The sequence below is a fragment of the Mesorhizobium sp. ESP7-2 genome, from assembly GCF_020164715.1.
Classification (GTDB): domain Bacteria; phylum Pseudomonadota; class Alphaproteobacteria; order Rhizobiales; family Rhizobiaceae; genus Mesorhizobium.
Genome location: NZ_JAIUGQ010000013.1, coordinates 110,853 through 154,559, shown reverse-complemented (window position 1 = coordinate 154,559; position 43,707 = coordinate 110,853). Strand labels below are relative to the sequence as shown.

General features: G+C 64.0%; 41 protein-coding genes and 1 tRNA gene (1 of these 42 cut by a window edge). 26 read left to right on the top strand and 16 right to left on the bottom strand.

What is annotated here, in order from left to right; all coding sequences use genetic code 11:
* The first annotated feature begins 367 nt into the window (after positions 1 to 367).
* The 7 genes from LB543_RS15525 (at position 368) to LB543_RS15495 (ending at position 8,729) form a co-directional block, all read left to right on the top strand.
* Positions 368 to 1,354 (top strand): ABC transporter substrate-binding protein, encoded by a 987-nt coding sequence (locus tag LB543_RS15525; protein WP_140809564.1) that lies wholly within the window; start codon positions 368 to 370, stop codon positions 1,352 to 1,354.
* 148 nt (positions 1,355 to 1,502) lie between these two features.
* A complete protein-coding gene (locus LB543_RS15520; protein ID WP_224614652.1) occupies positions 1,503 to 3,206 on the top strand; it encodes an ABC transporter permease in 1,704 nt (567 codons plus the stop codon).
* A complete protein-coding gene (locus LB543_RS15515; protein ID WP_224614651.1) occupies positions 3,194 to 4,273 on the top strand; it encodes an ABC transporter ATP-binding protein in 1,080 nt (359 codons plus the stop codon). The genes LB543_RS15520 and LB543_RS15515 overlap by 13 nt, the downstream gene beginning before the upstream one ends.
* A complete protein-coding gene (locus tag LB543_RS15510; protein WP_224614658.1) occupies positions 4,273 to 5,436 on the top strand; it encodes an MBL fold metallo-hydrolase in 1,164 nt (387 codons plus the stop codon). The genes LB543_RS15515 and LB543_RS15510 overlap by 1 nt, the downstream gene beginning before the upstream one ends.
* Positions 5,436 to 6,179: a 5'/3'-nucleotidase SurE gene (gene surE / locus LB543_RS15505; protein ID WP_224614650.1), complete on the top strand. Its 744-nt coding sequence runs from the start codon at positions 5,436 to 5,438 to the stop codon at positions 6,177 to 6,179. Before LB543_RS15510 ends, surE begins: the two co-directional genes overlap by 1 nt.
* Positions 6,180 to 6,272: 93 nt before the next feature.
* Entirely contained in the window at positions 6,273 to 7,439 is a 1,167-nt protein-coding gene (locus tag LB543_RS15500; RefSeq protein ID WP_224614657.1) for a DUF930 domain-containing protein, read from the top strand.
* Positions 7,440 to 7,571: 132 nt separating this feature from the next.
* Positions 7,572 to 8,729, top strand: a complete 1,158-nt coding sequence (locus LB543_RS15495) for a DUF930 domain-containing protein (RefSeq protein WP_224614649.1) — start codon at positions 7,572 to 7,574, stop codon at positions 8,727 to 8,729.
* On the opposite strand, the gene LB543_RS15490 is transcribed toward LB543_RS15495, so the two are convergent.
* Positions 8,730 to 9,404: an HAD family hydrolase gene (locus tag LB543_RS15490; RefSeq protein WP_140754433.1), complete on the bottom strand. Its 675-nt coding sequence runs from the start codon at positions 9,402 to 9,404 to the stop codon at positions 8,730 to 8,732.
* A gap of 107 nt (positions 9,405 to 9,511) precedes the next feature.
* The gene (locus tag LB543_RS15485; RefSeq protein WP_224614648.1) at positions 9,512 to 10,153 is read right to left on the bottom strand and encodes a hypothetical protein; all 642 of its coding nucleotides are present in this window, start codon (positions 10,151 to 10,153) and stop codon (positions 9,512 to 9,514) included.
* Positions 10,154 to 10,344: 191 nt separating this feature from the next.
* On the opposite strand from LB543_RS15485, the gene LB543_RS15480 reads away from it, so the two are divergent.
* From LB543_RS15480 to ptsP, 5 genes are all read left to right on the top strand, one after another.
* Positions 10,345 to 10,782, top strand: a complete 438-nt coding sequence (locus tag LB543_RS15480) for a transcriptional regulator GutM (RefSeq protein WP_224614647.1) — start codon at positions 10,345 to 10,347, stop codon at positions 10,780 to 10,782.
* A 116-nt stretch (positions 10,783 to 10,898) separates the two neighbouring features.
* Positions 10,899 to 11,666, top strand: coding sequence for a PTS glucitol/sorbitol transporter subunit IIC (locus tag LB543_RS15475; RefSeq protein WP_140754429.1), 768 nt, complete (start codon positions 10,899 to 10,901; stop codon positions 11,664 to 11,666).
* Positions 11,667 to 11,682: 16 nt separating this feature from the next.
* The gene (locus tag LB543_RS15470) at positions 11,683 to 12,687 is read left to right on the top strand and encodes a PTS glucitol/sorbitol transporter subunit IIB (protein ID WP_140809553.1); all 1,005 of its coding nucleotides are present in this window, start codon (positions 11,683 to 11,685) and stop codon (positions 12,685 to 12,687) included.
* Positions 12,688 to 12,713: 26 nt separating this feature from the next.
* Positions 12,714 to 13,094 carry a PTS glucitol/sorbitol transporter subunit IIA gene (locus LB543_RS15465; protein WP_140754425.1) on the top strand — a complete coding sequence of 127 codons (381 nt, stop codon included), beginning with the start codon at positions 12,714 to 12,716 and terminating at the stop codon, positions 13,092 to 13,094.
* 57 nt (positions 13,095 to 13,151) lie between these two features.
* Positions 13,152 to 15,122 carry a phosphoenolpyruvate--protein phosphotransferase gene (gene ptsP, locus LB543_RS15460; RefSeq protein ID WP_224614646.1) on the top strand — a complete coding sequence of 657 codons (1,971 nt, stop codon included), beginning with the start codon at positions 13,152 to 13,154 and terminating at the stop codon, positions 15,120 to 15,122.
* A gap of 25 nt (positions 15,123 to 15,147) precedes the next feature.
* Here the strand turns inward: ptsP and LB543_RS15455 are convergent, their stop codons facing one another.
* Entirely contained in the window at positions 15,148 to 15,948 is an 801-nt protein-coding gene (locus tag LB543_RS15455) for a hypothetical protein (protein WP_140754421.1), read from the bottom strand.
* A gap of 148 nt (positions 15,949 to 16,096) precedes the next feature.
* Between LB543_RS15455 and LB543_RS15450 the strand changes: the two genes are divergently transcribed.
* Positions 16,097 to 17,137 carry a sugar-binding transcriptional regulator gene (locus LB543_RS15450; protein ID WP_224614645.1) on the top strand — a complete coding sequence of 347 codons (1,041 nt, stop codon included), beginning with the start codon at positions 16,097 to 16,099 and terminating at the stop codon, positions 17,135 to 17,137.
* Here the strand turns inward: LB543_RS15450 and LB543_RS15445 are convergent.
* The 3 genes from LB543_RS15445 to LB543_RS15435 are packed head-to-tail and all read right to left on the bottom strand — an operon-like array spanning position 17,124 to position 20,302.
* A complete protein-coding gene (locus LB543_RS15445) occupies positions 17,124 to 17,975 on the bottom strand; it encodes a TIGR01459 family HAD-type hydrolase (RefSeq protein ID WP_140754419.1) in 852 nt (283 codons plus the stop codon). The genes LB543_RS15450 and LB543_RS15445 overlap by 14 nt on opposite strands.
* On the bottom strand, positions 17,972 to 19,246 hold the full coding sequence (locus LB543_RS15440; RefSeq protein ID WP_140754417.1) for an FGGY-family carbohydrate kinase: 1,275 nt from the start codon (positions 19,244 to 19,246) through the stop codon (positions 17,972 to 17,974). Before LB543_RS15440 ends, LB543_RS15445 begins: the two co-directional genes overlap by 4 nt.
* A 15-nt stretch (positions 19,247 to 19,261) precedes the next feature.
* A complete protein-coding gene (locus LB543_RS15435; protein ID WP_140754415.1) occupies positions 19,262 to 20,302 on the bottom strand; it encodes a class II aldolase/adducin family protein in 1,041 nt (346 codons plus the stop codon).
* 180 nt (positions 20,303 to 20,482) lie between these two features.
* On the opposite strand from LB543_RS15435, the gene LB543_RS15430 reads away from it, so the two are divergent.
* The 7 genes from LB543_RS15430 (at position 20,483) to LB543_RS15400 (ending at position 27,684) form a co-directional block, all read left to right on the top strand.
* The gene (locus LB543_RS15430; RefSeq protein WP_140754413.1) at positions 20,483 to 21,265 is read left to right on the top strand and encodes a DeoR/GlpR family DNA-binding transcription regulator; all 783 of its coding nucleotides are present in this window, start codon (positions 20,483 to 20,485) and stop codon (positions 21,263 to 21,265) included.
* Positions 21,262 to 22,641: an FGGY-family carbohydrate kinase gene (locus tag LB543_RS15425; protein ID WP_224614644.1), complete on the top strand. Its 1,380-nt coding sequence runs from the start codon at positions 21,262 to 21,264 to the stop codon at positions 22,639 to 22,641. The genes LB543_RS15430 and LB543_RS15425 overlap by 4 nt, the downstream gene beginning before the upstream one ends.
* Positions 22,638 to 24,182 carry a sugar ABC transporter ATP-binding protein gene (locus tag LB543_RS15420; protein WP_140754409.1) on the top strand — a complete coding sequence of 515 codons (1,545 nt, stop codon included), beginning with the start codon at positions 22,638 to 22,640 and terminating at the stop codon, positions 24,180 to 24,182. The genes LB543_RS15425 and LB543_RS15420 overlap by 4 nt, the downstream gene beginning before the upstream one ends.
* The gene (locus tag LB543_RS15415; RefSeq protein WP_140754407.1) at positions 24,179 to 25,177 is read left to right on the top strand and encodes an ABC transporter permease subunit; all 999 of its coding nucleotides are present in this window, start codon (positions 24,179 to 24,181) and stop codon (positions 25,175 to 25,177) included. Before LB543_RS15420 ends, LB543_RS15415 begins: the two co-directional genes overlap by 4 nt.
* A gap of 80 nt (positions 25,178 to 25,257) precedes the next feature.
* The gene (locus tag LB543_RS15410) at positions 25,258 to 26,196 is read left to right on the top strand and encodes an ABC transporter substrate-binding protein (RefSeq protein ID WP_224614643.1); all 939 of its coding nucleotides are present in this window, start codon (positions 25,258 to 25,260) and stop codon (positions 26,194 to 26,196) included.
* Positions 26,197 to 26,300: 104 nt separating this feature from the next.
* The gene (locus LB543_RS15405) at positions 26,301 to 27,194 is read left to right on the top strand and encodes a sugar phosphate isomerase/epimerase family protein (RefSeq protein ID WP_140754403.1); all 894 of its coding nucleotides are present in this window, start codon (positions 26,301 to 26,303) and stop codon (positions 27,192 to 27,194) included.
* A 136-nt stretch (positions 27,195 to 27,330) separates the two neighbouring features.
* Positions 27,331 to 27,684 carry a cupin domain-containing protein gene (locus tag LB543_RS15400; RefSeq protein WP_140754401.1) on the top strand — a complete coding sequence of 118 codons (354 nt, stop codon included), beginning with the start codon at positions 27,331 to 27,333 and terminating at the stop codon, positions 27,682 to 27,684.
* 284 nt (positions 27,685 to 27,968) lie between these two features.
* On the opposite strand, the gene LB543_RS15395 is transcribed toward LB543_RS15400, so the two are convergent.
* Positions 27,969 to 28,045, bottom strand: a tRNA-Arg gene (locus LB543_RS15395).
* Positions 28,046 to 28,130: 85 nt separating this feature from the next.
* A complete protein-coding gene (locus LB543_RS15390) occupies positions 28,131 to 29,294 on the bottom strand; it encodes a M20 aminoacylase family protein (protein ID WP_224614642.1) in 1,164 nt (387 codons plus the stop codon).
* A 254-nt stretch (positions 29,295 to 29,548) separates the two neighbouring features.
* Between LB543_RS15390 and LB543_RS15385 the strand changes: the two genes are divergently transcribed.
* Positions 29,549 to 30,715, top strand: a complete 1,167-nt coding sequence (locus tag LB543_RS15385; protein WP_224614641.1) for a D-alanyl-D-alanine carboxypeptidase family protein — start codon at positions 29,549 to 29,551, stop codon at positions 30,713 to 30,715.
* Positions 30,716 to 30,719: 4 nt separating this feature from the next.
* Positions 30,720 to 31,841, top strand: coding sequence for a CobW family GTP-binding protein (locus LB543_RS15380; RefSeq protein ID WP_224614640.1), 1,122 nt, complete (start codon positions 30,720 to 30,722; stop codon positions 31,839 to 31,841).
* Between the two features lie 3 nt (positions 31,842 to 31,844).
* Here LB543_RS15380 and LB543_RS15375 read toward each other — a convergent pair whose 3' ends face one another.
* From LB543_RS15375 to LB543_RS15355, 5 genes are all read right to left on the bottom strand, one after another.
* Positions 31,845 to 32,078, bottom strand: coding sequence for a sulfurtransferase TusA family protein (locus tag LB543_RS15375; protein WP_140754393.1), 234 nt, complete (start codon positions 32,076 to 32,078; stop codon positions 31,845 to 31,847).
* 1 nt (position 32,079) lies between these two features.
* Entirely contained in the window at positions 32,080 to 33,420 is a 1,341-nt protein-coding gene (locus LB543_RS15370) for a murein L,D-transpeptidase family protein (RefSeq protein WP_140754391.1), read from the bottom strand.
* A 241-nt stretch (positions 33,421 to 33,661) separates the two neighbouring features.
* Positions 33,662 to 34,612 carry an acetyl-CoA carboxylase carboxyltransferase subunit alpha gene (locus LB543_RS15365; protein ID WP_140754389.1) on the bottom strand — a complete coding sequence of 317 codons (951 nt, stop codon included), beginning with the start codon at positions 34,610 to 34,612 and terminating at the stop codon, positions 33,662 to 33,664.
* A gap of 98 nt (positions 34,613 to 34,710) precedes the next feature.
* Positions 34,711 to 35,628, bottom strand: a complete 918-nt coding sequence (locus LB543_RS15360; protein WP_224614639.1) for a site-specific tyrosine recombinase XerD — start codon at positions 35,626 to 35,628, stop codon at positions 34,711 to 34,713.
* 35 nt (positions 35,629 to 35,663) lie between these two features.
* Positions 35,664 to 35,816 (bottom strand): histidine kinase, encoded by a 153-nt coding sequence (locus LB543_RS15355; RefSeq protein WP_140754385.1) that lies wholly within the window; start codon positions 35,814 to 35,816, stop codon positions 35,664 to 35,666.
* Positions 35,817 to 36,026: 210 nt separating this feature from the next.
* On the opposite strand from LB543_RS15355, the gene LB543_RS15350 reads away from it, so the two are divergent.
* From LB543_RS15350 to LB543_RS15335, 4 genes are all read left to right on the top strand, one after another.
* The gene (locus tag LB543_RS15350) at positions 36,027 to 36,638 is read left to right on the top strand and encodes a shikimate kinase (RefSeq protein WP_224614638.1); all 612 of its coding nucleotides are present in this window, start codon (positions 36,027 to 36,029) and stop codon (positions 36,636 to 36,638) included.
* On the top strand, positions 36,635 to 37,771 hold the full coding sequence (gene aroB, locus LB543_RS15345; RefSeq protein WP_224614637.1) for a 3-dehydroquinate synthase: 1,137 nt from the start codon (positions 36,635 to 36,637) through the stop codon (positions 37,769 to 37,771). The genes LB543_RS15350 and aroB overlap by 4 nt, the downstream gene beginning before the upstream one ends.
* A 1-nt stretch (position 37,772) precedes the next feature.
* Complete coding sequence (locus LB543_RS15340; protein ID WP_224614636.1) at positions 37,773 to 38,663, top strand: HlyC/CorC family transporter; 891 nt, start codon at positions 37,773 to 37,775, stop codon at positions 38,661 to 38,663.
* A gap of 68 nt (positions 38,664 to 38,731) precedes the next feature.
* Entirely contained in the window at positions 38,732 to 39,535 is an 804-nt protein-coding gene (locus LB543_RS15335) for an alpha/beta hydrolase (RefSeq protein ID WP_224614656.1), read from the top strand.
* A gap of 74 nt (positions 39,536 to 39,609) precedes the next feature.
* Here LB543_RS15335 and LB543_RS15330 read toward each other — a convergent pair whose 3' ends face one another.
* The 3 genes in view from LB543_RS15330 to LB543_RS15320 are tightly spaced (at most 19 nt apart) and all read right to left on the bottom strand, a layout consistent with a single transcriptional unit that may run on beyond the window.
* A complete protein-coding gene (locus tag LB543_RS15330; RefSeq protein WP_224594964.1) occupies positions 39,610 to 41,154 on the bottom strand; it encodes a SpoVR family protein in 1,545 nt (514 codons plus the stop codon).
* 9 nt (positions 41,155 to 41,163) lie between these two features.
* Positions 41,164 to 42,477 carry a YeaH/YhbH family protein gene (locus tag LB543_RS15325; RefSeq protein ID WP_140809513.1) on the bottom strand — a complete coding sequence of 438 codons (1,314 nt, stop codon included), beginning with the start codon at positions 42,475 to 42,477 and terminating at the stop codon, positions 41,164 to 41,166.
* Positions 42,478 to 42,496: 19 nt separating this feature from the next.
* Positions 42,497 to 43,707 carry the 3' portion of a PrkA family serine protein kinase gene (locus LB543_RS15320; RefSeq protein WP_140754373.1) on the bottom strand. The gene runs 739 nt beyond the window's last position, so the window shows 1,211 of its 1,950 coding nt (coding positions 740–1,950); its start codon lies off the right edge, out of view; its stop codon occupies positions 42,497 to 42,499.

The window sequence follows — 43,707 nt, the reverse complement described above, 5'->3', positions numbered from 1 at the left end:
TCGACGGAGCCCTGGGGGCCGAACTGCTGGTCGCCTTCAAGAAGCTGATCGAGAACCCGATGGGCATGCTGGTGTAGCAGCGACATCGGGCCACTTTACCTCCTGCCCGCCCACCCGGATTCATCCCGGCTGAGCCTTACGCAAGGCTACCGCGAAAGAGGATCGTGGAACAATGGTTCCACGATCTCCCGTTCGCGGCTATATGGCGTCGCTGCGCTTCTCGCGAGAGGAGGCGGCCCTGATTTCATCTTGATCCCAGCGTAGGCGCGCTGTGTCATCCACCAGTCATATGCGCCGTGCAGGGAGGAAGAGACGGGGTGCTGGCCAGGGCCAGACCGGTCATGCACAGACAAGACAGGAGGTCTCCATGAAGACGCTATTCATCAAGCTGCTGGCCAGCCAGTTGGCGCTCGCGGCTACTTTGTTTGCCGGCGTGGCAAATGCCGAAACACTGACACTCTACACATCCCAGCCGGAAGCCGACGCGGCCAAGACCGTGGACGCCTTCAAGAAGGCGCAACCCGGCATCGACGTCACCATCTATCGCTCCGGAACCAGCGACATCCTGACCAAAATGGCGGCCGAGTTCGCCGCCGGCAGCCCGCAGCCCGACGTGCTGCTGATCGCCGACGCGGTCTCGATGGAACTGCTGAAGAAGGACGACCGGCTGATGGCCTATCCCGAGGCCAAGCTCGACGGCATCGATGCGGATGCCTATGACGCAGACAAGACCTATTTCGGCAGCAAGCTGATCACCACCGGCATCGTCTACAACACCGCCGCCGCCGAAAAGCCGCAGCATTGGGCCGATCTCGCCAAGCCCGCCTATGCCGATGGCCTGGTCATGCCGAGCCCGCTCTATTCGGGTGCGGCTGCCTACCTGCTTTCCGGGTTCGCCGGCGATACCAACTATGGCTGGGATTTCTTCCAGAAGCTGAAGACCAACAACACCGTCAGCGTACGCGGCAATGGCGCGGTGCTGAAGTCGGTGGCTTCGGGCGAGAAGCCTTACGGCATCCTCGTTGACTTCATGGCGATGAACGCCAAGAAGAAGGGCTCGCCGGTCGAGTTCGTTTTCCCCAGCGAAGGCGTGCCTGCCGTGACCGAGCCGGTCGCCATCATGAAGACGGCCAAGAACGTCGATGGCGCCAAGAAGTTCGTCGACTTCATTCTGTCCGATGAAGGCCAGAAGCTGGCGCTGTCGATGGGCTACCTGCCGGCACGCGCCTCGGTCGGTCGTCCCGACTGGCTGCCCGAAGGCGTCAAAGTCAAGGTGATGCCGTTCGATACGAAGGCGATCGTCGCCAGGACCGAGGCCGACAAGGCGAAGTTCCAGGAACTGTTCGGCGGCTGAGCCGTCGATCGCGGCGGGGTGCCGTCCAGACGGCATCTCCGCCCGCTTCGCCAGAGCAATTCCAGGAAAAGTGCGAAGCGGTTTTCCGTCCGGAATTGCGCCAAAATGAACCCGCATCCGGTCGCATCGATCCCCAGGACACGTAACCATGCCGACACGCATCAGGGAGAGCCGGGGCCAGGAAATGGTCCTGACTGCGGCGGTGGCCGTCGTCATCGTCCTGCTTTCACTGCTGCCCATGCTGCGCCTCGTCAAGGAGATCGTGGCGCCCGGCGGCGTCTTGTCGACCGTGGCCGTGGAGGCCGGGCTGAGAAGCCCGGCAACCTGGATCGCGACCTGGCACACGCTGGTCGTCGGCATCGGCGGCACTCTTCTGGCGGTGCTGTCGGGAACGCTGGTGGCCGTGCTCGTCTCGTTGACCGACATACGTGGCCGAAGCGCCCTGGTGCTCTGCTACGTCATGCCGCTGATGATCGCGCCGCAGGTGACGGCGCTGGCCTGGCTGCAACTGTTCGGCCCGGCGAGCCCGTTGCTAAGACTGTTCGGGGCGGCGCCGCCGCTCGGCACGAAGAATCCGCTCTACTCGACCTCGGGCATCATCCTGCTGCTTGGCGTACAATACGGTCCGCTGGTTTTCCTGCTGGTGCGGGCCGGCCTGCGCAAGCTGCCGCGCGAACTGGTCGAGGCGGCGCGGGCCGGCGGTGCGAACTGGTTCACCGTACTGGTCACCATCGTGTTGCCCTTGATGACGCCGTCCATCATGGCGGCGGCCGCACTTGCCTTCGTCTCCTGCGTCGGCAATTTCGGCATTCCCGCCTTTCTCGGCATCCCCGCCAACTACCTGGTGCTGCCGACGCTGATCTATCAGAAGCTGGCCGGCGGCGGTCCGGCGGTGCTCGGCGAGACCGCGTTCCTTTCGGTGCTGATCGGCATCATCGCCATGGCCGGCATCCTCGCGCAGGAGGTGATGAGCCGCCGCCGGGACTACCGCATCTCCTCGACATCGCTGCCGGCCGAACCTTATGAACTCGGCCGCTGGCGGCCGGCCGTCCAGGCCGGCATGTGGCTGCTGATCGCATTGGTGCTGGTCCTGCCGTTGTTCGGACTGGTGCTGACCTCGCTGGTGCCGGGCTATGGCATCGCGCTCACCGCCAAGACGGCGACGCTCGACAATTACCGTTTCGTGCTGTTCGAGCATGATGCCGCCAACCGCGCCTTCTTCAACAGCTTCTGGCTGTCGATCGCGGCAGCGTTCTTCGCCGTCATCGTTGCCGTGCCGATCGGCTATCTCATCGCCTGGGGCAAGCAGCGCTGGGTGCGCCTGCTCAACCTGTCGGTCGAACTGCCCTACGCCTTGCCCGGCGTGGTGCTGGCGATCGCTTCGCTGCTGCTCTTCCTGCGGCCGATCCCGCTGACCGGCATCCAGCTCTACAACACCGTCTGGATCATCCTCTACGCCTATCTCGCCCGCTTCCTGGTGCTGGCGCTGCGGCCGACGATCAGCGGCTATCACCAGATCGACCGGGCACTCGAAGAGGCCGCACAGGTGGCGGGCGCCGGCCTGTTCACGCGCATGCGCACCATCGTTTTTCCGCTGGTCGCTCCGGCGGCGATTGCAGGCGGCCTGCTGATCTTCATGACGGCGCTCAGCGAACTCACGGTCTCGGCATTGCTGTGGTCGTCGGGCTCTGAGACCATCGGCGTGGTGATGTTCTCCTTCGAGCAGGGCGGCGATTCCAACTACGCGGCGGCGATGTCCGTCATCACGGTCGCCGTCACCTTCTTGCTGATGCTGGTGACCAACCTGCTTGCCCCTCATCTTCCGAGCGGAGTTCTGCCATGGCGCGACTGACCCTGGACCATGTGACCAAGAGCTTCGCCGATTTCGACGCCGTGAAGGATGTCTCGATCGACGTCGGCGACGGCGAGTTTCTGGCGGTGCTCGGGCCTTCCGGCTGCGGCAAGACGACGTTGCTGCGGCTGGTGGCGGGATTCGAGAAGGTGACCTCGGGCGAAATCCGCATCGGCAACGATGTCGTTTCGAACAGCGGCGGCAGCGTCGCGCCGGAAAAGCGGCGCGTCGGCATCGTCTTCCAGAATTACGCGCTATGGCCGCACATGAGCGTCGCCGAGAATATCGGCTATTCGCTGAAGGTGGCCAGACTCGACAAGGCGGTTGCGCGTCAAAAAGTGGAAGACGCGCTTGCCCTGGTCAACCTGCAGGGCCTGGGTGAGCGCCGGCCGGCCAATCTTTCCGGCGGCCAGCGCCAGCGCGTGGCTTTGGCTCGTTGCCTGGTGGCGGCACCCTCGCTCGTGCTGTTCGACGAGCCGCTCGCCAATCTCGACGTCCATCTCAGGGCCTCGATGGAGGACGAGTTCGCCGCCTTCCACAAGCGCACGGGCACGACCATCGTCTACATTACCCATGACCAGGCGGAGGCGATGGCGCTGGCCGATCGCATCGCGGTGATGGATCGTGGACGCCTGGTGCAACTGGCGACACCGCGTGAACTCTATCATGAGCCGGCAAATGAAATGGTCGCTTCATTCATTTCGCAAGGTATCCTGCTTCCGGCGGACGTGCTGGCCGGCGAGGAAAGCGGCCGTTGCAAGGTCCGGGTTCTCGGAACCGAGCTGGCGGTCCGTTGCCGGCCTGGCGAGCGGCCGCGCGCCGGCGCCAGGATCTGCTGCCGCTCCGCCGATATCGAGCTTTCGACCGATGCCTCGGGCTTCGACGGTCTGGTCAAGCGGGCGGTCTACCAGGGCGGCGCGGCGCGCATCGAATTCACGCCCATGGCCGGTCCCGATCTCACCTTGCATTTCGAGCAGCCCGACCCGGTCGTGCTGGAGAACGGGGCGCAGGCGCGGCTGCGTATAAAATCCGGCTGGCTGATCCCGGCGGCGGGAGCAATCGCGTGATGATGCTGGATCTGCTCGGGGGCTTCGGTGAAAAGGGCCGCACCAGCCTCGCCGTGAGCAGCGGCGAGGATCGCATCCTGCTCGATGTCGGCATCAAGGTCGGCGCCGCGGGGCCGGAATATTATCCGGCACTGGAGGGGCCGGTTGACGATATCGACGCCGTCTTTGTCTCGCACGCTCATGAGGATCATGTCGGCGCGCTGAGTTGGCTGCTGTCGCGCGGCTATGGCGGTCCGATCTTCATGACCGCGGAGACCCGCGGCGAGACGCCGGCCACGCTTGCCGCCTATGCCGAGCCGGCGGATTTCAGGCAATTTCCCTTGCCCGAAGATCGGATCGAGCTGTTCGAACCAGGCGACACCCTGACAAGCGGCAATCTGACGGTCAGGACCGGGCGGTCCGGCCATGTCGTCGGCGGCGTCTGGTTCGCCGTCGATGACGGGACAAGCCGCGTCGCCTACTCGGCCGATGTGGTGCCGGACAGCAATGTGTTCGTCATGGACACGATCCCGCACTGCGATCTCCTGGTCTTCGATGCCTCCTACGGCGCCGATCCCGTGTCGGGAGCGGCGCGCGCGCGTGAAATTTCTCAATGGGTGGCGCGACATCCCCAGGGATGTCTCTTGCCGACGCCGCTGTCAGGACGGTCGCTGGAACTGGTCGCGGCCTTGCCCGGGCCGTTCGCCATCCACGCCGGCATGCGTTCGTCGCTGGAAGCGCAGATCGGCGCGACTGTGTCCCTGTTGCCCGGCATTTCCGAGTTCTTGCTTGCCCGCCTGCGGGGCGCGGCGGACTGGACTGATGCCGATCCGCTGCCATCGCTGCCGTTGCTGGCCGATGACGGCATGGGCGAGGCTGGCCCGTCGTCGCGCCTGCTGCCTCGCGCCGACCATGCCGGGTTTCCGGTGCTGCTCACCGGGCATCTGCCGGCAGGCTCCCCAGGCGATCTCATGCACAGGGCCGGCCGGGCGGACTGGATACGCATGCCCACCCATCCGACACTGTCGGGCAATATCGGCATCTGGGAGAAGGCCGGACGCCCCCCGGCGCTGGGCCATTCCTGCACCCCCGATCTTCTTGGCGACCTGAAAAACCATATCCCGTCGTTGCTCACGCAATGGCGTACGGGCCAACGCATCACGGTGCGGCAAGGGAGCAGATAATGAGAATCCTGATCTGCAACGATGATGGCATCGAAGCGCCGGGACTTGCCCGGCTCGTCAACGCAGCCCGCGGGTTGAGCGACGATGTCTGGGTGGTCGCGCCGGACGGCAAGCGCACCGCCGCCGGGTCGTCACTGACCATCGCCAGGCCGCTGACGATGCGGTGCGTCAAGCCGAACTGGTATTCGTGCTCGGGCACGCCGGCCGATTGCGTGGTGAGTGCCATGACGTGGCTATTCGCAGATGAACCGAAACCCGACCTCGTATTGTCGGGCGTCAACGACGGCCGCAACGTTGCCGAGGATATCGCCTATTCCGGCACGCTCGGCATCGCCCGCGAAGCGACTTTCTGGGGCGTACCGGCGATCGGCTTTTCGCGCGTGAAAAATCCTGATTTCAGCGATGCCGATGACGAATGGCTGGGCAAGTTGATCGCCTTGCTATGGCAATCGTGTGCCGACTGGACAAGAGAGGGGCATTGGTTGAGCGTCAACCTGCCGACCACGCTGCCGGCCGAAATCCGCCAACCGCGTATCGGCCGTGACAAGATCGGCCGCAAGGCCGAAACCATGGAAAGCGACGGCGATCGCACGGTTATCACCGTGCCGCGCGGCCGCGCTCATGCAAGCGAGCCGGGCGACGAGAATGAGGCGATCGATGCAGGCTTCGTCACCATCAACCGTCTGAACTGGTTTGGGGAAACGCGGTTCGATGAACAGTTTCTAGATGGGATCCTGGGCTGATCTTCCTGCGATCACCAAGCTGTCAGCGGCGAGTTTGCGCCAGTGGAGTGCTTCTGCTTGAAGCTGCCGCTATTTCATTCCACATCGAAAGGGATGAAGGGCGAGACAGGAGAACAGCGCCGGAATCTGTTGTGGGGCATCCCCGCATCGCTGATCCTGCATGTGTTCATCGTGGCGGCCCTCGTCTACGGCTTGGCCAAGCCTCCGCAACGGCAGCAAGAGGAGCAGCCGGTCAATGTCGCGATCGTGCCTCCGCCCGATCAGCCGAAGCCGAAACCTGTTCCTCCGCCGCCAAAGGTAGCCAAAGCCGAAGACCCGCCGGAGCCCAAGGTCGAAAAGCCGCCCGAGCAGCCGCCCAAACCGGAGAACACTCCGGTCCTGAAGCGTGTTTTCCAGTATGGCGAGAAGGATACCGGGCCGGAGAAATCTCTCGACGGAGGCAGCGCTCAACCCAATGCGCCGTCGCCGGCCAAAGATGAGGCCGCGAAGCCGCCGGTCGCACCGAAGCCCGCACCGATCCAGTCCGCCCCGGCTGCAAATCCCGAGCAACAGCCAGATTCCGCCAAGGCTCAGGAGAAGCCGGTAACCGCCTCGCCGGACGCCAAGCCGCCGCAAAACGAGGAGAAGCAGCCGACCGAGGATACTGACAAACAGCAGCCAGACCAACAGGAGGTGGCGCCGCAAACCGACGAGAAGCAGGCCGCCGTGGCGCCAAAGCCATTGGCAGCCGAGGACCGCGACAAGTCAGCACCGCCGCCCTCAGCCGAAAAGGCAAAGCCCAAACCTGCAAAGACGATGAGTTTCAAATCCGCGCGAGCCTTCAAGGCCCAAAGCGGCAAAGGAGGGAAGTCAAGTCCCGCGAACAACGCCGCTGCAGGATCGCCGATCTATTCCGGCCTTCCGGGTGTTCGAAAACTCTACTCGCAGGGCGCTACCGGCGATGCGCTGGCCGCAAGCTCCATGGAGAACGTGCCGCGCGGTCAGCGCGTCGCCAACCTTTGCGGCAATGTTTTGAGCCAGGAATTGCAGAGTGCTGACTATGCGATCAAATGGGTGCCAAATAACCCGCTGGACGCAGGCAATGTCCTCAATCCTCCGAAGGCCGCCTTCAGCACCAGAACCCAATGGTATAATCTGAACTTCCGGTGCGAGGTCGACGACAATGCGACGAGGGTGCTGTCCTTCAACTTTCGTGTCGGGTCATTGATACCGCCCGGCGAATGGGCGGGCCGTAAATTAACTCGGTGGCCACTGAATTAGGCCGGCAGGCGGGCACGATTGTCCTCTCCGGCGGGGTATAATGATCCAAGTCGACAAGCTGTCAGCGGCTAAATTGCGCCAATCCAATGCCGATGCTTGAAGCCGCCGCTATTTCATTCCACATCGGTCAGGATGAAGGGCGAGACAGGAGAGCGGCGTCGGAATTTGCTGTGGGGTATTCCCGCATCGCTGATCCTGCATGCGCTTGTCGCTGCGCTCCTGATCTACGGCCTGCCCACACCTCGCCAACAGCCGCAGGAGGAGGAGCCGGTCAATGTCGCGCTCGTGCCTCCATCCGATCAGCCAAAACCGAAACCTGTTCCCCCGCCGCCGCCAAAGGAAGCCGAAAAGCCGCCCGAGCAGAAGGTTGAAAAGCCGCCTCGGCCGGAAATGCAGCCGCAGAAGCCTCCGGCAGTCGAGGTGCTGAAGCCCGTTTTTCAGTTCGGCGACAAGGATGCGGGTCCCCGGAAGTCGCTGGATGGGGCCAGCGCTCAAGACAGTTCTCCGTCGCCGACCAAGAATGAGGATTCGAAGCCGACTGTCGTGAAGAAGCCTGCCGAGACCAAAACCGACGCGCTTCCAAGGACCGAGAAGTCGGCGGATTCAGCGGAGGTCGGCGACAAGCCGGTGACCGACGCGAAGGACACCGAACCCGCGCAGGAGAAGCAGGCAGCTCTGACCCAGGACGCAGATAGGCAGCAGGCCGCCAAACAGCAGGCGGGAGTGCAGGACGCCGCCAAGCAGATAGGCGCGGCACCAACGCCGTGGGCCACCGACGGGGACGGTGAGGTCGAGCTTCCAATGTCGGGTGCGAAGCCGGAACCTAAACCGACACATACACCGAAGCCCAGCTCTTCAAAGGTTGCGAAGTCCCGAAGTGGGGGCGCCGGAAGCCCAAGTTCCACTGATGTAGCCAGCGCCGCATCGCGCAGGTATTCAGGCCTTCCGGGCGTTCGCAGGCTTTACTCGCAGGGCGCTACGGGTGACGCGCTGGCCACGACCTCGATGGATGGTTTGCCGCGCAGTCAGCGGGCAGCCAAACTTTGTGCCAGCGTATTGCAGCAGCAATTGCTGGATGCCTCTTACTTTCCCGACCTGATCCCAAGTGTTCCACTTAGAGCGGGCAATGTTGTTGAGGGCTCGGATGTAGCCTTCCGCACCACAACCACTTGGTATCATTTGGGCTTCCGGTGCGAGGTCGACACCAATGCGACGAGGGTCCTGTCCTTTAATTTCCGTGTGGGCCCGGTGATCCCGCGCGACCAATGGGCCCGCCTTAGGCTTTACTAGCTAAGCCGGTACGCCGAGCCCCGACAATTGCCGGCTAACTTCATGCCAGTCGGCGCAGATGAAATCGGCGCCGGCCGCCGTCAACCGTGCGGCATGTTCGGCATAGGTATGTCCGCCGCCGGTATAGCCGATCGCCGTCATGCCGGCGGCAACCGCGCCCTGGATGCCGAAAGGCGAATCCTCGATGACGATGCAGTCCCCCGGGTTGGCGCCCATCTTCGCAGCAGCGAACAGGAAAATGTCAGGCGCCGGCTTGCCGTTCTTGACCATCGAGGAGCTGTAGATGGCTTCGCCAAAGAAGCGTGCCAGGCCGGTCACCGCCAGGCTGTGGTGGATGCGCTCGACGGAGGATGACGAGGCAACGCAGCGATCGCCTGCAAGCGTTTCCAGAAACGAGCCTATTCCAGGCGTTGGCTTCAACTCTTCGGTAAAAAGTACCTTGGTTTCCGCCCAGATATCGCTGTCGGCCGCCGCGGGAAACTGATGGCCGGTCAACTCCTTGATCCTGACGATGATGTCGGCCTGTTTCATACCGACGCACTGGGCGATGATGCCGCCGTGAACGCCCGGCATGCCATGCTTATCGTAGACACGTTCATAGGCCTTGGCAGCCAACGGCTCGCTGTCGACGAGAACGCCGTCGCAATCGAAAATGATCAGTCTCGACGGCGCCACTCGTTTCTCCCGGCCTCTGTCAGCATTCGCACATCGCTATCGACAAAAAGTCAAATGTTCAATAGCGGGCACTCTCGGCCTCGTGATAGGGGCTAATAGAGTCCAATTCAAAGCTGACGCAAGGCATCGCTGGCGCGGGAGGATCCCAGCGCTCGTTGCATGGCCTGCCGCGACTGTGCGCGGTCGGGCGTGATCCAGTTCGGTTCCGCGCCGAGGAAGCGATCGAGGAAAGCCACGGCATAGGCCGGCATCTCGGTGACGTTCTCGCGATAGGACCACCAGGTGCGCAGGTCGTCGGCGCACTTGTCGATGCTGGGCGCCGAGCCGAACTCCTGCTCGTAGATGGCCGAAATCACCGAGACGCAGTAATTGGTGTAGAGAAAGCCTTCCGGCCAGAAGCGGATGATGTCAAGCGTGCCGGCGTTCTGATCCGTTTGGATGAGCTGCGTAAGGCCGGAGATCTCCCTGGCCGGTGCCTGTTTTATCAGTTCGCGCAGCACGAGGCCGGCGGCAAAGACGATGAAATCGGCGCGGTCGATCGCGGCAAAGCGCTTCTGCGCTTCCATGACCTCGACCCAGTCGAGAAAAGCCCGGGTCAACTTCGCCTCGTCGATTTCGAAGCGTACGCCGAATGTCTCCGAGACCACCTTGGCGCTGCCGCGGAAGGTGGCGCGGAACCAGCGCAGCTGCCGCAACCGGTGTCGCAGGTCGGGCATGAGGGCCAGTTCATCCCTGAAGGGCAGTTCCATTTCCTGTATCCCGTTTCCCCAAGGCTAGCACAGTCGTGCCTCCGCCGAAATCGCGCGGCGGCCCTGTGGATGACCGTGGTTGAGGTCAATATCATACATATTGACATTCTTGGAAACAAATGTTCTCACTTTGCTGTTGTCGCGCGCCGGTCCAAGGTGCGCTTCAATTGAGGCTTCGGGAGGAGAACCGAATGGCGATTTGGCAGTGGGGACTGCTTCTGCTGGTTATTGTGTGGGCGCTGCAGTCGCTCGGCGTCTGGCTGCAGATGCGGCACTATTCGTATGTCTTCCGGGGCGTCACCGACCAATACAAGGATGGCTTCGTCGGCGCCGGCAATTTTCGCGGCCGATTTGCCAAGGGAACCATCGCGCTGGTCGTGGTGACGCCTGACCTGATCGTGCGCCGCATGATGGTGATGAGCGGCCGTTCCGTGTTCACCAAATTCAAGCGACATGAAGAATTCGAGGGTGTTCCCCTCGATCGACTCCGGTCCAACCCTGCGATTATGGGGGAGGGGGAACCCGGTGTGGCCGAGGCCGTGAAGCGGGCGATCGAACAGATCGACAAAGCGCGGTCGGAGCCGGGGAAGAAGCCGGGCCTGGCCGGCTTGAACGTAGCAAGGGCCTAGAGTCGGATGATTTCAGGTCAAATCGACCTGAAATCTGAATCCGCCTCTGGATCAAAGGGATAGAGGAGGCCGTGCGCCGACTGGGATCACCCGGCGGGCCGGCATAAGGAGGAGAAATGTCTGTATTTTCGTTGTTGGCTCAGCATGCCGACATGGCCGCGCACAATTTGCATGTCGCGGGTGCCATGGTTTCGGATGCCGCATTGCATGGCAAGCTCGCCGTCGAGCATGCTTCCGATCATCTCGTGATCCTGGCACAGGCGCAGACCGACAGCGCGCCGGTGACCGCCGATCAGTTGAAGGAACAGCTGAAGAACGTGCAGCAGGAAGAGCAGCTTGGCTGGCTCACTGCCATCGGCAAGTACTTCATCGGCATATTCCAGAAGGGCGGCGAGGTTTTCGCCGGCTTCGTCACCGGCATCATCCCGACACTTGTCGTGCTGATGACAGCCTTCTACGCCGTCACTGAACTGGTCGGCGAAGAGCGTGTCCACGGTCTGGCGCGTGGTGCTGGCCGCATCGCGCTGACCCGCTATACAGTGCTGCCGGTGCTGGCGGTGTTCTTCCTCACCAATCCGATGGCCTACACCTTCGGCTCGTTCCTGGAGGAGAAGCACAAGCCCGCCTTCTACGACGCGGCCGTGTCCTACGTGCATCCGCCGCTCGGCCTCTTCCCACACATCAACCCTGGCGAATATTTCGTCTGGGGAGGCATGCTCGTGGCCTTGCTCGATCTCGAGAAGCGGGGCGTTGTCGTCGCCGGCTACCACGTCAAGGTGGCGATCTGGTACGCGATCGTTGGTCTCGTCGTCATCCTGCTCAAGGGCATGCTGACCGAGCGCATCACCGCCATCATGGCACGCCGCCAAGGCGTCAAGCTGTAAGGGCGGGGAGGACATCATGGCCAAGACATACAAAGCCGTAAAGATCTCCCGGGGCTCCACCGGCTGGGGCGGCCCGCTCGTCATCGAGCCGACCACGCAGCGCGACAAGGTCGTCTCCGTCACCGGAGGCGGTATCCATCCCGTAGCCCAGCTCATCGCCGACATGACCGGCGCCACAGCCGTAGACGGCTTCAAGGCGCCGCCGGTGGAAGGCGAGATGGCGGTCGTCGTCGTCGATTGCGGCGGCACCGCACGATGCGGCGTCTATCCGCGCAAGCGTATCCCGACCGTCAACCTGACGCCGGTCGGCCAGGCTGGGCCGCTCGCCCAGTTCATCACCGAGGATATCTACGTTTCGGGCGTGAAACCGGCCAATGTCACAATGGCGGACGGTTCCGAGGCGGTCACAACTGCGGGGGGAGCAGCATCGATGGGTTCAAACACCAGCACTCCAGCCGCTGCGCCAAAGCCGCTGCCGAGCGAAGGCGGGCTGATCGGCCTGATCAGCTCGATCGGCCGCGTCATGGGCCGTGTGGTCGGTATCTTCTTCAATGCCGGCCGCCGCACGATCGACCAAGTGGTGCGCAACGTGCTGCCGTTCATGGCCTTCGTGACCATGCTCATCGGCCTGATCCTGTACACCGGCATCGGCGACGTGCTGGCGCAGCCGATGGGACCGCTGGCCAACAACATCGTCGGCCTGCTGGTCATCTCGGCCATCTGCGGCCTGCCGTTCCTGTCGCCTATCCTGGGACCAGGGGCGGTCATCGCGCAGGTCATCGGCGTCGCCATCATCGGCCCGCAGATCGCCAACGGCACGATTTCGCCGGCAATGGCACTGCCGGCGCTGTTTGCCTACAACACCCAGGTCGGCTGCGACTTCGTCCCGGTCGGCCTGGCGTTGGGCGAAGCCAAGCCGAAAACCATCGAAATCGGCGTGCCGGCGGTGCTCATCAGCCGCCAGATCATGGGTCCGGTCTCGGTGCTGATCGCCTGGATCGTCTCCCTGATCGTGTTCTAAGCACCAGAAACAACGAGGTTCGCCATATGTCTGTTCTTCTCAAGACACGGGTCACGGCAATAGGACCCGAAGTGGCGGACCTCGCCGAAGGGGGGGTGGTCATCCTGTTCGCGGATGGCTCGCCGCCGGAGCTTGCCGAGGTCTCCGTGCTCCACCAGACGGAGATCGGACCCAGCGACGGCGCGCCTGAAAAGGGCGCTTCGATCACCCTTGGCCCGGTTTCGGCCGTCATAACCGCCGTCGGCTCCAGCGCCTGGAGCAAGGTCCTCGAGATGGGCCACGTCGTCATCTCGTTCAACGGCGCCAGCGAGGCCGAAAGGCCGGGCGAGATCTGCGCATCGCAGGTCGATACGCAAGCCCTCGTGGCCGCCCTGAAGACAGACGCGATCATCACCATCGCCGCCTGAAAGCATTCGCGCCCCGGCCAGTCTGGCTTTGGCGCCCAAAAAAGCAGAGTATTTGCCATGGAACGCTCGACCATCGTCAGAGTGCATGAAGGTTTGCACGCCCGTCCCGCCACGCGCTTCGTCAAGCTCGCAAAGGCTTTCGAATCCGACGTCGAACTGGTCAAGGACGGCAAGGCGGTCAGCGCCAAGAGCTCGGTCAAGCTGATGCTGCTGGCGGTCAAGGAAAACCAGGAAGTCACCGTGCGGGCGAACGGCGCCGACGCCATCGAGGCGATCGAGGCGCTGATCGGTTATCTCGAGAACCCCAAGGCGGGTCTCGACGACGAAGACACCCCGGCGAATGACGCAGGCAAGGAGGCGGCTCCCGCGCCTCAATCCGCGCCGGTCGTGTCAGGCCAGGCAAACGGCTTGCGCGGTGTCGCCGCGAGCGAGGGCGTCGCCATCGGGCCGGCCTTCGCGCATTTCCCGCCTGACATCGCTGGGCAGGGCCGAATGCTGCTGGCAGAAGAAATCTCTGGCGAAATCGACCGGTTCCGCGCCGCCGTCGCGGCTGTCCAGGCGCGCATGGATCGGGCGCTGGCGCAGGATAGTCTGTCGGCCGGTGACCGGGGCATCGTCGCGGCACTCAGGGATATCGCCGCCGACGACAGCCTGACCGGCGAGGCCGAGAAGGCGATCAAGGGCGGCAATGACGCGGTCTCGGCCACGATCACCGCCGCTTCCACCATCGCCGCCGATTTCAGCGCCGTCGACGATCATTACCTCAATGCGCGGGCGGACGATGTCCATGCGGTCGGACGGCAGATCTGCCTGGTGCTGCTGGGCCAAGACGACGTCAGCCTCGAAAGTATTCCGCAGGGTGCGATCCTGATCGCCGACGACATCGGCGCCTGGGACCTGGCGCGTGCGCCGCTGAAACGCATCGGCGGCGTGGTGTGCGGCCATGGCGGCGCCACCTCGCACATCGCCATCATCGCCCGCTCGCATGGCATTCCGGCGGTGCTGGGCCTTGGCGACCAGGTCAATGCCTTGCGCGCGGCGCGCGAGGTGGCGCTCGATGGCAATAGCGGACAGGTGATCATCGACCCCGATGCGGCGACACGCGCCGATTTCGCCGGCCGTGTCGAAGCGGCGGCGAGGGAGCGCGCCGGCCTGGTCGCCTTCAAGACGGTGACGCCGAAGTTGGCGGACGGCAGGGTCATCGAGGTCGCGGCCAATATAGGCTCGCTGGAGGAAATCGAGGCAGCGCAGGAAGCCGGCGCAATGGGTGTCGGCCTGTTCCGCACCGAGCTCCTGTTCATGCGCCACATGCACTTGCCGTCGGAAGACATGCAGGCCGAGACCTATGCGGCGCTGGCCAAGGCGTTCGCGCCCTATCCGGTCATCGTGCGCACGCTCGACATCGGCGGCGACAAGCCGATTGCCGGCATCGAGTTTCCCGACGAGGAAAATCCGTTCCTCGGCTGGCGCGGCATACGCATGTGCCTCGACCGGACCGATATCTTCAAGCGCCAACTCAGGGCGCTGCTGAGGGCGGCCATATACGGCAACATCAAGGTGATGCTGCCGATGGTCTCCGATCTTGGCGAGGTGCGGCGGACGCGCGTTCTTGTCGATGAATGCGCCGCCGAACTCAAGGCCGAAGGCGTGCCGCACGCGACATTCGATCTCGGCGTGATGATCGAGACCCCGGCCGCGGTGCTGATCGCACCGGCGCTGGCCAAGGAGGTGGCTTTCTTCTCGATCGGTACCAACGATTTGACCCAGTACATCATGGCCGCCGACAGGCTCAACCCGACCGTTGCGAAGCTCAACGACGTCACCAACCCGGCCGTCATGTCGGCGATCGAACTGACGGCCAGGGCCGGCGTTGCAGCCGGCATCATGGTGGGCATGTGCGGCGAAGCGGCGGGTCGGCCGGATCTCATCCCCGCCTTCCTGGAGATGGGTTTGACCGAGCTGTCGATGAGCCCGGCCTCGATCCAGCGCGCCAAGAAGACGATCACGGCGATGGCAGCCGGGGAGTAGTTCCTTTGGCCGCTGCTGCTGGAGCTTACGGCAAATGCGCAAGCAAGGTGGCGAAGACAGGTGTCAGTTCATCGACCGGGCTCGCCCTGGCGCAGGCCTGGACGATGCGGTCGCGGCGGATATCGGCGGCCAGGATCGCGATCTCCAGCATGTCCGGCTCCGGCGCGCCGTCGCGGCCGGTTGTCGCCAGCCCGCAGGCCAGGACCACCGGCGCCAGGCAGCTTACGTCGAGCGCCCTGTCACCTATTGCCGTCGCTTCCGGGGTGGTGTCATCAAAACGGATCGGGCGCTGGCCGAGACACTCGACCAGCAACGCCGAACATGTCGCCGCGATCGCCTGCAGTCCGGCATCGGGGGCGGCCAGGGCGGCCAACAGATCGCCATGGCGCTTGCGCATGGTGGCGTGGACGGCCGCGAACCCGGCTTCATGGATGCGGGCATGGTCGATCTTCAGACCGGCAAGCACCGCCCTCGTCAGATAGTACATGTCGCGCCGAAACAGGCGCTCGGCGCTCAATTGCTGGTCTTCGTCCCCGGCCGGAAAATAGGTGCCGAGGCCTTTTACGGTCGTTCCGTCCACCCTTATCGGGCGTTCATGCGGGACGAAGGATTCGGCGATCGAAAGCGCTTCGTCGACGGCACTCGCGGCATGGCTCAGCAGGCCTTCGATGCCTTTGCCCGGAAACGGCGGCAAATGGCTGGTCGCTTCGTGCAGCAGGCTGGCCTCGCTGGCGCCGTCATGGCGGCTCTGGCGGATGATGTCGCGGACTTCCCGCAGCCGGTCCTTGAGATTGACGCGGACATCTTCGGAGATCTGTCGGAGCATCGCGGTTTGCCTCGAATGTGCCGTGCGGTCGCCTGCAATGGGCGGCCACCGACTCTACATTGTTCCTATCGATTGGTAGATCAATAGGCGATACTAGACCAGCACGCAGAATCGGCGACGGCACGGCCGGCCGCGGGGGAGGGATGATTTGGCCAGGGGACGACAAACCGACGAAAGGCGGGCCGACGAAAGGCGAGCCGACGAAAGGCGGGCAGGAGCCGAAGCGACCGAGCAGGTCGTCAGCGAGAGCCGGACGGACCGCCTCAGGATCCGCGCCGCCTGGATGTATTTCGTCGAGCAGATGACGCAGAACGAGATCGCCGATGTGCTCGGCGTCGGCCGCGTCACCATCGTGCGCATGCTGGCGGAGGCGCGGTCACGCAACGAGGTCAAGATCACCATCGAGAGCGAGCTTTTGGAGATCGTGCGGCTGGAGCGCGCGCTCGAAAAGACCTTCGGCCTGCAGCAGGCGCTGGTGGCGCCGCTGACCGCGGCCAATGCCGATCCGATCCCGGCAATCGCCGCCAAGACCGGCATGTTCCTGTCCGATGCGATGAAGTCCGGCATGCAGGTCGGCGTCGGCTGGGGCAATACGCTGTTCAACACCTTGCCGTTCATCAGCGCCAAATCGCTGACCGATTTCAAGGTAATTTCACTGCTTGGCGGCGTCGGCATCGCGCGCCGGGTCAACCCGGCCGAGTTCGCCTGGCGCTTCGCCCAGATTTTCCAGGGCGACGGCTATCTGATGCCGACGCCGGCCGTCGTCGACAGCGTCGAGACCAAGATCGCGCTCGTCGAACGCTGCGGCCTGCAGGAGGTTTTTGAAATGGCCGACGCGCTCGATGCCGTTCTGCTGAGCGTCGGCGGCATCGCTTCGGCCACCACCTTCTCGCGCGGTGGCTTCCTCAGGGAAGCGGACCGGGAGGCGCTGCTGGCGCGCGGCGCCGTCGGTGACCTCCTGTTCCATTTCTACGACCGCAATGGCGATCTGGTCGACCATCCCGTCAACAAACATGTGATGTCGGTGGATGTCGACCGGCTGCGCAAGGCGCCGATCCGCATTCTGACCTCCGGCGGCGCGGAGAAGACCGAGGCCTTGCTGGGAGCGATGAACCTAATAGCGCCGACAATCCTGATCACCGACGAGGAAAGCGCAAGGCGCATGCTGGCGGCGGTCAGCGAAAGCTGAACGAACTCGTGGTGTAATCCGGCCAGGCCTTGTGTTCGTCGAAAACGGCGGCGAGGTCAGGCGCGCCGGCCAGTATCCCACCCAGCACCAGCGCCGTTGCGATACCGGCACCATTGCCGCCTGCGATATCGTGTTCGACGCTGTCGCCGACGCAAACCACGCTGCCGCGCTCCGGTTCGCCGGCCAGTGCGAGCGCTGCCTCGAAGATCGCCGGATAGGGCTTGCCGATGCGGGTGACGCCGCCGCCCAGATCTTCGTAGAGATCGGCGATCTCGCCGGCGCCGAAGCGGGGTCCGACGGCGGTCAGCATGATCTTGTCGGGATTGGTGCAGAAGCACGGCACTTGCCGCGCTGCCGCCGGGGTCAGCAGCTGGCGATAATGGTCGAGGTCGTGGCGGTCCCCCTCGCTGGCCGAGATCAGCACCAGCTCGGCGTCTTCGCCAGCCTCCGTCAGTGCGAAGGGCAAGCCCTCGATCGCGCTGCGGTCGCCGTCGCGGCTGATCAGCAGGCATTTCGTGCCGGACCGCAATACTTTTGTCGCCGCCATCTCGTGGAACCGTTGCCACGCCACCTCGCCGGAAGACACAAAATGGTCCCAACTGCCCGGCTCGAAGCCAAGCTTCAGCAGGCGATCCTCGTTAGGCCTGGCACGCTTGCCGGAATTGGAGATCAACACCACGGTCTTGCCGGCTTGCTTCAGCGTCGACAATGCCTCCACCGCACCGGGATAGGGAGCCCGGCCGTCATGCAGCACGCCGAACTGGTCGAGCAGGAAAACCTGGTAGCGTTCCGCCAGCGGCTCGATGCCGTCGAGACGTTCGACCTTTTTCGTGTTCATAGAAGCCCTGCCCCGCTTGCACCCTTCAGCGCCAGCCGTGCCGTACCGGCGGCGGCCTCGTCCGACAGGGCCGGCAGGAAAGCGACGCCGAGCTTGCGCTGCCGGATAGCGCTCCATACCGGGTTGGCGGCGCCGCCACCGACGCTGCGAATGGAGGTCAGGGCCGGCGTGCCAAGTTCGGCCAGCCTGCTGTAGCCAAGCGCCTCGATCGCAGCCATGCCCTCGAACATCGCCTTGAGGTAATCGGCATCGTCAGTAGGCCGTGGGGTGAGACGCGGCGGCAAGGCCGGATCGGCGATGGGAAACCGTTCGCCAGCCGCACCAAGCGGATAGTAGTCGAGGCCGGTCTCGGTCGTGGGGTCGATCATGGCGCTGAGTTCGACGATCCGAGCGAGCGGAAAATACTGGGCCAGCACCTTGCCGCCGGAATTCGAGGCGCCGCCCGCCAGCCACACATCGCCAAGCCGATGGCTGTAGATGCCGAAGCGCGGCGCCGAGATCGGCCGGTCGGACAGGATCTTGATGGTCAGCGAGGAACCCAGCGCCGTGACACCGTCGCCGGCCGCGGCGGCGCCCGTCGCCAGGAACGAGGCACAGCCGTCCGTGGTGCCGGCAACTACGACCACATCGCGCGGCAGGCCGAAAAGCTCCGCGGCGGCCGCGGTGAGCGTGCCGGTGACATCGCCCGGTTCGACGACATCAGGCAGCAGGTCCATGCGCATGCCGGTGGCCGCGATCCAGTCCGGCCAGCGGCGCGCCTCGACGTCATAGCCGGTCTTGAGCGCATTGTTCTCGTCGCTGATGCCGAAGCGTCCGGACAGCTTGCCGGCGATCCAGTCGGCCTGATGCAGCACGGCCGCTATGCCGGGCAGATGCTGGAACCGCAGGGCCTTGGCCAGACCTGAAGTCGCCCCGTGGGCGGCGCTCGCTGCCGGCGCCTCACGGGCGACCATGGCCAGAATGTCGCCGTCATCGACCTTGTCGTTGTACATCAGCGGCTCGGCCAGAGGCCGCCCATCGATGTCGACCGGCAGCAGCGTGCCCGACGTGCCGTCGACGGCGACGGTGCGGACCGTGGCGCGGTCGATGCCCGAAAGCAGTTCCGCAAGCACCGCCTGGACCGCTTGCCACCATGTCCGGGGATCGCGGAGATTCTGACCAAATCTGTCGAGTGGCACAGCTGATTGGCCGGCAATGGAAAAATCCGGACGCATGGCGACGGCGCGGGTGCCGGAGGTGCCGATGTCGATGCCGACGACAAGTGGCGTCATGTCGCCCGTCTCCTGTCAGGCCATGCTGGCGGCGTTGAGCTTCTGGCGATACTGCTCGGCGTCCCAGTTGACCAGTTCGTCGTTCTCGGCGGGGGTGAGATAGTTCAGCCGCGCCTTGCCATCGACGCGCGCAGTCACGTCGGCAAGACAACGCTGCATGGCGTCGGCACCGGCGCTGGCGTCGCCGCGCATCAGCACGCCGGCGCCGGCAAACAGGATCGCTACGGGTGCCATGCCGAGCCGCGCGATGACGCCGGCCACGTCCTCGCCCGCCTTCGCCACGACCGAACCCTGGCCGAGGAAGATGACATGATCCGGATAGAGGCTGCCGGCCTTGGCCATATCCAGGCTTTCCGCATCGAGCGCGACCGCATGCGCTTCGACATCCGCCGGCAATCGGTAGTCGCCGGCCAGCGCCGTCAAGGCGGTGACATCGGGTGCGGCGGTCGCGCGCGCCGGCCGCGCCAGCAGCGACCGGATACGGTGCAGCAAGGCCTCCGCCTCGGCGACGGTTTCGGCGGCGACCACCAGCCCGTGATTGCCAAGGATCAGCACGTCAACCCCGGGCCGCAATTTTTCGGCAATGCCGCGGGCCAGCGGCAGGCCCGGCCGGAAATAAGGCACCCATGCCCATTCGATGCCGCCCAGCCGCCTGGCGACCTCGGCCTCGCCATCGGCTTGCACGGCAAGCGAAATCGTGTCGACGCAGTGGACATGCAGAACCACGCGTTGCGGCATCAAGGCATGCACCGTGGTCTCGATCGACGGGCGCAGGCCACGCGGATTGAGGTGTTCGATGGCGAAGGCCCGTGGTTTGTCGGCGGCCGGATCGCGCTGTTCGACGGCCTCGAGCAGCGGTGCCATTGCCACCGGCACCATGATGTCGTCGCTGAGCGCATCCTTTAGCCAGGTGCCCGAGGCCTTGATCCACAGCGTGTCGCCGGCCTTGAGCGAAGTGTTGCCGCCCGCCGCCTGCGTCATATGCGGGTTCAGCCCGATGCTGGCCGAAAGTGCGCGCAAGGCGGCAAGTTCCTGTGCATCAGCTTGGGTTGCCACGGCGCCTTCCTCCAACGTTTGCACGAAATCCCGTCGCCGGGGCCGCTGTCGCAGTTGATATCGCAGATATGAGCGATCTGCGTCAATAGTGATCTACTATCATCAAACCAGCTTGCAATCCGACTAATGTTGAGTAAGTTACACCAATCGCCTCGGAAAATGGCGTCAGGGAGGAAAGGGTTGAGCGACCTCGGCCGCCAGCGTCAGATCGTCGAATTGTTGCGGGACCGCCCGTTCGCCTCCGTTCGCGAGTTGCAGGAGCGGCTCGGCGTTTCGGCGGCGACGGTGCGGCGCGATATCGACCGGATCGACGAGGCCGGCGAAGCCCGCAAGGTCTATGGCGGCATTTCGGCGCTCGACGGCGCTTCGCATGCGGGCGTCGCCTATGCCCGCCCTTATGACGAGAACCGTGACCTCGCCGTCGAGGCCAAGCGTCAGATCGCGGCTCTCGCCGCGACCATGGTGCGCGATGGCGATGCCGTCATCGTCCATGGCGGTTCGACCTGCTTTCATCTCGGCGTCAAGCTCGCCGACCGCAACATCCGGCTCTACACCAATTCGATGCCACTCGCGGCCTATCTCAGCGATCATGGCCATTGCAGTCTGACGGTCGCCGGCGGCGACCTGCACCGCGAACCCGGCATTATCCATTCGCTGACCCAGGCAACGCCCTTCTATGCCTCGAAATTCTTTCTCGGCACGCAAGGCCTCAATCAGGAAGGGCTGTTGGAATCGCATCCGCTGCTGGTGCGCTCCATCGTCGACCTCAGCCTCTGCGCCGACCAGATCGTCGTGCTGGCCGACAGCCGCAAGCTGTCGATCCACGCGCGCAACGTCGCGCTGCCGCTGTCGCGCATCGGCACGCTGGTCACCGATGACGGGCTCTCCGATGCCGATGCGCGCATGCTGGAGGATGCCGGCGTCATGGTGCGGATCGCTTCAACCTCGGGAGCCCTCGCGTGAACGTGGCGGTGCTCGACTTCGGCAAGACCAATTCGAAGCTGTTCGTCTTCGGTCAGGACGGACGCATCCTCGATGAGCGTCGCACGCAGCCGAAATGGATGCGACAAGACGGGTTCAGCGTGCTTGACGGCGCCGCCCTCCATGACTGGGCGTTCGATGCCGTCACCGAAGCGGTCGAAAGCCACGGTGTGGAAGGGGTGATGGTGTCGGGCCATGGGTGCACTTTCGCCCTTGTCGACGACAAGGCGCTGACCCATCCGATCCTCGACTACGAGCAGGAGCCACCGGTCGAAATCGCGGCGCGGATCGACCGTCGCATTCCGGATTTCGCCGAGACGTTCTCACCCCGTCTGCCGCTCGGCTTCAACTATGGCCGTCACATGCTGTGGCTGCAGGAGGTCGATCCCGACGCGTTCGCGGCGGCGAAATGGATCGTCGGCTATCCCCAATACTGGAGCTGGCGCCTCGGCGGCAGGCCAGTCTCGGAGGTCTCCTATCTCGGCTGCCATTCGCATTTGTGGGCACCGCGCGAACGTGATTTCTCCTCGCTGGTCGACGCCGAGGGCTGGCGCGGCCAGATGCCGGTTTTCGAACGTGCCGGCGCCGTCGTCGGCGAGCAGCACTTCGGCCGTTCCGGGCGATCGATCGCCATCCACAATGGCGTCCACGACTCCAATGCGGCGCTGTACGCCTATCGCCGGCAAGGGCTTGGACCGCTGACCGTCGTCTCGACCGGCACCTGGGTCGTCGTGCTCAATCCCGACTGTCGGCTCGAAGCGCTCGACCGCGACCGCGACATGCTGGTCAATGTCGATGTCGACGGCGGCCCCGTACCGACCATCCGCTTCATGGGCGGGCGCGAATTCGCCGTCATCAGCGGCGGCTGGCAAGGCGCGATCCCGCATGGCTCGATACAGCAGGTGATCGATGCCGCCATCATGGCGCTGCCGAGCTTCGCGCCGGGCGGGCCGATGCCGGATCGCCCTGGACGGCTGGTCGGGCGCACGCCCGATGCCGGTGAACGCGCGGCGGTGGCGCTGCTCTACGTGGCGCTGATGATCGATCTCTGCCTCGACCTCATCCATTCCAACAACGTGGTGATCGTCGACGGCGGGCTGAACACTGGCGGCTTGCTCGCCGGGATGCTGGCGCAGTTGCGCCCCGGTCAGGCCTTCCTGCAAGGCGCCTCGCTGGAAGGCAGCGCCACGGGCGCCGCAGCACTCGCCTTCGAGAGCGTGGGGCGCGACTTCGCCGCCGAGCCGCCGGAGCCGGTGCAGGCGACACAATTCGGCGGCCTTACCGGCTATCGCGACACCTGGCGCGATCGCGTTGCCGGGCTGGATAGCGTCGCCAAGACGGCCGGTGGTGCCCGATGAGCGTGGCAGTCCAGACACAGGCGACGCGCCGGCCGTTGCTGGAGATGCGCCACATCTCCAAGACCTTCGGCGCGATACGAGCCCTGCAGGGCGTCTCGCTCAGCGTCCACGCAGGCGAACTGCACGCGCTGATGGGCGAGAACGGCGCCGGCAAGTCGACGCTGATGAAGGTGCTGTCCGGCGCCTATCGGCCGGATCCCGGCGGCGAGATCCTGATCGATGGGGTGCCCGCCGCGATCGGCGATCCGATCAAGGCGCGCGCCGCCGGCATCGCGGTGATCTATCAGGAGCTGTCGCTGGCGCCGAACCTGACGGTGGCGCAGAACATCTTTCTCGGCAACGAGCCGCGGCGGTTCGGCGTCGTCGACCGCGACCAGTGCAACCGGCGCGCCGCCGAGATCGTCGGCCGGCTCGGGGTCTCCTTCTCGGCGCGGGCCCTGGTCTCCGGCCTATCGCTCGGCGAGCGCCAGCTGGTCGAGATCGCCCGGGCGCTATCGACCAATGCGCGCATCATCGTCATGGACGAGCCGACCACATCGCTGACTTCGCGCGAGACCGACCGGCTGTTCGAGGTGATCGCGACGCTGAAAGCGCAAGGCATCGCCATCATCTACATCAGCCACCGCATGGAAGAGGTCTACCAACTCGCCGACCGCGTCAGCGTGCTGCGCGACAGCGGCTATGTCGGCACGCTGGAGCGGGCCGACCTCAACGCTTCTCGCCTGGTCTCGATGATGGTCGGCCGCGATCTCTCCGCCTTCTACAAGAAGGATCATCGCCCGCCGGATGAGAAACGCGCCGTCGCGCTCTCGGTGCGCGGCATGTCCGACGGGCGCCTGCTCAAGAACTGCTCGTTCGACCTCCATCACGGTGAGGTGCTGGCGTTGGCCGGCCTCGTCGGCTCGGGCCGCACCGAGCTTGCCAGGCTGATCTTCGGCGCCGACAAGCGCAGCACCGGCATCATGGAACTCGACGGCAAGCCGGTGACCATCGGCTCGCCCCGCGAGGCGCTCGACGCCGGCATCGCTTATCTGACCGAGGACCGCAAGGAACTCGGCCTGTTCCTCGACATGTCGATTTCGGACAACATCAGCATGGGCGTCCTGGCCAGGGACGCGCGAGCCGGCGGATTTCGCGATTTCATCGCCGCCGACAGGAGAGCGGCAAAGGCCATTGCCGACCTGTCCATCCGCACAGGCTCGGCACAGGCCAATGCCGGCTCGCTGTCGGGCGGCAACCAGCAGAAGGTGCTGCTCGCGCGGCTGCTGGAGACCGAACCGAAGGTCGTCATCCTCGACGAGCCGACCCGCGGCGTCGATGTCGGGGCCAAGTCGGAAATCTACCGGCTGATCGACAATCTCGCCAACAAGGGCATCGCCATCCTGATGATCTCCAGCGAATTGCCCGAGGTGATCGGCGTCGCCGACCGCGTGCTGGTGATGCGGGACGGAGCGGTCGCTGGCGAGGTTACGGCGTCCGAAGGCGAGCCGCTTCGCCAGGAAGCGATCATGGAACTCGCGACGGGAGCGTCTCAGCGATGACAGACAGGACGACCGGGACGAAGAGCGTGGATCAGGCGGCGGTCAGGAGCCGGCGGCTGCGCACCGCGCTTGCGGCGCTTGGCATGCTGCCGGTGCTGGTGCTGCTGGCCGCCGGCTTCCAGTTCATCAATCCGCGCTTTCTCACCGGCACCAACCTGCTCATCGTCACGCAGCAATCCTCGATCAACATCGTGCTTGCCGCCGGCATGACCTTCGTCATCCTGACCGGCGGCATCGACCTGTCGGTCGGCTCCATCCTTGCCGCCTCGGCGATGGTGGCGGTGCTGGTGTCGCTGGTGCCGGATTGGGGCCTGCTCGGCGTGCCGGCGGCCATCCTGGTCGGTCTCGGTTTCGGGCTCATCAACGGGCTGCTGGTCGCCTATATCAGGCTGCCGCCGTTCATCGTGACGTTGGGTTCGTTGACCGCCGTGCGCGGCGTTGCCCGCCTGCTCGGGCAGGACACGACGGTGTTCAACTCCGACCTGCCGTTCGACTTCATCGGCAACGGTTCGGTGCTCGGCATCCCCTGGCTGGTCGTCATCGCGCTGTCGGTGGTGGTGCTGTCCTGGCTGGTGTTGAAACGCACCGTGCTCGGCACCTGGATCTACGCCGTCGGCGGCAATGCCGAGGCAGCCAGACTGACCGGCATCAAGGTGCCGCTGGTGCTGCTCTTCGTCTATGGCGTTTCCGGCTTGCTCGCCGGCCTGGGCGGCGCCATGTCGGCGGCCCGGCTATACGCCGCCAACGGCTTGCAACTCGGACAGAGCTACGAGCTCGACGCCATCGCCGCCGTCATCCTCGGCGGCACCAGCTTCGTCGGCGGCGTCGGCTCGATCTGGGGCACGCTGATCGGCGGCCTGATCATCGCGGTGCTCTCCAACGGGCTCATCTTGGCCGGCGTCTCGGACATCTGGCAGTACATCATCAAGGGATTGGTCATCATCGTGGCGGTCGCCCTCGACCGCTACCGGCTCCAGGCAGGAGCAAGAACGTGAATGACCTGGTCGCCGGCATCAAAGACCGGCTTGTGTAACGCACCGTGAGAGGCGCGGGGCATCAGGAGGAAGTAAGCGTAATGAAGACCATCGCCAAACTGCTCTGCGGCGCCGCCCTCGCGGCCGTCGTCATCGCGCCGGCATCGGCCAAGGACCTCAATAAGGTCGGCATCTCGGTCGGCCTGCTCGGCAACCCCTTCTTCGTCGCCACCATCAAGGGCATCGAGGATGCGGCAAGGAAGATAAATCCGAAGGTCGAGGTGACATCGGTATCGGCCGATTATGACCTCAACAAGCAGGTCTCGCAGGTCGACTCCTTCATCGCCGCCGGCGTCGACGTGATCATGCTCAACGCGGTCGATGCAAAGGCGATCGCTCCGGCGGTGAAGAAGGCGCAGGCCGCCGGCATCATCGTCGCGGCCTTCGACGTTTCGGCGCCGGGCGCCGACGTCACGGTGATGACCAACAACGTCAAGGCCGGCGAGGAAGCCTGCCAGTATCTGGTCGACCACACCGGGGGCAAGGGCGACTACGTTATCCTCAACGGACCGGCGTCGTCGTCGATCCTGGAGCGGGTGAAGGGCTGCAAGAACGTGCTTGCCCAGCATCCCGACATCAAGATCCTGTCCGACGACCAGAACGCCGAAGCCTCCCGCGACGGTGGCCTGAAAGTGTTCCAGTCGCTGCTTACCCGTTTCGACAAGATCGACGCGGTGTTCGCCATCAACGATCCGACGGCGATTGGCGCCGAACTCGCCGCCAAGCAGCTCAACCGTTCCGAGTTCGTCTTCACAGCGGTCGATGGCGCGCCCGATATCGAGAAGGAACTGGCGTCCGGCAAATCGATGATCAAGGCCTCGGCCTCGCAGGATCCTTACGTGATGGCCGGCCAGTCGCTGACCATGGCGGCCGACCTGCTGGCCGGCAAGAAGCCTCAGGAGGCCACGGTGCTGCTCGACCCGAAGCTGATCACTGCCGAGAACCTGAAGGATTACAAGGGCTGGACCGCGGCCCGCTAAGCCTCCCAAGGCTGGTGGGGCCGGGGCGGTCCCCCCCCCCCGGGGGGGCCGGCGGGGCCTCCCCCGGCCGCACCTCTCTTCCACCTCAATACCCGGGGACGATCATGTCGCGCATCGGAATCCATTCTTTCGTCTGGTCGGCAAGCTCGGCGCAGGACGAGCTCGAACGTACGCTGGCCAATACCAAGGAGGCCGGTTTCGACCTGATCGAATTCTCCTATCTCGACCCCGCCAATGTCGATATCGGCAGGCTTGCCAAACGCATCGCCAGTCTTGATCTCGGGGTTGCGATCAGCATCGGATTGCCTGGAGAGGGCGACATTTCGAGCGCCGACAAGACGATCGCCGCGCGCGGCGTCGAGATCCTCAACGACACCATCGCGCTGACGCGCGACCTTGGCGGCCGCAAGGTCGCCGGCATTCTTTCGACCAGCCATGGCCTGGAGGTCGAGGCGCCGACACGCGATCAATGGAACCGCAGCGCGGCAACGCTGGCCAAGGTCGCCGAGACGGCCAAGGCCGCCGGCGTCACGCTCAACCTCGAAATCGTCAACCGCTTCGAGAGCAACCTGCTCAACACCGCCGCGCAGGGCCTGGCGTTCATCGAGGACACCGGGTCGGACAACATCTTCCTGCATCTCGACACCTTCCACATGAACATCGAGGAGGCCGATGTCGGGCTCGCCATCCGCCACGCGGCGGCCAAGATCGGCTATGTCCATATCGGCGAGAGCCATCGCGGCTTCCTCGGCACCGGCAATATCGACTTCGCAGCGATATTCGATGCGCTGACCGCAATCGGCTATGCCGACGATCTCAGCTTCGAATCTTTCTCCTCGGAGATCGTCGACGAGAACCTGTCGAAGAAGACCGCCATTTGGCGCAATCTATGGACCGACAACATGGCGCTCGCCAGGCACGCGCGCGCCTTCATCGGTCTCGGGCTGGAGACGGCGCAGCGCAAGGCGGAGCTGGTCTCGGCGCGACATAAGCCGTAGCAACTCCAGGTCGGCGCGGGCAGTGGACGGGTCCTGTCCGGATGCGCGGCCGCGCCTGTTTCGCATGGCATGGCATTGCTCCCGTCATGTGCATCGGCTATCCGACCTCGAACATATCAAGCGAACGGAGCCCGGCATGACGAACAGAACCATCCTCAAATTCGGTCCCGTCGAGCACGCGGAAGCCGGCGATCTGCCCGGCTGGATCGTGGTCGAGGGCCAACCGACCATGCAGACCGCCGTCCAGCACACGACCGCGGACGGCAAGGTGATATCGGGCACCTGGCGCGCGTCGCCTGGCACCTATCACGCGACCTACACCGACTATGAGTTCGTGCACATGACCGCCGGCCGCATCATCATCACGCCCGACGGCGGCACGCCGGTCGAAGTCGGCCCCGGAGACGCCTTCGTGGTGGAAGCCGATTTCAAGGGCACCTGGAAGATCATCGAGCCGGTGACCAAGCATTTTGTCGTCCGGGTCGGCTGAGCCGGCCTGGTCGCACTTGAAGCATGAAAAATCCCGCCATGGTTCGCCATGGCGGGTGACCACGGCCAGCTTCGCGCACATTGCGGCACAGCTGCCCGCCCCACTGCTGCGATCAACCTGCTCGTCATCGAACGGTTTGTTCTCCGCATGCATCTCCGCACCTGACGGCTCTGCCGCTTCAGGTTGTGGAACATTCAGCTGGAGCCGGCCTTCTTACCTCGCATTGTCTTTCAGGGATGCAATGCAATCGCGCAAGCCTCGGTAGGCCTCGTCAAGGATTGGCATGGTGATCCCGACAGGAATCGAACCTGTGACCTACAGATTAGGAATCTGCCGCTCTATCCTACTGAGCTACGGGACCACGCGGCCCGACACATAGCCGCTTCGGACCGTTTCGCCAAGAGGCTGGCCGAACGCAATTCGTCCCGGCCTTTACATGACCGGCATCAGGCGGCCAGCGCCGTCTCCGCCAGTTTCACCCAGTAGCTCATGCCGTGCGGGATGGCTTCGTCGTTGAAGTCATAGGCCGGGTTGTGGAGACCGGCGGTCTCGCCATTGCCGATGAAGATGAACGCGCCGGGCCGGGCTTCCAGCATATAGGAGAAATCCTCGCCGCCCATCACCGGCTGGATCGCGCGGTGCACCTGGGCATCGCCCGCCACGTCGGCGGCGACATCGCTGGCGAAGACCGTCTCATCCGCATGATTGAACGTCACCGGGTAGTTCGCGTCGTAATCGACTTCGATCGTCGCGCCATAGGCGGTGGCCAGCCCCGCGCAGATCGCGCGGATCCGCTCTTCCGATTTCTTGGCCACTTCCTTCTTCAGCGTGCGCACGGTGCCGGCGATCTCGGCCGATTCAGGGATGATGTTGTAGGCGTCGCCCGCGTGGAACTTGGTCACCGACACCACCACGGCCTCGACCGGGTCGGTGCTGCGCGAGGCGATCGTCTGCAAGGCGCCGACCAACTGGCTGGCGATGACGATCGGGTCGATCGTGCCGTGCGGCATCGCCGCATGGCCGCCCTTGCCTTTCACGGTGATGGTGAATTCGGCCGTCGCCGCCATGATCGGGCCCGGACGGATGGCGAACTGGCCGACCGGCAGGCCCGGCATGTTGTGCATGCCGAACACTTTCGCGATAGCGAAGCGCTCCATCATGCCGTCCTTGACCATCTCGTTGCCGCCGCCGCCACCTTCTTCCGCCGGCTGGAAGATCACCGCCACGGAGCCGGCGAAATTGCGCGTCTCGGCGAGATATTTCGCCGCACCGAGCAGCATCGCGGTGTGGCCATCATGGCCGCAGGCATGCATCTTGCCCGGAACGGTCGACGCGTAGGGCTTGCCCGTGATCTCCTTGAGCGGCAGTGCATCCATGTCGGCGCGCAACCCGATTGTGGGGCCTTCTCCCTGACGGCCGCGGATGATGCCGACGACGCCCGTCTTGCCGAGGCCAGTCACCACGTCGTCGCAGCCAAACTCCTTCAGCTTTTCGGTGACGAAGGCCGCCGTCTTGAAGACATCGAAGTTCAGTTCTGGCGTCTGGTGCAGATGCTGTCGCCAGCCGGCGACTTCGTCCTGCATTTCGGCGGCGCGGTTCAGGATTGGCATGATGTTTCCATTTCGTTGTTGGTGCAGCCGGCTTCAGCCCGGTGTTTTGCAATTATGCCCGGTGCTTTGCAATTGTGCCCAGTGCTTGCAAATGTGATTGTCAGGCGCTTTGCCATGTTGGCGTCACATAGGGTAAATAGCACCGCAATAATGCGGTCCGGTTTTTGAGGGTCGGATCCTTATGCTGGCGGTCACGTAACGAAATCTTACGGAGCCAGGGGCAATCAGGGCAAGAGGCGATTTCGGATTCGATCATGCGGCACAGGCATTTCCTCAAACTATTCCCGGCTGGCGCAATCATGCTGTCGGCCCTGGCTGGGCCGGCGCTGGCCAATCCGGTGGTGGTCTTCGACCTCAAGAGCGGCCAGATCCTGCAGCATCAGGATGCGTTCAAGCGCTGGTACCCGGCCTCGCTCAGCAAGCTGATGACCGCCTATGTGACCTTCCGCGCGATCGCGGCCGGGGAAGTCCAGCTCGATTCGCCGATCAAGGTGACCAAACACTCCGCCGGCGAACCGCCGAGCAAGATGGGCTTCAAGCCGGGCTCGGTGATGCGGCTCGACAATGCGCTGAAGATGATGCTGGTCAAATCGGCCAACGACATCGCCATGGCGGTCGGCGAGAATGTCGGCGGTTCGCAGGCAGCCTTCGCCGAAAGGATGAATGCCGAGGCGGCCCGGCTCGGCATGAACGGCACCCATTTCGTCAACCCGAACGGCCTTTACTCGCCCGACCAGTACACGACGGCGCGCGACCTCTCGATCCTGGTGATGGCGATCCGTCGCGAATTCCCGCAATATGCGCCGTGGTTCTCGATCGAGGGGCTCGCGGTCGGCAAGAAGGCCATTCCGAACTACAATCTCTTGATTGGCCGCTATCCCGGCGCCGACGGCATGAAGACCGGCTTTGTCTGCCCGTCCGGCTTCAACATGATCGGTTCGGCGACGCGCAACGGGCGCACGCTGGTGGCGGTCGTGCTCGGCGAGAAGTCGGCGGTCAGCCGTGCCGAAGCGGCGGCGAAACTGCTCGATGAGGGCTTTGGCGCGCCTGCCGCCGGGTCGACCACCATCGCCACGCTCGCCCCCTACGGTGATCTTGTCTCGCCCAACGACATGCATGACGAGGTTTGCAAAAAGAAGACGAAGGCGGAGCAGTCCGAGGCGCCGCCGGCCACCGCCGGCAAGGACGTGCCGAAATCACCCTATCAGGAGAAGCTCGACCATGTGCCGACGCTGGTTGCCGTCGGCCTCGGCGGCGCCACTGGTCCGGCGCCGAAAGCGATCCTCGACGAGGGCGGCCAGGAATATGCCGACGTGCCGATCCCGACCTGGCGGCCTGACAAGCCTGTACCGGCCGGCACCGGCCCGAAAGTCGCGGGTGCCGCCGCGCAAGGCGACCAGCCGGCCAAGGTTGCGAATTAACCCGATGGGTGGTTTCCCGATTCCCGTCTCGGTGCTGACCGGCTTCCTCGGGGCCGGCAAGACGACATTGCTCAACCGGCTCCTGAAGGATCCGGCGCTGGCCGACACTGCGGTCATCATCAACGAGTATGGCGAGGTGGCGATCGACCATCTGTTGGTCGAGCAGGCTTCCGACGGCATCATCCAGCTTTCCGACGGCTGCCTGTGTTGCACGGTGCGCGGCGAACTTGTCGACACGCTGGCCGACCTGGTCGACCGGCTGCAGACTGGCCGTATCGCCCGGCTTGCCCGCGTCGTCGTCGAGACCACGGGACTGGCCGACCCGGCGCCGGTGCTGCAGTCGATCATGGCCCATCCGGCGCTGGTCCAGGCATTTCGGCTCGACGGCGTCATCACCCTGGTCGATGCGGTCAACGGTGGTGCGACGCTCGATGCGCATGTCGAGGCGGTCAAGCAGGTCGCGGTGGCCGACCGCATCGTGCTCTCCAAGGCCGACTTGGTCACCGATCGCGGCGACCTCGAAGCGCTGCGGGCGCGCTTGCGGCAGATCAATCCCGGGGCTCAGCTGCTCGATGTCGTGGAGACGAAAACCGGGGTGGCGGCACTGTTCGACTGCGGCCTCTACAATCCGGCGACCAAGTCCGCCGACGTGCGGCGCTGGCTCGGCGAAGAGGCGGCGAATGACCACGACCATCATGACCATGAGGGGCACGGGCATGACCACGGGGGGCACGAGCATGGCCATGTCCATCGCCACGATCAGCGCGTAAAAACCCATTCGTTGGTGCATGACGGGCCGGTGCCGTTTTCAGCCATCGAGATGTTCCTCGATCTCCTGCGCTCGACCCATGGCGAGCACCTGCTGCGGATGAAGGGCGTCATCGAACTACAGGAGGACCCGTCGCGGCCGCTGGTCGTGCATGGCGTGCAGAAGATCCTGCATCCGCCGGCGCGATTGCCATCCTGGCCGGACAGCCAGCGCGGCACGCGTCTGGTACTGATTACGCTCGACATGCCGGAAGACTATGTACGCCGGCTGTTCGCCGCCTTCACCAACCGGCCGTCGGTCGACACGCCTGACCGCGCGGCGCTGGAAAACAATCCGCTGGCGATCGCTGGGCGTTAAATTCTACGACTGCTGTTCGCCGCGTTCGACCAGAAAGCGATGGCCACCGGACATCGCCGCCGTCTCGATCAATTGGTGACCGCTGTCGGCGCAGAACGCCGGAATGTCGATGACGGCCAGCGGATCGGTCGTCTCCAGCCAGAGCCTGCTGCCGGGCTGCATCCCGGCCAGGCGCTTTTTCGCCTTCAGCACGGGCAAGGGGCAGTTCAGCCCTTTCAGGTCATAGACGGCGGCCAACTCAGCCGCCGAACATGCCGAGCAGCTTGTTCTTCAGCTTCGTCACCCGGCTCTCGTCGGCACTCGCGGCCTGTGTCTCGGCCACGGGTGCCGCCTCGGCGGGGGCGGCGATGGTCGCGGTGGCGACAGGAGCTTCCTTGGCGGCCTTGGCCGCAATCTTGGCGGTCTTGGCCGCTTCCTTTTCGGCCAGCGCTTGGGCCTTGGCGGCTTGCTTTTCTGCCAGTGCCTGTGCCTTGGCCTGCTTGGCGGCCTCGATCGCCGCCAGCCTCTGCTCCTCGGCCTTCTGCTTGGCGGCCTTTTCGGCGTCGAGTGCGGCCATCTTGCGGCCGGCTGGCGAATCGATGCGGCCCATGCGCGCCGTCTCGGTCACCGAACCGTCGGTGTTGAGCGACGGCGGATCGATCGGCACGCGCTCGCCACGAGCCCGGCGCTTGGACCAGTCGGAGACGATGCTGGCTTCCTTGATGCCGGCAATCGTCGGCTTGGGTGGCGGCACGCTGGCCTTGAGCGCACTGTTGAAGGCCGCGTCATAGGTGCTTTGATAGGCGTTGTAGGCGCTCTTCAGCGAATCCGGCTGGGTGGTCGCCGGGCAAGGGCCGGTCGGATTGAAAGTCTGCCCATCGGCGGCCACCTGATTGAAGACGTAGCGCTTCTCGCAGACATCGACCTTCGGCGGCACCTTGGTGACCTCGAAATTGTCGTAGCCGACCTTGAGCATCTTCCAGAATTCGTAATTCGGGTCGTTGCGGTAGCGCGCCATATTGGCGGCGGTCATGCGGAACGGAAAAGCCTGGATCTGGAACTCGGTCTGGCCGCCCTGGAAGGCGTCACGGCCGAAGGCGTAGATCTGCTCGATCTGTGCGTCGGTCATCGAATAGCAGCCCGATGACGAGCAGGCGCCATGGACCATCAGATTCTGGCCGGTGCGGCCGTTGGCACGATCATAGGCGTTGGGAAAGCCGATGTTGAACGACAAATGGTAGTTCGAGCGCGGATTCATCTGCGACGGGCGCACCGTGTAAAAACCTTCCGGCGCCTGGCGGTCGCCCTCGGTGTATTTCGGCCCGAGCTTGCCCGACCATTTGCAGATGTCATAGCTCGCCACCATGTCGTAGCGGCCGTTGGTCTTGGCCTTCCAGATCTCGAGCTTGCCTTCTTCCTTGAAGATGCGCGCCATCACCGAGGAGGTGCGGACCATGCCCTTGGCCCTCATGTCGGCGAGGATCTTGTCCGGCAGCGGCTTGTTGGCTTCCGGGGCAAAGTCCTTCATCGACGAATCATTGCAGCCCGCGACGGCTATCGAGGCGGCAAGGACTCCAGTACGGGCAAGCTTGGCAAACATGGATAAGTCTATGTCTTTTCCCGGGCCAATGGCTTCGAAACGGCCAAACCCCGCATGCTGAACACTGACGGAACGTAAGCCCGTTAACCTTGACAATTCCTTACCGCAAGGCGCGGCCGATCCATCACGGTGATTTCATTGAACCGAATGGGGCGGCATTTTTGTGGCGAAATTGCTCATCGCCGCCACATTGCTGCGGGCGGAGCGCTCCCGGCAACGTTGTTCCGCCGCCCAAGAGGCGTCAGAGGCTGCGGCCCATCGCCAGATATTTCTCGCGGCGCTGTTCGCGGAAATCGGTGTTGGCGCCGGCAAACTCCCTCATCGTCTTGGCGATGAGGTCGCCGGTCGCGGCAATCACCGTTTCGGGCGCGCGCTGGGCACCGCCCATCGGCTCGGGGATGATGGCGTCGATGATCTTTAGTTCCAGCAGATCCTGGGCGGTGATCTTCATGTTGGTCGCCGCGTCCTTGGAGCGCGTCGTGTCGCGCCACAGGATGGAGGCGGCGCCTTCAGGCGAAATCACCGAATAGATAGCGTGTTCGAGCATGTAGACGCGGTTGGCGGTGGCGATCGCGATGGCGCCGCCCGAACCGCCTTCGCCGATGACCACCGAGATCGACGGCACTTTCAGCCCAAGGCAAGCCGAGGTCGAGCGGGCGATGGCTTCGGCTTGGCCGCGCTCCTCGGCGCCGACGCCGGGATAGGCGCCGGCCGTGTCGACCAGCGTCAGCAGCGGGATCTTGAAACGATCGGCAAGCTCCATCAGCCGCACCGCCTTGCGATAGCCTTCGGGGCGCACGGAGCCGAAATTGTGCTTGAGGCGGCTCGCCGTGTCCGAGCCCTTTTCCTGGCCGAGAATTGCGATGGGTTCGCCGCGGAAACGGGCAAAACCGCCGACGATCGCCTGGTCCTCGCCGAAGTTGCGGTCGCCGGCGAGCGGCGTGAAGTCGCTGAACAGGCCTTTGATGTAGTCGACGCAGTGCGGCCGGTCGGAGTGGCGCGCCACCTGCACCTTCTGCCACGGCGTCAGCGCCTTGTAGAGTTCGCGCAGCGCATCGCGCGAGCGCTTCTCGAGCCTGGTGATCTCATCGGCGACATCGACCGCCTCGCCGTTCTCGGCAAGCTTCTTGAGCTCGAGGATCTTGAGCTCAAGATCCTGCACCGGCTTTTCGAAATCGAGGTAATTGTACATGCTTGGGCGGACCGATGCGTCGGAAGGCAATGACTGCGGAACCGTTGAAACCAAGGCTCCGGGCGGTGAAATGTCGTTCTCACATAGCGATATGAGGCCTAGTCGGCAAGCGGATGATGATCGTTGACCAGCCGCACTAGCCGCTCCTCCAGCACATGGGTGTAAATCTGCGTCGTCGATATGTCGGCATGGCCGAGCAGCTGCTGCACGGCCCTGAGATCGGCGCCGTTCTGCAGGAGATGGCTGGCGAAGGCATGGCGCAGCACGTGCGGTGAGATCTTGGCCGAGGCGATGCCGGCGCGCGCCGCCAGGCCTTTCAGATCGCGAGCAAAGACCTGGCGCGAGAGATAGCCGCTGTCGGATGTCGCCGGGAACAGGAATGGGCTGTCGGCGAAGGCAGGTAGCTTGGCCCGAGCGTCAAGCCAGCTCCGCATCGCCGCGCGCGCCTTGGCCGACAGCGGCACCATGCGTTCCTTGTCGCCCTTGCCGCGCACCATGAAGAAACGGTCGTCGCGTTGCGCCACCGTCACCGGCAGACCGACCAGTTCGGAAACGCGCAGACCCGTTGCGTAGAGCACTTCGACCAGCGCATGCAGGCGCAACGCCGCCAGCCTGTCGGCGTGGCCGAGCCCGGCATCGCCGGCTTCGTGCGCGGCGCGGTCGATCAGCCGGCCGGTTTCGGCCTCGCTCATCGTCTTGGGCAGCGGGCGGCCCTTTTTCGGGCTGTCCAGCGTGCCGGTGGGGTCGTCGCTGCGCAGGCCTTCGGCATAGAGGAACTTGAAGAACTGGCGGATCGCCGACAGTTTGCGCGCTTGCGAGGTCGGCGCGAAGCCGCGCGCGGCGATGTCGTCGAGATAGGCCCTGATATCGGCGGCACCTGCGCGGGCAAGTCCGCCATCGATCCCGTCGGAAGCATCCTCCAGATCGCGGCGATAGGAGGAAAGCGTGTTCTCGGCCGCTCCCCGCTCGGCGCTCATCATTTCCAGGAAGGCCTCGATGCGGGCGGCGCTGTTCATTTCCTTGAGACGGTTCCGAGTCAGTTTCTGGGATTTCAGTTTTTCTTGGGATTGAGCTTTTCCGGCGGAATACGCACGCTCATTTCCGCTCTTTTCGGCTCGACGAACATCACCAGAGCAAACATCGTACCATAGGCAATGCCGGCCAGAATCGCTGCTATCACGACAAAGCGAAACAGTGTCGGCATTAATTCTCGCCCGTCTTTTTGTTCTGCGTTTCCAAACCCTGTGCCCTTATGGGACGCCAATCCGGCCAATTCAAGGAAGAAGCGGGTCCCTGTTAGCAACTTCTGATGCAGGCGTCGCTCCGTCCATATCGGCCCAAGGCACTCGGCACGCTTGACGCAAACCGGCTTTTCATGTCGATACGCCGGCAAAGAGGGCCCAAGAAACAGCTGATGAACGCGCTACAGGCAAATCCTCCAGGCGAGTCCCATGCCGCGCTGCTTGGCCGGCTGGGCGGCCGGTCCATTGTCTTTGTCGGGCTGATGGGCGCCGGCAAGACCGCGATCGGCCGCAAGGTGTCGACGATGCTTTCGCTGCCCTTCATCGACAGCGACCAGGAGATCGAGAGCGTGTCGCGGATGACCGTTCCCGAGCTGTTCGAGCGCTATGGCGAGACCGAGTTCCGGGCCCTGGAACAGCGTGTCATCCTGCGCGTGCTTGAAAACGGCCCGCAGGTTCTGTCGACCGGAGGCGGTGCCTTCATGAACGCGCAGACGCGCGAGGCCATCGCCGCGCACGGCGTGTCGGTGTGGCTGAAGGCCGAGCTCGACCTTCTGATGGACCGCGTTTCCAAGAAGCAGAACCGGCCGCTTTTGAAAAGCGCCGATCCTCGCGCGGTGCTGGAGCGGCTTATAGGGGAACGCTATCCGGTCTATGCCACCGCTGACATCACCGTGCCGACCCGCGACGATCGCAAGGAGGTCATCGCGGCCGAGGTGGTCGAGGCGCTGTGCCGGCATTTCGGCATCGATGCGATAGCCGCGACCGGCGAGGTCGATTCATGAGTGCGGACCAGCCAGTCACGGTGGAAGTCGGTCTCGGCGACAGGGCCTACGACATATTAATCGGCTCCGGCCTGCTGTCGCGCGCCGGCGCCGAGATTTCGCGCCGGCTGCCGGGCACACGTGCCGCCGTCGTGACCGACGAGAACGTCGCCGCCGCGCATCTCGATGCGCTGAAGGCCGGGCTCGAGAAGGGTGGCATCCAGCCGGCCGTCATCACGATGCCGCCCGGCGAGAAGACCAAGAGCTTTGCCCATCTCGAGGCGGTGGTCGATGGCGTCCTGGCGGCCAGGCTGGAGCGCGGCGACGTCGTCATCGCGCTTGGCGGCGGCGTCATCGGCGATCTCACCGGCTTTGCCGCCGGCATCGTGCGGCGGGGCATGAATTTCGTGCAGGTTCCGACCTCGCTGCTGGCGCAGGTCGATTCCTCGGTCGGCGGCAAGACCGGCATCAACAGCCCGCGCGGCAAGAACCTCGTCGGCGTCTTCCTCCAGCCGAGGCTGGTGCTGGCCGATACCGAAGTGCTCGACACGCTGCCGATCCGCGAATTCCGCGCCGGCTATGCCGAGCTTGCCAAATACGGGCTGATCGACCGGCCGCAATTCTTCGCCTGGCTGGAAGCGAACTGGGAAAAGGTGTTCGCCGGCGGACCGGAGCGGGTCGAGGCCATTGCCGAGGCCTGCCGCGCCAAGGCCGATGTCGTTGCCCGCGACGAGTTCGAGACCGGTGACCGCGCCTTGCTCAATCTCGGGCACACATTCGGCCATGCGCTGGAAGCCGCCACGCAGTATGACGGCGCTCGCCTCGTCCATGGCGAGGGGGTCGCCATCGGTATGGCGCTGGCGCACCGGTTCTCGTCGCGGCTCAATCTCGCCAGCCCCGACGACGCGGCCCGCGTCGAGGCACATCTGCGTGCCGTCGGCCTGCCGTGGCGGATGGCCGATATCCCGGGTGACTTGCCCGATGCCGAGGCCCTGCTTTCATTCATCACGCAGGACAAGAAGGTGTCGCGCGGCGCGCTGACCTTCATTCTGACACGCGGCATCGGCCAAGCCTTCATCGCCAAGGACGTACCGGCCTCGGAAGTGCTGTCGTTCCTCGGGGAAAACCATCCAGCCAGCCGGAAAGCCGGCTGAGATGGACAATGGCTGGATCGTCGTCGCCGTCCTTGCCATCCTCGTCCTGCTGGTCGTTGCCGTGCGCACACGCCTGCTTGCCATGTTCGGCTATGAGCTGTCGCGCATCGAGCCGCAGCGCTCGAGCCAGGACGAATTGCGCGGCGCGGTCGACGATTTTCGCCGCGACGGACAGGTTGTGCGCGTGGATCGCGACCGTATCGGCGGACTGTTCGACCTCGAAGAGCTCGAAGTTTCCGACGTCATGGTCCACCGCACCAACATGCGCTCGGTCAATGCCGACAATGCGCCGGAGGCGGTGGTGCGCGAGATCCTGCAGAGCCCGCACACCCGCATGCCGCTCTGGAAAGGCTCGCTCGACAACATCGTCGGCGTGCTGCACGCCAAGGATCTGCTGCGTGCACTGAACGAAGTCGGCAACGATTTTTCGCAAATCGACGTGATGAAGATCGCGTCAAAACCCTGGTTCGTGCCCGACACCACGACCTTGCAGGAACAGCTCAACGCCTTCCTGCGCCGCAAGGCTCATTTCGCCGTCGTCGTCGACGAATATGGCGAGGTCGAGGGGCTGGTGACGCTGGAGGACATCATCGAGGAGATCGTCGGCGAGATCGCCGACGAGCATGATGTCGACATCCAGGGCGTCAAGCAGGAGGCCGACGGCTCCGTCGTCGTCGAAGGGACGGTGCCGATCCGCGACCTCAACCGGGCGCTCGACTGGAACCTGCCGGACGAGGAGGCGACCACCATCGCCGGCCTCGTCATCCACGAGGCGCAATCGATCCCCGAGGAGAAGCAGGCCTTTACGTTCCACGGCAAGCGTTTCGTCGTCATGAAACGCGACAAGAACCGGATTGCCAGGGTCAGGATCAGGCCAGCCGGCGACAGTTAGACTAGAGCCGCCGCCTTGCCGATCCTTCACTGGAATTCCCGCCCGCCGGGATGCATTCTTTGCCGATGATGATTATCGATCGGCGAACCTTGCTCCTGGCTTCGATGTCCACCTTGTTGCCTGCTGGGGCATTGGCGGCGCGAGACAAGCCATCGCCCGAAACCTTCGACTATGGACCGGCCAAGCTCGACATCTATGCGCCCGGTGGCGCGAGAAACCTGCCGGTTGTCTTCTTCGTCCATGGCGGCGCGTGGCGGTTCGGCAGACGTAGCCAGGTCAACGCCAAACCGGCCTTCCTGCTTGCCAACGGCTTCTGCTTCGCCTCCATCGACTACCGCATGCTGCCACAGGCTGATGTCGCCACCCAGGCGGGCGATGTCGAGAAGGCCTATGCCTATATCAGGGCCAATATCGCCCAACATGGCGGCGATCCCAGCCGTATCGTCGGCATGGGCCATTCGGCCGGCTGCCACCTGATTGCCCTGACCGGCATGCGCGGCGGACTGCCCGGCGTCGCCGGCCTGCTTCTCGATGATACCCGGGCCTATGATCTCGCCGCACTTTCCAGGAATGGGGGCATGGTTCGGGCCTATGCGCGGGCCTTTTCCGATCCTTCGCAATGGGCGGCACTTTCGCCGGCGAGCTATGTGGACGGCCGCAAGCATCCGCCAACCTTCATTGCCTATTCTCGCGCCGAGGGTCGCGGCGAACAGTCCACGGCCTTTGCCGAGCTCCTGCGCGCCAGCGGCACTGGGGTGACGCTGTTCGACGGCAGTGCTTATACGCACATGTCGATCAACCGCGATTTCGGTGAGGATGGCGACGCGCTGACCATCGCGGCGCTGGCGTTCCTGAAATCGACGGTCGGCTGAGCGCACCGGCGCGTCCGCGGAGCGTGTTCTACTCGTTCCGCCCGACAGCGTCCGATGAAAGCCGAGGCCGAAACTCAACAGTCACTGCTGGAGCGTTCGTTGAGCGTCGCACCGGTTTCGGCGTCGACCGCGGCCAGGCTGACCTCATAACCCCAGAGGCTTCGGATATGGCGCAGGGTCGCGTCGCGGCTGCCACCGTCGAGCAGTACGCCCTCCTTCACCTTGTGCTGCAGCCGCAAATGCCGGTCACCGAGCAGGTCGACATCCACAACCTGGATATCCGGCCGGCTCGCCCCGACATCGTAGCTGTGGGCCAGCGCGGCACGTATTTTTTGGTAGCCGCGCTCATTGTGGATCGAGGCGACCTCGTAATGCGCGTCGTCGGCCTGGTCGGCCAGGACAAACATCCGCCACTTCCGTATCAGGGCCGGGCTGAGGTGCTGGCGGACGAAGGATTCGTCGCGGTGATTGGCCCATGCGTCCAGGAGCACGTCGCGCCAGTCACCGCGACCCGCAATGTCGGGAAACCAGTCGCGGTCCTCCGCCGTCGGCTCGGTCGAAATGCGCTGGATGTCCTGCATCATGTCGAGGCCGAGCGCGTACGGATTGATACCGGAGAACCGGGGGTCGTCGAAGGCCGGCTGGAAGATCACATTGGAATGGTTGCGCAGGACCTCGAGCATGGCGCCCTCGCTGATCTGGCCGCGGTCGAACAATGCGTTCATGAGAGTGTAGTGCACGAAGGTGGCGCAGCCTTCATTCATCACCTGCGTTTGCCGCTGCGGATAGAAATACTGTGCAACGACACGCACGATGCGGATGATCTCGCGTTGCCAGGGCTCCAGGACAAGGCTGTTCTTCTCGAGGAAATAGAGCAGGTTTTCCTCAGGCAGGTTGAGCGATTTCTTCCGCTCCGCCAGGCCTTCGTCCTTCTTCTCGGTCTTGCTGGTGTCCTGTGAAGGAGGCAGCGTGCGCCACAAGTCGTTGTAGGAGCGCTCTTCATATTCCAGGCGCTCGCGCAACCCTTCACGCTGCCGCTCGGACGACAGCTTTGGCGGCCTGTGATATCGGAACACGCCTTGCTCCATCAGCGCGTGAGCGCTGTCGAGAATGCTTTCCACGGCTGACAATCCGTGCCGCTCCTCGCATCGGGCAATGTAACCCTTGGCGAACTCCAGGTAGCTTAGAATCCCCCCGGCGTCGGTCCACTGCTGGAAAAGATGATTGTTCTTGAAGAAATGATTGTGTCCGAGCGCTGCATGCGCCGTCACCAGGGCCTGCAAGGCCATGGTGTTTTCCTCCATCAGGTAGACGATGCAGGGATTGGAATTGATGACCAGTTCATAGGCCAACCCCCGTCCGCCCTTGCGGTAGAGAAAGTCCTGATACAGGAAATGCTTGCCGAATGACCAGTGACGATACATCAGCGGCATGCCGACCGATGAGTAAGCGTCGAGCATCTGCTGCGAAGATATGATCTCCATCTGCACCGGATAGGTGTCCAGCTTGAGCTCCTCGACGGCGATTGCCGCGATCGCCTCATAAGCCTGCGACAATTTCTGGAAATCCCAGTCGGATCCGGAAAAGAGCAAACCCGGTTTGCTGGCTGTCCTGGCCATGGTTTCCCCTCAGGCGCTCTTGCGGAGCGCGGGCTGTTTGGCGAAGAGCCGACGAAAGACGGGATAGATATCGGCGGCCGTGGCTATGCGGCTCATCTGGAAGTTCGGCCAGTTCGATTCGATGGCGCTGTAGGCCCGCCAGAGCGATGTCCCGTTTTCGGTCGCGCCGAAGATGTGGCTCTCGCGTTCGTCGATGATCTCGACATAGGCGAAATACTGGCACAGGCGCATGAGCTTGCCGTTCAGCAGGGCGATGCAGCGCTCGGAATCGGTGGCGAAATTGTCGCCGTCCGAAGCCTGCGCGGCGTAGATGTTCCACTCGCTAGCGGGATAACGCTGCTTGATCACGCGATGCATTTCCTCGAGTGCGGTAGAAACGACGGTGCCGCCGCTTTGCGTGCAGTAGAAGAAGGTTTCCTCATCCACCTCCTGCGCTTCGTGCGTATGGCGGATGAAGACGATTTCGGTGCGCTCATAACGTCGCTTCAGGAACAGGTGCAGTAGCACGAAGAAGCGCTTGGCCAGGTCCTTCTCCCGCTCCCCCATCGAGCCCGACACGTCCATCAAGCAGAACATGACCGCTTTCGCGTTCGGCACCGGGGTCGGGTCGAAGCGGTTGAACCGGATGTCGACCGGGTCGACGAAGGCAATCCGCCGGCGCCGGCGCTCCAGCCGCTCGATCTCCTCTTTGAGGGCCGCGACGCGCTCGCGCGTCTGAGCATCGGGCCGTGCGGCCTCCAGCGAGGCGAGGTCCTGCATGATCGCGTCGACCGCCGCTTGCTTGGGGCGCCTGAGCGCAATGCGGCGGCCGTGGCTGTTGCGCATCGTGCGGCCGACATTGATGTTGGTCGGCGAACCAGTGGCGGCGAAACCCGCCCGGCGCGGCTTGAAAGCAAGGATCTCCTTGAGATTGAGCTTCACCATGTCGGGCAGTTCGAGATCCTCGAAGAAAAGATCGAGCACCTCCTCGCGCGACAGGACGAAACGAAAGTCGTCCTCGGATGCGGTGTTTCCCGGTGACGAACCGCCCATGCCTCCGCCCTGGCCGGGTTTGGGGATCAGATCACCCTGGGCGAATTGCCGGTTGCCCGGCAGGATGTGCCGGCGCCGGCCGGTGTCCCTCGCGTCGTTGAAAGTCGGCTCGCCGGTGCCTCTCTCGGGCATCGGCACGGCATGCTCCGCGTCTACGTCGGCGATCCGTCCACTGCGGATCTGGTCGCGAATGCTGCGCTTGAGTTCCTCGCGGGCACGCCTGAGGAAGCGCTGGCGGTTGCCAAGGCTTTTGTCCTTCGGATTCAGGCGGCGGTCGATAAAGATCGGCATGCAACCATTCGGGCTGCTCTCAGCCCGCCTTGTTCACCCGCATGTACCAATCGACCAGCCGGCGCACCTGCCGTTCCGTATAGCCGCGCTCCACCATCCGCTGGACGAATTCGGTGTGCCGCTTTTCGGTGACGCTATCCTGCTTGGAGCCGAAGCTGATCACCGGAAGGAGGTCCTCGACCTGGCCGAACATGCGTTTTTCGATCACCTCGCGCAGCTTCTCGTAGCTCGTCCATGACGGATTGCGGCCGTGGTTGCGCGCCCGGGCCCGCAGCGTGAACTTCACCACCTCGTTGCGAAAATCCTTCGGATTGGCGATGCCTGCCGGCTTTTCGACCTGCGACAATTCGTTATCCAGCACCTCGCGGTTGAGGATCTGGCCGGTGTCGGGGTCCTTGTAGTCCTGGTCCTCGATCCAGGCATCGGCATAGGCGATGTAGCGGTCGAACAGGTTCTGGCCATATTCGCTATAGGATTCCAGATAGGCCTTCTGGATTTCGTGGCCGATGAACTCGGCGTAACGGGCGGCCAGTTCCGACTTGATAAACTCGAGATAGGCGGCTTCCATCTCCTTCGGAAACTGCTCCCGCTTGATCGCCTCTTCCAGTATGTACATCAGATGCACAGGATCGGCGGCCACTTCCGCGGTGTCATAGTTGAACGTCTGTGACAGGATCTTGAAGGCAAAGCGCGTGCTGACGCCGGTCATGCCTTCGTCGACGCCGGCGGCGTCGCGATATTCCTGGACTGACTTCGCCCTCGGGTCGATCTCCTTCAAGTTCTCGCCGTCATAGGCGCGCATCTTGGTGTGCAGCGGCGAATTGTCGTGCTCGGCAAGGCGGGTCGAGACGCTGAACCGGCTGAGGATATCCAACACCTCGGGCGCGCAGGGGCTGGCGGCCAATTCACTCTCGCGCAGCAGCTTTTCGTAGATCTGCCTCTCTTCGGTGATACGCAGGCAATACGGCACCTTGACCACGAGGATGCGATCGAGAAACGCCTCATTGTTCTTGTTGTTCTTGAACTGTTGCCACTCGGATTCATTGGAATGGGCAACGATGATGCCCTGATAGGGAAAGGCGCCGAAATTCTCGGTGCCGTTGTAACTGCCTTCCTGGGTCGCCGTCAGCAATGGATGCAGCACCTTTATGGGCGCCTTGAACATCTCGACGAATTCGAGCAGACCCTGCGTCGTCCGGTTCAGTCCGCCGCTGTAGGAATAGGCGTCGG

Excerpts from the sequence above, each read along its gene's own strand:
- LB543_RS15525 (WP_140809564.1), top strand. The coding sequence starts at position 368 with ATGAAGACGCTATTCATCAAGCTGCTGGCCAGCCAGTTGGCGCTCGCG.
- LB543_RS15520 (WP_224614652.1), top strand. The coding sequence starts at position 1,503 with ATGCCGACACGCATCAGGGAGAGCCGGGGCCAGGAAATGGTCCTGACT.
- LB543_RS15515 (WP_224614651.1), top strand. The coding sequence starts at position 3,194 with ATGGCGCGACTGACCCTGGACCATGTGACCAAGAGCTTCGCCGATTTC.
- LB543_RS15510 (WP_224614658.1), top strand. The coding sequence starts at position 4,273 with ATGATGCTGGATCTGCTCGGGGGCTTCGGTGAAAAGGGCCGCACCAGC.
- surE (WP_224614650.1), top strand. The coding sequence starts at position 5,436 with ATGAGAATCCTGATCTGCAACGATGATGGCATCGAAGCGCCGGGACTT.
- LB543_RS15500 (WP_224614657.1), top strand. The coding sequence starts at position 6,273 with ATGAAGGGCGAGACAGGAGAACAGCGCCGGAATCTGTTGTGGGGCATC.
- LB543_RS15495 (WP_224614649.1), top strand. The coding sequence starts at position 7,572 with ATGAAGGGCGAGACAGGAGAGCGGCGTCGGAATTTGCTGTGGGGTATT.
- LB543_RS15485 (WP_224614648.1), bottom strand. The coding sequence starts at position 10,153 with ATGGAACTGCCCTTCAGGGATGAACTGGCCCTCATGCCCGACCTGCGA.
- LB543_RS15480 (WP_224614647.1), top strand. The coding sequence starts at position 10,345 with ATGGCGATTTGGCAGTGGGGACTGCTTCTGCTGGTTATTGTGTGGGCG.
- LB543_RS15475 (WP_140754429.1), top strand. The coding sequence starts at position 10,899 with ATGTCTGTATTTTCGTTGTTGGCTCAGCATGCCGACATGGCCGCGCAC.
- LB543_RS15470 (WP_140809553.1), top strand. The coding sequence starts at position 11,683 with ATGGCCAAGACATACAAAGCCGTAAAGATCTCCCGGGGCTCCACCGGC.
- LB543_RS15465 (WP_140754425.1), top strand. The coding sequence starts at position 12,714 with ATGTCTGTTCTTCTCAAGACACGGGTCACGGCAATAGGACCCGAAGTG.
- ptsP (WP_224614646.1), top strand. The coding sequence starts at position 13,152 with ATGGAACGCTCGACCATCGTCAGAGTGCATGAAGGTTTGCACGCCCGT.
- LB543_RS15455 (WP_140754421.1), bottom strand. The coding sequence starts at position 15,948 with ATGCTCCGACAGATCTCCGAAGATGTCCGCGTCAATCTCAAGGACCGG.
- LB543_RS15445 (WP_140754419.1), bottom strand. The coding sequence starts at position 17,975 with ATGAACACGAAAAAGGTCGAACGTCTCGACGGCATCGAGCCGCTGGCG.
- LB543_RS15440 (WP_140754417.1), bottom strand. The coding sequence starts at position 19,246 with ATGACGCCACTTGTCGTCGGCATCGACATCGGCACCTCCGGCACCCGC.
- LB543_RS15420 (WP_140754409.1), top strand. The coding sequence starts at position 22,638 with ATGAGCGTGGCAGTCCAGACACAGGCGACGCGCCGGCCGTTGCTGGAG.
- LB543_RS15415 (WP_140754407.1), top strand. The coding sequence starts at position 24,179 with ATGACAGACAGGACGACCGGGACGAAGAGCGTGGATCAGGCGGCGGTC.
- LB543_RS15410 (WP_224614643.1), top strand. The coding sequence starts at position 25,258 with ATGAAGACCATCGCCAAACTGCTCTGCGGCGCCGCCCTCGCGGCCGTC.
- LB543_RS15405 (WP_140754403.1), top strand. The coding sequence starts at position 26,301 with ATGTCGCGCATCGGAATCCATTCTTTCGTCTGGTCGGCAAGCTCGGCG.
- LB543_RS15400 (WP_140754401.1), top strand. The coding sequence starts at position 27,331 with ATGACGAACAGAACCATCCTCAAATTCGGTCCCGTCGAGCACGCGGAA.
- LB543_RS15390 (WP_224614642.1), bottom strand. The coding sequence starts at position 29,294 with ATGCCAATCCTGAACCGCGCCGCCGAAATGCAGGACGAAGTCGCCGGC.
- LB543_RS15385 (WP_224614641.1), top strand. The coding sequence starts at position 29,549 with ATGCGGCACAGGCATTTCCTCAAACTATTCCCGGCTGGCGCAATCATG.
- LB543_RS15380 (WP_224614640.1), top strand. The coding sequence starts at position 30,720 with ATGGGTGGTTTCCCGATTCCCGTCTCGGTGCTGACCGGCTTCCTCGGG.
- LB543_RS15370 (WP_140754391.1), bottom strand. The coding sequence starts at position 33,420 with ATGTTTGCCAAGCTTGCCCGTACTGGAGTCCTTGCCGCCTCGATAGCC.
- LB543_RS15365 (WP_140754389.1), bottom strand. The coding sequence starts at position 34,612 with ATGTACAATTACCTCGATTTCGAAAAGCCGGTGCAGGATCTTGAGCTC.
- LB543_RS15360 (WP_224614639.1), bottom strand. The coding sequence starts at position 35,628 with ATGAACAGCGCCGCCCGCATCGAGGCCTTCCTGGAAATGATGAGCGCC.
- LB543_RS15355 (WP_140754385.1), bottom strand. The coding sequence starts at position 35,816 with ATGCCGACACTGTTTCGCTTTGTCGTGATAGCAGCGATTCTGGCCGGC.
- LB543_RS15350 (WP_224614638.1), top strand. The coding sequence starts at position 36,027 with ATGAACGCGCTACAGGCAAATCCTCCAGGCGAGTCCCATGCCGCGCTG.
- aroB (WP_224614637.1), top strand. The coding sequence starts at position 36,635 with ATGAGTGCGGACCAGCCAGTCACGGTGGAAGTCGGTCTCGGCGACAGG.
- LB543_RS15340 (WP_224614636.1), top strand. The coding sequence starts at position 37,773 with ATGGACAATGGCTGGATCGTCGTCGCCGTCCTTGCCATCCTCGTCCTG.
- LB543_RS15335 (WP_224614656.1), top strand. The coding sequence starts at position 38,732 with ATGATTATCGATCGGCGAACCTTGCTCCTGGCTTCGATGTCCACCTTG.
- LB543_RS15330 (WP_224594964.1), bottom strand. The coding sequence starts at position 41,154 with ATGGCCAGGACAGCCAGCAAACCGGGTTTGCTCTTTTCCGGATCCGAC.
- LB543_RS15325 (WP_140809513.1), bottom strand. The coding sequence starts at position 42,477 with ATGCCGATCTTTATCGACCGCCGCCTGAATCCGAAGGACAAAAGCCTT.